At 46.1% G+C, this 57,671-nt stretch carries 47 protein-coding genes (2 of these 47 running past the window's edge); 20 read left to right on the top strand and 27 right to left on the bottom strand.

The window, feature by feature from the left end; genetic code table 11:
- Positions 1-21 carry the beginning of a glycogen debranching protein GlgX gene (gene glgX, locus E1919_RS10205; RefSeq protein ID WP_162053288.1) on the bottom strand. It extends 2,166 nt beyond the left edge of the window, so the window shows 21 of its 2,187 coding nt (coding positions 1-21); its start codon is at positions 19-21; its stop codon lies beyond the left edge, outside the window.
- Positions 22-578: 557 nt separating this feature from the next.
- On the opposite strand from glgX, the gene E1919_RS10200 reads away from it, so the two are divergent.
- Positions 579-1,973, top strand: coding sequence for a mechanosensitive ion channel family protein (locus E1919_RS10200; RefSeq protein WP_162053287.1), 1,395 nt, complete (start codon positions 579-581; stop codon positions 1,971-1,973).
- A gap of 45 nt (positions 1,974-2,018) precedes the next feature.
- Here E1919_RS10200 and E1919_RS10195 read toward each other — a convergent pair whose 3' ends face one another.
- The 4 genes from E1919_RS10195 to E1919_RS10180 all read right to left on the bottom strand — a co-directional run bounded on the left by E1919_RS10195 (position 2,019) and on the right by E1919_RS10180 (position 5,290).
- Complete coding sequence (locus E1919_RS10195) at positions 2,019-2,381, bottom strand: DUF6122 family protein (protein WP_237144226.1); 363 nt, start codon at positions 2,379-2,381, stop codon at positions 2,019-2,021.
- A gap of 69 nt (positions 2,382-2,450) precedes the next feature.
- Positions 2,451-3,248, bottom strand: a complete 798-nt coding sequence (locus E1919_RS10190; protein WP_162053286.1) for an oxygenase MpaB family protein — start codon at positions 3,246-3,248, stop codon at positions 2,451-2,453.
- 179 nt (positions 3,249-3,427) lie between these two features.
- Complete coding sequence (locus tag E1919_RS10185; protein ID WP_162053285.1) at positions 3,428-4,510, bottom strand: PAS domain-containing sensor histidine kinase; 1,083 nt, start codon at positions 4,508-4,510, stop codon at positions 3,428-3,430.
- A 243-nt stretch (positions 4,511-4,753) separates the two neighbouring features.
- Entirely contained in the window at positions 4,754-5,290 is a 537-nt protein-coding gene (locus tag E1919_RS10180; RefSeq protein ID WP_162053284.1) for a YceI family protein, read from the bottom strand.
- Between the two features lie 329 nt (positions 5,291-5,619).
- On the opposite strand from E1919_RS10180, the gene E1919_RS10175 reads away from it, so the two are divergent.
- Positions 5,620-5,871, top strand: coding sequence for a hypothetical protein (locus E1919_RS10175; RefSeq protein ID WP_162053283.1), 252 nt, complete (start codon positions 5,620-5,622; stop codon positions 5,869-5,871).
- A 71-nt stretch (positions 5,872-5,942) separates the two neighbouring features.
- On the opposite strand, the gene E1919_RS10170 is transcribed toward E1919_RS10175, so the two are convergent.
- Both E1919_RS10170 and E1919_RS10165 read right to left on the bottom strand, forming a co-directional pair.
- Positions 5,943-6,365 carry a nuclease A inhibitor family protein gene (locus E1919_RS10170; protein WP_162053282.1) on the bottom strand — a complete coding sequence of 141 codons (423 nt, stop codon included), beginning with the start codon at positions 6,363-6,365 and terminating at the stop codon, positions 5,943-5,945.
- A gap of 52 nt (positions 6,366-6,417) precedes the next feature.
- Positions 6,418-7,263 carry a DNA/RNA non-specific endonuclease gene (locus E1919_RS10165; RefSeq protein WP_162053281.1) on the bottom strand — a complete coding sequence of 282 codons (846 nt, stop codon included), beginning with the start codon at positions 7,261-7,263 and terminating at the stop codon, positions 6,418-6,420.
- Positions 7,264-8,021: 758 nt separating this feature from the next.
- Here E1919_RS10165 and E1919_RS10160 point away from each other — a divergent pair.
- Positions 8,022-8,846 (top strand): Cof-type HAD-IIB family hydrolase, encoded by an 825-nt coding sequence (locus E1919_RS10160; protein WP_162053280.1) that lies wholly within the window; start codon positions 8,022-8,024, stop codon positions 8,844-8,846.
- Positions 8,847-8,957: 111 nt separating this feature from the next.
- Here the strand turns inward: E1919_RS10160 and E1919_RS10155 are convergent, their stop codons facing one another.
- Complete coding sequence (locus E1919_RS10155) at positions 8,958-10,394, bottom strand: pyridoxal phosphate-dependent decarboxylase family protein (RefSeq protein WP_162053279.1); 1,437 nt, start codon at positions 10,392-10,394, stop codon at positions 8,958-8,960.
- A gap of 188 nt (positions 10,395-10,582) precedes the next feature.
- On the opposite strand from E1919_RS10155, the gene E1919_RS10150 reads away from it, so the two are divergent.
- The 3 genes from E1919_RS10150 to E1919_RS10140 all read left to right on the top strand — a co-directional run bounded on the left by E1919_RS10150 (position 10,583) and on the right by E1919_RS10140 (position 14,698).
- Positions 10,583-11,374, top strand: coding sequence for a PhzF family phenazine biosynthesis protein (locus tag E1919_RS10150; protein ID WP_162053278.1), 792 nt, complete (start codon positions 10,583-10,585; stop codon positions 11,372-11,374).
- A 462-nt stretch (positions 11,375-11,836) separates the two neighbouring features.
- Positions 11,837-13,768, top strand: coding sequence for a type I pullulanase (gene pulA, locus E1919_RS10145; RefSeq protein WP_162053277.1), 1,932 nt, complete (start codon positions 11,837-11,839; stop codon positions 13,766-13,768).
- 336 nt (positions 13,769-14,104) lie between these two features.
- Positions 14,105-14,698, top strand: a complete 594-nt coding sequence (locus tag E1919_RS10140) for an HD domain-containing protein (protein WP_162053276.1) — start codon at positions 14,105-14,107, stop codon at positions 14,696-14,698.
- On the opposite strand, the gene E1919_RS10135 is transcribed toward E1919_RS10140, so the two are convergent.
- Both E1919_RS10135 and E1919_RS10130 read right to left on the bottom strand, forming a co-directional pair.
- Positions 14,670-15,122: a cyclic nucleotide-binding domain-containing protein gene (locus E1919_RS10135; RefSeq protein ID WP_237144224.1), complete on the bottom strand. Its 453-nt coding sequence runs from the start codon at positions 15,120-15,122 to the stop codon at positions 14,670-14,672. The two genes, E1919_RS10140 and E1919_RS10135, sit on opposite strands and share 29 nt — an antisense overlap.
- Before the next feature lie 14 nt (positions 15,123-15,136).
- Positions 15,137-17,860 (bottom strand): hypothetical protein, encoded by a 2,724-nt coding sequence (locus E1919_RS10130; protein ID WP_237144222.1) that lies wholly within the window; start codon positions 17,858-17,860, stop codon positions 15,137-15,139.
- Positions 17,861-18,192: 332 nt separating this feature from the next.
- Between E1919_RS10130 and E1919_RS10125 the strand changes: the two genes are divergently transcribed.
- Complete coding sequence (locus E1919_RS10125) at positions 18,193-18,663, top strand: DUF4126 family protein (RefSeq protein ID WP_162053270.1); 471 nt, start codon at positions 18,193-18,195, stop codon at positions 18,661-18,663.
- A gap of 112 nt (positions 18,664-18,775) precedes the next feature.
- Here E1919_RS10125 and E1919_RS10120 read toward each other — a convergent pair whose 3' ends face one another.
- The 3 genes from E1919_RS10120 to E1919_RS10110 all read right to left on the bottom strand — a co-directional run bounded on the left by E1919_RS10120 (position 18,776) and on the right by E1919_RS10110 (position 20,746).
- Positions 18,776-19,474 (bottom strand): CPBP family intramembrane glutamic endopeptidase, encoded by a 699-nt coding sequence (locus tag E1919_RS10120; protein ID WP_162053268.1) that lies wholly within the window; start codon positions 19,472-19,474, stop codon positions 18,776-18,778.
- Positions 19,475-19,600: 126 nt separating this feature from the next.
- Positions 19,601-20,038, bottom strand: a complete 438-nt coding sequence (locus E1919_RS10115) for an acyl-CoA thioesterase (RefSeq protein ID WP_237144215.1) — start codon at positions 20,036-20,038, stop codon at positions 19,601-19,603.
- A gap of 270 nt (positions 20,039-20,308) precedes the next feature.
- Positions 20,309-20,746, bottom strand: coding sequence for a nucleoside deaminase (locus E1919_RS10110; RefSeq protein ID WP_162053266.1), 438 nt, complete (start codon positions 20,744-20,746; stop codon positions 20,309-20,311).
- Positions 20,747-21,241: 495 nt separating this feature from the next.
- Between E1919_RS10110 and E1919_RS10105 the strand changes: the two genes are divergently transcribed.
- The 4 genes from E1919_RS10105 to E1919_RS10090 all read left to right on the top strand — a co-directional run bounded on the left by E1919_RS10105 (position 21,242) and on the right by E1919_RS10090 (position 24,196).
- Positions 21,242-22,060 (top strand): phospholipase A, encoded by an 819-nt coding sequence (locus E1919_RS10105; RefSeq protein WP_162053263.1) that lies wholly within the window; start codon positions 21,242-21,244, stop codon positions 22,058-22,060.
- A 181-nt stretch (positions 22,061-22,241) separates the two neighbouring features.
- Positions 22,242-22,451, top strand: a complete 210-nt coding sequence (locus E1919_RS10100) for a response regulator transcription factor (RefSeq protein ID WP_162053260.1) — start codon at positions 22,242-22,244, stop codon at positions 22,449-22,451.
- A 255-nt stretch (positions 22,452-22,706) separates the two neighbouring features.
- Entirely contained in the window at positions 22,707-23,384 is a 678-nt protein-coding gene (locus E1919_RS10095) for a peptide-methionine (S)-S-oxide reductase MsrA (protein ID WP_162053258.1), read from the top strand.
- 335 nt (positions 23,385-23,719) lie between these two features.
- Positions 23,720-24,196 carry a DinB family protein gene (locus tag E1919_RS10090; RefSeq protein ID WP_162053256.1) on the top strand — a complete coding sequence of 159 codons (477 nt, stop codon included), beginning with the start codon at positions 23,720-23,722 and terminating at the stop codon, positions 24,194-24,196.
- Between the two features lie 156 nt (positions 24,197-24,352).
- Here E1919_RS10090 and E1919_RS10085 read toward each other — a convergent pair whose 3' ends face one another.
- Entirely contained in the window at positions 24,353-24,634 is a 282-nt protein-coding gene (locus E1919_RS10085) for a hypothetical protein (RefSeq protein WP_162053254.1), read from the bottom strand.
- Positions 24,635-25,035: 401 nt separating this feature from the next.
- On the opposite strand from E1919_RS10085, the gene E1919_RS10080 reads away from it, so the two are divergent.
- The gene (locus E1919_RS10080) at positions 25,036-25,764 is read left to right on the top strand and encodes a DUF4397 domain-containing protein (protein WP_162053252.1); all 729 of its coding nucleotides are present in this window, start codon (positions 25,036-25,038) and stop codon (positions 25,762-25,764) included.
- A 287-nt stretch (positions 25,765-26,051) separates the two neighbouring features.
- Positions 26,052-26,876 carry a membrane or secreted protein gene (locus E1919_RS27335; protein WP_202915892.1) on the top strand — a complete coding sequence of 275 codons (825 nt, stop codon included), beginning with the start codon at positions 26,052-26,054 and terminating at the stop codon, positions 26,874-26,876.
- 28 nt (positions 26,877-26,904) lie between these two features.
- Here E1919_RS27335 and E1919_RS10070 read toward each other — a convergent pair whose 3' ends face one another.
- On the bottom strand, positions 26,905-27,822 hold the full coding sequence (locus E1919_RS10070; protein ID WP_162053250.1) for a lytic transglycosylase domain-containing protein: 918 nt from the start codon (positions 27,820-27,822) through the stop codon (positions 26,905-26,907).
- 318 nt (positions 27,823-28,140) lie between these two features.
- On the opposite strand from E1919_RS10070, the gene hrpB reads away from it, so the two are divergent.
- Together hrpB and E1919_RS10060 are read left to right on the top strand one after the other, a co-directional pair.
- Positions 28,141-30,693: an ATP-dependent helicase HrpB gene (hrpB, locus tag E1919_RS10065; protein ID WP_162053248.1), complete on the top strand. Its 2,553-nt coding sequence runs from the start codon at positions 28,141-28,143 to the stop codon at positions 30,691-30,693.
- 292 nt (positions 30,694-30,985) lie between these two features.
- Positions 30,986-34,891: an AsmA family protein gene (locus E1919_RS10060; RefSeq protein WP_162053246.1), complete on the top strand. Its 3,906-nt coding sequence runs from the start codon at positions 30,986-30,988 to the stop codon at positions 34,889-34,891.
- 247 nt (positions 34,892-35,138) lie between these two features.
- On the opposite strand, the gene E1919_RS10055 is transcribed toward E1919_RS10060, so the two are convergent.
- On the bottom strand, positions 35,139-35,603 hold the full coding sequence (locus tag E1919_RS10055; protein ID WP_162053244.1) for a COG2426 family protein: 465 nt from the start codon (positions 35,601-35,603) through the stop codon (positions 35,139-35,141).
- A gap of 275 nt (positions 35,604-35,878) precedes the next feature.
- Between E1919_RS10055 and E1919_RS10050 the strand changes: the two genes are divergently transcribed.
- The gene (locus E1919_RS10050; RefSeq protein WP_162053242.1) at positions 35,879-37,114 is read left to right on the top strand and encodes a glycosyltransferase family 87 protein; all 1,236 of its coding nucleotides are present in this window, start codon (positions 35,879-35,881) and stop codon (positions 37,112-37,114) included.
- Here E1919_RS10050 and E1919_RS10045 read toward each other — a convergent pair.
- Both E1919_RS10045 and E1919_RS10040 read right to left on the bottom strand, forming a co-directional pair.
- Complete coding sequence (locus tag E1919_RS10045) at positions 37,104-38,003, bottom strand: universal stress protein (protein ID WP_162053240.1); 900 nt, start codon at positions 38,001-38,003, stop codon at positions 37,104-37,106. The genes E1919_RS10050 and E1919_RS10045 overlap by 11 nt on opposite strands.
- Positions 38,004-38,041: 38 nt before the next feature.
- On the bottom strand, positions 38,042-39,046 hold the full coding sequence (locus E1919_RS10040) for a universal stress protein (protein WP_162053238.1): 1,005 nt from the start codon (positions 39,044-39,046) through the stop codon (positions 38,042-38,044).
- 404 nt (positions 39,047-39,450) lie between these two features.
- Here E1919_RS10040 and E1919_RS10035 point away from each other — a divergent pair, with 404 nt between their 5' ends.
- Positions 39,451-40,374, top strand: coding sequence for a hypothetical protein (locus E1919_RS10035; protein WP_202915891.1), 924 nt, complete (start codon positions 39,451-39,453; stop codon positions 40,372-40,374).
- Positions 40,375-40,559: 185 nt separating this feature from the next.
- The gene (locus E1919_RS10030; RefSeq protein ID WP_162053236.1) at positions 40,560-41,033 is read left to right on the top strand and encodes a hypothetical protein; all 474 of its coding nucleotides are present in this window, start codon (positions 40,560-40,562) and stop codon (positions 41,031-41,033) included.
- 6 nt (positions 41,034-41,039) lie between these two features.
- Here the strand turns inward: E1919_RS10030 and E1919_RS10025 are convergent, their stop codons facing one another.
- The 6 genes from E1919_RS10025 to E1919_RS10000 all read right to left on the bottom strand — a co-directional run bounded on the left by E1919_RS10025 (position 41,040) and on the right by E1919_RS10000 (position 49,491).
- Entirely contained in the window at positions 41,040-41,933 is an 894-nt protein-coding gene (locus E1919_RS10025) for a sulfotransferase domain-containing protein (RefSeq protein ID WP_162053234.1), read from the bottom strand.
- A 103-nt stretch (positions 41,934-42,036) separates the two neighbouring features.
- Positions 42,037-44,013: a T9SS type A sorting domain-containing protein gene (locus E1919_RS10020; RefSeq protein WP_202915890.1), complete on the bottom strand. Its 1,977-nt coding sequence runs from the start codon at positions 44,011-44,013 to the stop codon at positions 42,037-42,039.
- 317 nt (positions 44,014-44,330) lie between these two features.
- Positions 44,331-45,599 (bottom strand): anthranilate phosphoribosyltransferase, encoded by a 1,269-nt coding sequence (locus E1919_RS10015; protein WP_162053232.1) that lies wholly within the window; start codon positions 45,597-45,599, stop codon positions 44,331-44,333.
- Positions 45,600-45,683: 84 nt separating this feature from the next.
- On the bottom strand, positions 45,684-46,826 hold the full coding sequence (locus E1919_RS10010; protein WP_162053230.1) for a DEAD/DEAH box helicase: 1,143 nt from the start codon (positions 46,824-46,826) through the stop codon (positions 45,684-45,686).
- A gap of 164 nt (positions 46,827-46,990) precedes the next feature.
- Positions 46,991-48,679 carry a gamma-glutamyltransferase gene (ggt, locus tag E1919_RS10005; protein WP_162053228.1) on the bottom strand — a complete coding sequence of 563 codons (1,689 nt, stop codon included), beginning with the start codon at positions 48,677-48,679 and terminating at the stop codon, positions 46,991-46,993.
- Positions 48,680-48,993: 314 nt separating this feature from the next.
- Complete coding sequence (locus tag E1919_RS10000; RefSeq protein ID WP_162053226.1) at positions 48,994-49,491, bottom strand: ankyrin repeat domain-containing protein; 498 nt, start codon at positions 49,489-49,491, stop codon at positions 48,994-48,996.
- Between the two features lie 372 nt (positions 49,492-49,863).
- On the opposite strand from E1919_RS10000, the gene E1919_RS09995 reads away from it, so the two are divergent.
- Positions 49,864-51,345: a TolC family protein gene (locus E1919_RS09995; RefSeq protein ID WP_162053225.1), complete on the top strand. Its 1,482-nt coding sequence runs from the start codon at positions 49,864-49,866 to the stop codon at positions 51,343-51,345.
- 193 nt (positions 51,346-51,538) lie between these two features.
- Here E1919_RS09995 and E1919_RS09990 read toward each other — a convergent pair whose 3' ends face one another.
- Both E1919_RS09990 and E1919_RS09985 read right to left on the bottom strand, forming a co-directional pair.
- Positions 51,539-54,541, bottom strand: a complete 3,003-nt coding sequence (locus E1919_RS09990; RefSeq protein WP_162053302.1) for a glycoside hydrolase family 3 N-terminal domain-containing protein — start codon at positions 54,539-54,541, stop codon at positions 51,539-51,541.
- Between the two features lie 603 nt (positions 54,542-55,144).
- Entirely contained in the window at positions 55,145-56,470 is a 1,326-nt protein-coding gene (locus E1919_RS09985; RefSeq protein ID WP_162053223.1) for a patatin-like phospholipase family protein, read from the bottom strand.
- Between the two features lie 718 nt (positions 56,471-57,188).
- On the opposite strand from E1919_RS09985, the gene E1919_RS09980 reads away from it, so the two are divergent.
- On the top strand, positions 57,189-57,374 hold the full coding sequence (locus E1919_RS09980; protein ID WP_162053222.1) for a hypothetical protein: 186 nt from the start codon (positions 57,189-57,191) through the stop codon (positions 57,372-57,374).
- A gap of 294 nt (positions 57,375-57,668) precedes the next feature.
- Here the strand turns inward: E1919_RS09980 and E1919_RS09975 are convergent, their stop codons facing one another.
- Positions 57,669-57,671, bottom strand: partial view of a glycoside hydrolase family 140 protein gene (locus tag E1919_RS09975; protein ID WP_162053221.1) — the 3' portion only. Its footprint extends 1,380 nt past the window's final position; 3 of the gene's 1,383 nt are visible here — the last part of the coding sequence; its start codon lies off the right edge, out of view; it ends in the stop codon at positions 57,669-57,671.

The raw sequence follows: 57,671 nt of genomic DNA, 5'->3' as shown, positions 1-57,671 counted from the left end.
ATCAGATATTTTCAGGTCCATGGTAGCTAAAAAATAGTAAAAAATATGGTTTGTAATAAAAACAGGGCTTTAAATTCACTTTCAAGCATGTTCAGAGGTTACGTCACCATCATTATATTTTTGTTATACTATCTAGAATATAAATAGTTTATTTCGGCTCCCATAAGAGCCTTCATGTTGCATATACGTAATAGCAATGCAATCGAAGAAACATTCATCTTTTGCAGATCTTCTTCCCCTGTTATTTCTCGCTTATTGGTAGTTTACCCTAAAGCAGCTTAGAAGCTGTTTTAAAACTTATCTAACAGTCATTTTAGAAACAGAAATTATAGCCATAAAGGCCATTTCTATAGTATATAACCTGTTTAGCGAAATATGCTTTTTCCGCTTGAATAGGTTTTAAAACAGTTTCTTAGGCTCCTTCGCTTGCTTCCCCTCCCCATTTCTACCACAGCTAAACAAGCTGATTTACCCGTACACTAATATAAAACCTGCAAAACCACAGGTGTGACTGAGACAGCACTGAAACAGAATTTTCCACTGAGAGTAAAACAAGCATAAATATTCCTAACACAGGTATGCCTCTTTATAACCGAAACACAAGACTTAACAGAAGCCAGAACAGTAGTAACAGGAGTCTCAGAACACCTGTACAGCAACGAAGTGCTACACAGCAGCCAACTCGAAGTGGTGGTGTTCGGGCGCAGCAAAAATACAGGACGAAAAACAGGAAAAGACGCGTGGCCCAGCCCTCTAAGGTAAAAGGAGCCGCAGAAAACAGACTCAAGAACTTTCGGCAAGCTTCCATCTTAGCTGTAGCCATTACTGGTTTCATCATCATGATGACTTCACCTTCCGAAGCCGGACTGGCACAGGATGCTCCGCAGGAAGAGACAATGGATTCTGTGGCAATAGTAGACGAAGTAGCGGTAGAGGATTTAGTAGCGGCCCCGTCAGACACTGCTGCCAGTGACAGTACTTTGACTGGCTCTAGCAAGGAGTCGGCTGATCAGGCCATAGGTGCCCTGCAGAACCTGTGGGATAGCTTTTATTATAACCTGCCCAAAATGCTGATCGCCATCGGCATCCTGGTGCTGGCCTGGCTCCTGACAAAAGCACTGCGGGCATTGCTCCATAAAACTATCGGCCGCTGGCAAAGCTCCAGTGCGGTTACAACCCTCACGCTTATCGTGGTATGGCTGCTGGCAATAGGTATAGCTGTGAGCGTTGTTGCCGGCGACATTAGGGCGTTGGTCGGTTCTTTTGGTTTAATAGGCCTTGCCCTGTCCTGGTCTTTGCAGACACCAATAGAAAGCTTTACAGGCTGGCTACTAAACTCTTTCCAGGGCTATTATAGAGTAGGTGACCGCATTCGGGTAGGCGAAGTTTTCGGGGATGTGTACCGCATTGATTTCTTAACCACCACGGTTTGGGAAATCGGAGCCCCTTACCAGCCAGGCTTTGTGCAGGCAGAACAGCCAACGGGCCGCATGGTAACATTCCCTAACAATGAAATTGTGACCGGAACGGTCATTAACCTGACAGGGGACTTCCCCTATGTATGGGATGAGCTAAGTGTGGCCGTTGCCAACGAATCAGACATAGAACTGTCGATGGGAGTAATGGAGCGGCTCTCTCTTGAACTGCTAGGGGATTATATGATAGAGCCGGCACGCAGTTATGGCAAACTGTTGCGAAAGGCTGGTCTCGGAGAATTTGTGGCAGAAAAGCCGCAGGTATTTATCTCTCTTGATGATTCCTGGACCAACATTACCATCCGCTACCTAGTGGGTGCCCGGGAACGCAGAAAATGGAAAAGCGAACTTACTTTTCGGATTACACAGGAGCTGGCCAAGCCGGAATACATGGAAAAGATTATCCCTGTATACCCTCGGCAACAGGTACAGTTTATTAACCCGGATGGAGTGCCTGTAGACGCTGAAATGTTCAGGGGCAAAGAGGACAAACAATAATTGTCTCCAGTCCCGGCAGGACTGCTGAATGACGCCAGATAATGTTCAGAAAGAAACAGGAAGCAGCAACGGGCTACCTGTTCTCACACATTCTGCCGTGTCCAGTATAATATGAATGACAAGCCCAAACCCTACTAACCTGGTTTTAGGGTAAAGAGCCAGTGCCACATAAACAGGAATCAGCCAGAAACTATGCAACAGGTGATACCCTACGCTGCACCTGTCCGGGTCAACAATCGGATTTGCAGCCAGGTGATCTATGTCAATGAGAATACCAGACAGCATGAGCAGAGTAGCATGTTTAAAGTCTTTCCGGAAGAAAAGCGCAGCCATCGCCACCGGCACAGCCACATGAAAGAAAAGGTGAAGAAGAAAGGCCGGCGTCAGTACGCCAATGAGAGTGTCCATCAGTATTCAGTCAACGATTCCCCCTCTTTACTGTGCCGCCCCCCACAGGGTTTACGCAGCTGCCTCCTTTTAAACTTCCGCTGATGTAGCTTTGATGTTTGACTTAACAGGCACACTATCCAAATCCTTCACCTCTGCCTTTATTTTTGAAGGAAGGAGTACATTTTTAATAAAGCCTTCCAAACGTAGTGCTCTACTCAGTTTATATACCCGGATAACAGGTGAGAGCAGCGATATTTTTTTCAGTTCTAGCATTTGCTTAGCTGTTTCAGGAACAATGAGTGTCTGTGCCTGCAGAAGCACAGTATACCTAAAAAGGCCAAGATGTTTCCTGTATTGCCGGAACAGGTCTTCAGTATAATTACTTTTTTGCAGGTTTTGCACCAGGTGTTCTTCCCGCGCCAGTTTCCATTCCTGGTAAGTAGCTGGAAGTTCTTTTAATCCCATGCGGCTGCCCACCCGGTAAAAAACGTGGAAAGTCTCTGTTTTTTCTGCTTCCGTCATTTCCCTTTCCATAATTTCATACGCACGAATAGAGTAATCAATCAGCATGAAAAGTACATCGCGGTAGGCCCAGTCGGGTATGCTTGCCCCACGGCGGGACTCCACGCCGGCATGAATGGAAGCCATTTTATCAATGGCCCTGTTTGCTTCTTCCAGATTAGAAAAGATGATCTGCCGGGCATAGGCTACGGTAGAAAAGAGGCGACCTAAAGGATCGGCAGGGAGGCGGCCAGTAAAATAAAGCCAGTCCACTGCCTTGTTCAAGGCAAACTCAGCGGAAGCGCCAACAAAAATGAAGAGTATGGTTTCGCTCTTCCCCCATATCTCCCGCACAATAGAATTTTCATCTACAAAATACTTCATGCCCTATAAACATTGTTTGCACACAAAATGTGCAATGCCCACCGACAATTCTGCTCGAATAACACTCAGAGCCGGTATTATTTTTTAGTGCTGTTTGTTTAGAGAATTAAGTGACATGTGGCATTACTATTCAGGAGGAACCTGGACTGGTGATGTGGGGGATTAAGTCTCATGGTTGCCTACTCACCTGGCAACGGGAAGGTCAGGAAAAAAGTCGTGCCCTCATTCTCTTTGCTTACGAAACTGATGCTACCGCCCTGTATCTCCACCAGATCCTGAACTATCGACAGGCCTACACCACTTGAGGTTTCTCCCTGCAGCCCTTTTCGGGCAGTTTTGTTATACCTGTTGAATACATCAGCCTGAAGTTTTTCCGGAATTCCGATACCGTTATCGGAATGCGCTATTATTAGCTTTCTGCCCTCTCTCTTAACCGAGATGCTGATGTTACCTCCTACCTTCGTGAACTTAAGAGAGTTTGAAACAAGGTTATTTATAATCTGCATGAACTTTACCTCATCCAGTTCCACCATTATTTTATCTTCTTCGCAATTTACCTCAAAATCATACGCTACTCCCTTGGCCACACTGAAGGAATCTACCAACTTTCGCACCTTTTCTACTACATCAAAGCGTAACATATTCACATATATCGTAGGGGATTTCAGGTGCTCGTCACTTAGCAGGTTGTCAATCAGTTCGAGGCAGTTATCATAAGCATTCAGAATAATTTTTGTATAGTTATGAAGTTCCTCATTCTTTTCTTCGTCATACTCACTCTTAAGCAGAGAGGCTATTCCTTTCACTATAGCCAAAGGACCACGCAGGTCGTGCGCAATAATTTCGAGGGTGCTGTCTTTCCTTCTTGTATACTCTTTGAGGTAGTTAACGTACTGTGACTGCTTTGTTATATCCTCGGCTTCGCCAGCTATATGAGTTATGACGCCCGCTTCAGTTTTTATTGGATAAGCCTCTACTTTTACTTCTTTCTGAGATGCACCGGGCAGCGTAAGACTAATCTCCAGCTCACGCCCTTCTCCCTTTTTTATTATTTGTTCCAGTCGCTTGTAAATGGCACTTTTGTCATCAGGATGGATGGATGAAGTCAATAGTTCAGGCGTTTCCAGAATAAGCTCCCGATCCGCCTCCCAAACCTTACTCACTGCTTCGCTTAGATAGTCGAAACGCAAGGTGTCAAGGTTAAATAGGAAAAATACTTTCTTGCTGGATTTTCCAAACAAGTGAAACAAATCAGTATCCATTCTGGTGGCGTGAATTTTATATGTAGGTAAACTAAACTATCCTGGTAAAGTTAATAAAAAGGTCCGTATATAAAATTGGCATTCACATAAATGGATTTTAAAAGCATAAGGTTTTTGTAGATAAAGCGGACAGGGAAAGGCAATAAAATGGTGCCACGCGAATGTTTCTAAGCTTCCAAAATAGAGGAGCAGCTGCTTGCATTTTTTTAATGCAAGCAGCTGCTCCTCTATTTTGGAAACAGGTTATCCTTGTCTTATTAACTGTATCTCAGCATGAAGGCGGATTTCGTCACTAACCACCACATTACCCGCTTCCGTTACCGCATCCCAGGTTAGCCCAAACTCTTTCCGGTTAATCTTCCCATCAACGGTAAAGCCAGCCTTTGTCTGCCCGTAAGGATCCACTACGATACCATGGTATTCTACATTCACTGTAACAGGTTTTGACACACCTCTGATGTTCAGGTCGCCATGCAGTTTAGCTAATCCAGACGCTGTTTCTTCGTATTTGTTTCCAACAAACTTTATCTGCCCGTGATTAGAAACATCAAAAAACTCTTCTGATTTCAGGTGTGTGTCCCGCTGTTCATTGTTTGTACTGACGGAGTCCACATCAGCGGTAAAAACAATAGAAGAAGCTTTTGAAAATTCCTCCCCAACAGTCTCTACTTCTACATTAAAACTGCTAAAATAACCCGTAACGGTTGTAATCATCAGGTGTTTTACCTTGAACTGTACCTCACTGTGTGCGGGATCGACTGTCCATTTTACATTTGCCATAGCTTGTGATTAAAATTTTTTTAATTAATTGTAAGGCTATATTCAATGCATAGCCCCGTTAAATTACATGTTCATACATAAGTTAACTTTCTACTATAGAAGATTTCAGCATATTTTGTTACAAAACAGACTGTATTGTTTACAAAAGCTGGTTCTTCCCAGTTCTTAACTCGTATCGGGACTTAAACTGCTCTTTCCTTACTGTTTCACCTCCACTTTCTTACCTGTGATCTACAGCTTTAACGTGTGCAACTCAGCAACTACCACCGCTGCAAGGCATCCTATTGCAAAGGATTGCAGTACTAGTACCTTAACAACATGAAGCATATATGACACAAAGAGAAGTTACAGACGAACAGAACACCACCTGGACCTGTGTGCAGGCCTATGCAGGCCTTGATAGAGAAGCCTCCGAAAAGGCCACAGCGTTAACTGAAAATGATAATGGAACAGTGCCAGTAGTATGTACGCCCAATGGTGGAGCACAATCGGTGCGGCCCGGACTTCCTAAAAACTGGTTTGATTCGTTATCAGACGATGAACTCCTTTCAGAGATAGCAGCTGCCCAGGAAAGGAGATAAGATTAAGTGGCCTCATGTGTATGGCATCAGAGCCTTGGATATGTTTAAGGAATCTATTTCCAGAGGTTCACTCAGGTTTCTACCAGTATAGTCTTCAGCCCGGCATAGCCTCCGGTAGCTGTCTTACCAAGCACAAAAGCATGTATACGGCGCTTGCCTAGCCTGTAGACCTTTACCTCCTCTAGGCACTGCTCCAGCAAGTTTTGCAGTTCACGAGACCGATGGGCAATACTCACCTCCTCCTCCCCTGCATCAGGGTCATCACGCACCATATTCCGGAAAAAGTAAGGCAGCTCTACGACTTCTGCCTTTACGCCTTCCGGCATATCGGGCAGCTGAGCAATTGCTGCAGGCAAGGCACCGCTATCCTGCACCTGCGGGAAATATACTACCTCAAAGGGAGAGTCTGTTTCGCTCCTATAGAGCAGGCCGTCTGAAGCAGCACGGAACTGTTCCAACAGAGCCGATGTAGATGCAGAATCAGAGTTGTTCATGCCAGGTACTTTTGATTTTCCTAATCATATTCAGTCACTTTAATACAAGCTTTTACTGCGCAGGGTCCTTATCAACCCGGCTTTCCAGCACCTCCTGTATTTCCGCTGGCAATTCAGAAAGCAGGTTATACCCGGTGGCTTGCTCAATAGCGTCTACGGTAGTGCGGTAAGAGCCCCAGTCCGGGCGAATGGATTGGGTATTCGGGATATTTACCGCTATTACACGGGTGCTGGTGTTGATGCGGGAGAGATCATCGTTTCCTTCCGGCATCACGACCAGCACTTTCCAGATGCGGCTTGGCACTGTCACCCGCCCCTCATCTATTTTCTTCACTGTTCCGTTGCTACCGGTGCCACCTATGCCGTAGCTGCCCATAATCACATAAACCTCTTGCCCTGCCTGCACTAAATCGCGGGTATAGTCTTCGAGGTTTGCCCATGTTTCCTGGTTATTTTTTGGGGCCTGCGGAATAATGTTCGTCATGAGGAAAGTGGCGGCATTATCCTCCACTGATTTGGTGCGGTCAGCTGACGGCACATTATGCCCACGGTCGAAGCCACTTCCAGTGTAACTACCGGATTTTACGCGGTACCATCCTTCCGGCAAGGTCATATCCGTCCGGAAGTTGTCCTGCCGGGGAGCACTGCCCAGCCAGTCGTTGCTCACATGCCAGCTCACCCAATTCGGGGTGCCCCTGCTTTTGCTGTAAGACAATGCATACTGTGGTTTGCTTAGCAAATAATTGTTCGCATTGCTTAGTTCAGGAGTGGCGCCACTCGGGTTGCCCAACAGCATTTGCTCCTCTTCTAGAGAGATGCGCGGTATAACAGCAGTTTGCTGACAACTAATTGAGATGATCCAAATAAAAACGAAATAAGAGAGGTGACGAAAACGCATGTATATCTAATAATTAAGAGCCGGTGAGGATACTGTTCTCTTATAGTAACGCATGTATAAAGCCCTTGTTTTTAGTCTAGATGAACTTTTTGCCCCTTTTACCTCCTCTGCTAAAATATGAAGCGACTGCACCTCCGGTAGATGCCTGACTATGAGCAGATCAGCATCCGGTAAAAGTTTTCTCTGTATGAAAATAGATTTACTCCTTTATTCCTGCTATATATGCTGCTCTTAATCAAGCTTTCCAAATACATATTGGCTGCAGCAGATAAGCCGTTCTCCACTACGTGCTTCTTCCTGTGATACATAATAATAACAGCTTCCAACTCAGGGCACCATTTTTGAGAATTTTGAGTATAGAGAAAAGAGCATTACATACATACTTATACATTTAAAGCAAAGCACACATGGGAAAGTCACAAGACGCTAAAAAAGAAGCGAAGAAAAAGCCTGCTAAAACAGAGAAAGAGAAACGCGCTGCAAAGCAGGAAAAGAAGAAAGGCCGGGATTAACTACCTGAACTGCCTGTGTAAGGCAGGTGTGATTATTATACAGCAAAGGGATCAGCAGTTATCAGCTGATCCCTTTGCTGCTATCACCGCCTTGCTGATGCAATTATTATGAACAGCTGTAAGCTGCTATACCAAGAGTAGCATGCCCTATCGCCTGCTTTTTTGCAAAAAAGCAATATAAGCCCTATCGTTGCAAACAGAAACCTGTTTAGGGCAGGTAAAGCTTTTTGAATAAAACCTACACAAATGAATATCAAAGCCATTTGCTCCGACATAGACGGCACTCTGCTTGACAGTCGCCGCGAACTATCACCGAGAACCATTTCCTCCATCAAAGCGCTTGACAGGGATGTGCCGGTTATACTTGCTTCTTCGCGTATGCCCGGCGCCATGCGCCACCTGCAGGACGAGTTAGGGATTTTGCACCACCCCATGATCTGTTTTAATGGCGGCTATGTTCTGCTGTATAACGAAGGGGCTGAGACACCTACCATTGTGGATTCCGTGCAGATACCGGTTCCAACCTGCTCCGCGATAGTAGAAATGGCAGCAGGAACCGATATCCATGTCAGTTTATACACCGAAGACCTGTGGTATGCCCCTCAGGTTGACAAATGGACAGAGAAAGAAGAACGCGTGACAAAGGTGTCGGCGAAAGTAGGGGCCTTAGGCCCCGTACTGGACAACTGGCACACAAGCAACACAGGGGCACACAAAGTAATGTGCATGGGACCCGAGCAGGAGTTAGCCCAAATGGCGGAGGCACTGACAGAGAGGTTCGGTAGCGAAATTTATATATACCGCTCTAAATCAACGTACCTTGAGCTGGCGCCACGCACTATATCAAAAGCCACGGCACTAGAGCTTATTCTAAAAAACAACTATGGTATAGCGATGACGGATGCCATGGCTTTCGGCGATAACTATAATGATATTGACATGCTGAAAGCAGTAGGAAAAGGCATTGCCGTAGCCAATGCACGCGAAGAAGTTAAAGCCGCCGCCGATGAAGTGACCTTAAAAAGCACCGAGGATGGTGTTGCTGTAGCGATAGAAAAATACCTGCTGTAGCAGAAGTACCGTTATTGCCCCCTGGTAGCTAGCATTAGGTGCAAACAAAAGAAGCTGCCTGTAATCGGGCAGCTTCTTTTGTATCTGGGCTTCTCAGATAAAAAGGTTATGTTAAGCCTCCGCAAGTATACGCACGGCCTTCTCCTCAATTTCCCGTAGTAGTTCCTTTAGTTCTTGTATCGTAGTGAGTGGATTCATCAGTGAAACGCGCAGGTAAAACTCGCCATTCAGGACTGTCTGCACAATATAAAACCTGCTCTGCTCCAGCAACATGTTCCGGATTGCCTGGTTCAGCGGCGTCAGTTCACCGTCCGTTTTATAGCGGAAGCAGATAATGTTACACTCCGGCTCATACGCCAGCTCAAAGTGTTTGTTTGACCTAATGAGTGATGCAAACTCCGCGGCCAGTCCATACAGCCGTTCAATGTTCTCCCTGAAAATTTCTTCCCCGTAGGTTCTGAAAATGGTGTATACATTTAAGGCAGACATGGCCTTGGTACACTCAAAGCTGCGCTTGCCGCCGTTGTACCACTCCTCCGACTCCTGCTCCACCCACAGGTATTGGGCCCGCTGAGAAAAGGTCTTATAGGCATCGCTGCCACGCTTAAAGATCAGGGCAGTAGACAAAGACGGTGTCATCATCATCTTATGATAATCCACCACAACAGAATCTGCTTTTTCGATGCCACTAATGAGATGCCTGTACTTCGGCGAAAAGGCAGCAGGAGCACCGTGTGCACCGTCTACATGAAACCAGATGCTGTGTTTCTGGCTAAAAGCGGCAATAGCCTCCAAATTATCGTAAGAGCCGGTAGAGGTAGTGCCTGCGCAGCCTATCACGCTTATCACCTGCTTCCCTTCCGACTTAGCTTGCTGGTAGTAATCCTCCAGCAGGTTCGTACGCATCTGGAATCTATCATTTACGGGCACCTTTATGATGCCCTCAGCGCCGAGACCCATGATGCGGGCGGCACGGTCGATGCAATAGTGCGCCTCCTCCGACACCATCACCGCCAGCTGAAGCCCTTCTTTATAGCCTTTGTGCCATATCTCCGTTGCAGCAGCTCTTGCTGCCAGCAATGCAGTCAGGTTGCCCAGGGAGCCTCCCGACGTTATAAAACCGGAGGCTTCGGTACTGTAGCCGAGTTTCTGCGCCAAATGCTCGGTCAGTATTTTCTCCAGTGTGTTACCCACCATGCCCATCTCATAAACCCCCATGCCTTGGTTCAGCAAAGCAGTAACAGCCGATGAAAGAATGGTTATAGGTAAGGTAGGTGTTGTCTGGTGGCCTATGTAACGTTTCCGGTGTACCTGTATAGATCTGGACAGCACGTCTTTAAACAACTCATTAGGGTTCTCCTGCAAAGGCTTCTGAAAATCCTGCTGCCAATAAGACAGTTGCTTTTCCGGGTCCTCCCACGGGATAGCCCTTACCTCCTCTCTATCTGTAGTGGCCTCTGCCAGGTAATCCGAAATCATATTAATAAGCTCGTGCCCTTCACTACGGAAGCGCTCCGCGTCATATGCCTGATCTAACTTATTCTCCATATTTGTATTCGTTTTTCTAAGCTGCAAAAATAACTAAATCTGCAGCTAAGCTACTACTAGCAAGGCCGGCTATTTGCCCTGAAGCCGGTAGGGAGTACAAATAAGTATTCCTTCAGTTGGGGCAGTGCGCCAGAAGGCAATGTCATTTGTGCTAAATTTGTAACTGAACATCCGGATCAATCCTACTTATGCCATTCCCTCTCTACCAGATCGACAGCTTCACAGACAAGTTGTTTGGCGGCAACCCGGCTGCTGTTTGCCTCCTGCAGGACTGGCTGCCTGATACCGTACTGCTGCAAATTGCCGCTGAAAATTTTCTGCCAGAAACTGCATTCCTTTTGCCCTCTTCAAATCAAGACCGTTATAAAATCAGGTGGTTTACCCCTGAAATTGAGATGGACCTCTGTGGGCATGCTACCCTGGCTGCTGCACATGTTATCTTCAAACACTTGGGACTTGCAGCTGATAGGGTAGTTTTCAGCTCAGCCAGCGGAGAGATCAATGTTACGAGACAGGGCAGTCTTCTAACGCTCGATTTTCCATCGCGTATGCCTGTTACTGCCGAGCTTCCGGAAATAATTCTGAGAGGTATGGGCAGGAAGCCTCTGGAGGTTTTAAAAGCCAGAGACTATGTACTGGTGTATGACAGCGAGGAGACAGTACGGGCGCTACAGCCAAATAGGGTAGTTTTAGACCAGATCAACCTGGATCCGGGCGGCATTATTGCCACAGCTAAAGGTGAAACAGCGGATTTTGTTTCCCGCTTCTTTACTCCCCAGGCCAGCATCTTTGAGGACCCGGTCACTGGCTCGGCCCACTGCTCCCTTATTCCTTACTGGAGCCAACAACTCCGTAAAAAAGAACTCACAGCCCTGCAGGTATCTGCTAGAACCGGTACACTGTGTTGCACCGATAAAGAGGACAGAGTGCTGATAGGCGGTACTTGCGTAACTTATATGCAGGGAAATATTTATATATGAAGCCTCTGCTAAACATTGCACTTTATATAAATGTTTTTTAGCTTGAGAGCTGTTACCAATTGCACATATAAAAAGCATCACAGTAAAAACAGCAGGTAAACATTAGGTGTGGTCAGCGAGAAGGAAAGGACTGTTCCTTTACTTTCCGCTCAATTCTTACCTCTTTATCACATTTAGAGGATTTTTTTTATTTTATTTATAATAATATTTGACTTTTTTAATCATAAAACACGTATATGTTACTGTGCACAGATACTTGCTAATGCGTCTGATAAGTAAAGCAAAAGCAGCGATTTATTCCTGAATTTGTGGCTGGTATAACAGCAGCAGAAGGTCTAATCCGCAGTTTGAAATAAATTTTAACTGGACCTAGCATAGCTCAAAATTTGCACAATAATTGCTTTTACTTTTCTGCCGATTCACGCACTTTACCTTACGTTTACTTTACTATTTACAATTTATATGACACTTTTTTCAACCAAGGCACCCGTTGTATACAAAAGCTTCAGTGATTACCCTACGTACGCTGAAGAAAACCTTTGGACATACTACACTCCTAAAAAAACTACCTTTAAGCTATGGTCACCGGTGGCAGAGGAGGTAGCAGTACACTTCTATACAACAGGAGACGGAGGAGAACATCTGGGGAAAATTGAACTGGAGGAAATAGATGAAGGCCTCTGGGCAATGGAGGTAAAGGAGGACCTGCTAGGGGTTTATTATACCTTTCAGGTAAAGGTAAAAGGAAAGTGGCTGAATGAGACGCCGGGTATATATGCCACTGCTGTAGGAGTGAACGGCAAACGCGCAATGGTGTTGGACCTGGCAGCTACGGATCCTAAAAACTGGGAAAACGATAAAGGGCCTGACGTTGCTTCGCCAAATGAGGTAGTGCTGTACGAGACACATGTGCGGGACTTCACCATCAGTGGAAACTCCGGCAGTTCTAAACCTGGCAAATTCCTGGGCCTGGTAGAGCAGGGCACCAGCAATCCCGAAGGCTTACCTACGGGCATAGATCACATGAAGGAGCTGGGTATTACGCACGTGCACTTACTGCCAGCCTTCGACTATATGTCTGTAGATGAGTCTGTCCTTGATAAGCCGCAGTACAACTGGGGCTATGATCCGCAGAACTATAATGTACCGGAAGGATCGTATTCATCTGATCCATATTGTGCGGAGGTGCGCATCCGGGAATTCAAAGAAATGGTGCAGGGCTTCCACAGCAATGGCCTTGGGGTGATTTTAGATGTGGTGTATAACCACACGGGCCTCACAGAAGGGGCTAACTTTAACCTGGAAGTGCCGGGGTACTACTACAGGCATGCGGAAGGAACATGGTCTAATGCCTCAGGCTGCGGAAACGAAACAGCCAGCGAGCGCATTATGATGCGCAAGTTTATCATCGAGTCGTGCAGGCATTGGGCACAGGAATACCACATCGACGGCTTCCGCTTCGACCTGATGGCCATCCATGATATAGAAACAATGAACCTGCTGACGGCAGAACTGAAAAAGGTTAACCCGAATATTATCGTTTACGGGGAAGGATGGACTGCCGGAGGAAGTCCCCTGTCTTATACACAGCGCGCTTCCAAGTCGCACACATATATGCTGAAGCAGGTATCAGCCTTCAGCGACGATATCCGTGATGCACTGAAAGGGTCTGTTTTTGACGCAAGGTCCAGAGGCTTTGTAAGTGGTGCGCATGGTATGGAAGAGTCTATCAAGTTTGGCGTGATTGGCAGCATTCAGCATCCTGAGGTGCACTCAGGCCGGGCTGCATGGGCAAGAGAACCGTGGCAGTCTGTGTCGTACGTTTCCTGCCACGACAACCAAACACTTTACGACAAACTGAAGATTTCATGCGGCGATGCATCTGAAGAGGAAATAATAAACATGCACCTGCTGGCTAATGCCGTTGTGCTCACCTCGCAGGGTATTCCGTTCCTGCATGCAGGCGTGGAAATGCTGCGCACCAAAAAGGGCGAGCACAACAGTTACAACCTGCCGGATGAGATAAACCAGATTAACTGGAACTGGAAAACCAGCTATAATGACGTTTTTACTTATTATCAGCAGCTTATATCTCTAAGAAGAGCCCACCCAGCCTTCAGTATGCCAACCGCAGAAATGGTTTACCATCATCTTGAGTTTATTAAAACATCACCTGGTCTGGTTGGTTTTCAATTGAAAGGGAATGCGAACAACGATAGCTGGAAGAACATTTTAGTTTATTATAACGCAAACAAAACAGCTGTTCGGTTCACTTTAAAAGAGGCATGGCAGGTTGCCGTGAAAGGAAAAACAATCAACCAGTCCGGAATAGAAACGGTTCGTCACGAGGTAGAAGTACCACCTGTATCTATGCTCATGCTGTTTCAGGAATAGACTCCTTGCGCTGGCATCGTTAGATGTAAACAGCAGAAAGCATCGCTTAGATACGGTTGTCTGTCTTCAACACTATCCTTTGCTGAGCGAAGAAAAGTGTTGAAGACAGACAGTTGAAGAGCATGAAAATATTTAAGGCAAGATAATGGGGATACCGTTATTTTGCCTATATTCATTTAGCTATTACAAAACCCCAATTGAACATTCCCAATAGCGGGTAAGTGGCGGGTAGTACTACAGGTAATCGGATTCATCAGAAACTGGCAAACTACATGTTTCGTGTTAAACAAACATATTTTATTTAGCTTAGTGAAGTCCGCTAAGTTAACTGTAACCATGGATGTATTTCCTCAGATTCAGAAGCATGTCATTGGCAAGCTACAGAAAGGCTTGTCTGAAAAACTGACATACCATAATGTTGCGCACACCCTGGATGTATTAAAGCAAGCTGTTGCGATAGCCAAAAAAGAAGGCATAACAGATGCTGAAGACCTGCTGCTTCTGAAGGTGAGCGTACTTTATCATGATATAGGCTTTATATATGCTTATCACGACCATGAAGAAAGAAGCTGTGTTGTAGCCACTGAAGAGTTGCCTGCCTTTGGTTTTACAGCCTCTCAGATAGAAAAAGTCTGTAATATGATACGTGCCACGAAGGTGCCGCAGAAGCCACAGGATCACCTGGAGCAGATTATTTGCGATGCTGATTTAGATTACCTGGGGAGGCCAGGGTTCTTTGAAACAGGAAATAACCTCTACAAAGAATTTCTGGAGCAGGGCATCGTCACGAACTTTAAAGAGTGGAACATGCTTCAGATACGTTTTCTGGAAAGCCACCAGTACTTCACCAAGACTTCTCTGAAGAGGCGGCAGAAAGTTAAATCAAACTACCTGCAATCCATCAAAGAGACGGAAGGCTTGTTAAGTTAGATTTGTGGTGGGTAACGCTTTTGTCGTCCATTATGCGCAGGCGCCTGCAGAGTGTCTTTAAAATCCCCTTCAGAATTTCTGCATTATCCATCAACACTTCATAAAAGGGCTCCTGCTCCAGTTTCAGGAGGACGGTTTCTTCTTCAGTAGTGGCACTCGCAGATCGTTTTTCAGCGTCCAGCACAGAGAGTTCCCCTACAATTTCATTTTTATCCAGTATGGCCAAGGTGTGGTTGTCGTCATGTATGCGCACCCTGCCCTTATATATAAAATACATGCAATTGCCCTTGTCGCCTTTTCGAAACAGGTTCTCATCAGCCTCCAAGTAAACTTCCTCCAGTATGCCAGCTAAGCCTATCAAATCCTGTTCTGGTGTATTCCTGAATATCTCTGATGAACGGAGGATCAATACTTTCTCTATCAACAACATCTTTATTCTTAGTTAAGCATCGATAAAACATATTCCCTGGTCTCCTCAAACAGGTTGTCAACTTTGCCGGCTTTTTTATCCAAGATGTACCTCGGAAATTCCTTTTCCTGAAGCCTCGGTATCATATAACAGGCAACAGACATAGTCCATGAGTTAAACCCAGCCTTGTTCTCCAGGAGAATTTCCTCAATAATGACACTGGCGGGCATCTCTTTCGTGTGCGGCGGCACCACCTGGCCTTTACGAATATCCTGCTCCAACTCAATTAACGTGTTTATGCCGTTAAAGTACTTCTGCGGGATAAGCAGTTCCAGCATTTCGATGGCGTTATAAACTTTAGAGGCATCACCAACATTATAAAGCTCCATGACACGCTCAATCTGCGATCGGTCATAGAGCAGCGACAAACTTTTGAAGTGCATCTGTATGTCCTGATGAATCTCAGAACATACAGCATCCTGTAGTGGTGCAACAACTTCATCGGATACCAGATGCAGGTAGTAGGTAGCCTTCAGCAGGCTCTGTTCCAGCTTTACCTGGGTCCAGCTTCTAAGAAGAAGCTGCGACTCAGCAGACACAATTGCTTTCTGCTGCCAGAGAGCATCCACTACTGCTGCAGTAAAGCCCGTTTCCTCCTTCAGCATCCGCTCTAAAAAGGCAATAGAATACCCGCCCCTCATTTTACCGGCAACTTTGATGAGCAAGCTCGTTATTGCCTCCGGATATAGCTTGTCAAGGATATATAGAGTCGCAAAAACTGAATCCCCGAAGTGCACCAAGGCTTTCTGAAGCGGGAACAGGGCTTTTTTCTCTAACGCCACCTGCACCGTTTGCTCCAATAAGGCAAAGTCTTTCACCTCCCCCACTGCCTCGATAGCTTTTTTATAGACCGCTGGTGCTTCATCCTGTAGAAAAGTCTCCAACACCTGCTCATAATCACTCCGCCTGGTTTCAGTAATAATTTCTATAGCAACAAGCTTATCTTCTTCATTTCGGCTGTTTACCATCTTCAACATTTCCTCTGCTACAACAGCATCTGCCTCCACTTGGTTACGGTACAGAAGACCAACAATGGCTGCTTTCTTACAGGCCTTGTCCAGGTCTTGTATTGAAGCTGACTGACTCGCTAGGTTTTGTGTGTCGAGGTAATAAAGTGCCTTCATTAAATGAGGCTTTATGGCTGGGTCGAAATTCGCTCGCAGGCGACTCTTGAGCAGCGGCAGAGCTTCTGCCAGTCTGTTCTCCATAATTCGGGAAACTACATACTCTTTCACTTCACAGGACTTACTATGCAGCTGCCCGAACAACAGCGTGTTGATATCCTTATAACCGGATTTTTCCAGGAGATGAAGGGCATGAATGGCTTTTTGTGGCTTATTGCTACGTGCTTTCTTCACCAGTACCTCTGTCACTGACTCGTCGTTCAGGAACAGCTCTGAGCCTGTAAAGTAGCCACGCTTGATAACGTTGATCAGAGTACGCATATAAGACTTACGAATCAGAAAAACACTTGCAGCCCAAACCAGCAGCAACACAAAGAGCAGCCTTGACACTAAGGTTATATCCAAACCGCTGTGGTACTGCAGGTACACGGTCAGAAAAACACCGACACCCATTAGCGCGAATGGCAAGGTGTAGCCTTTCGCAATTAAATGTCCCTTCAGGCGGCTATGCGGGTGGAGCGGCTGAAACAGGACGAAAAAAACCGGCTCCTGCAGTGTAGAACGTAAAATTTCAGACAGCAACACCATTACCCCAAAAACATACAAGTGAGTTGTTAAGCCCTCTCCGGATATAATAATGAAACCGTTAATAGCCAGTAACAGCAAGGGCGCAATCAGCAGACAGTTCGTCACGCCTAGCCGCGCAATTACCCTGCTGCTGAAAACCAGTTTGATACCAATTGCGATTAACCTGCCTAATGCAAAGAAAACAGCAACAAAGGTGGCCAGTTCATGATCATTTGCGCTGTACTTCAGCTTGATTTCTTCCAGGAAAGTAAAGTCTATGATAGCGTAAATAGTATAAGCTAGCAACGACCACAGGGCAATGTTGAAAATAAGTCGGTTATGAAAGTAGCGACTTATAATAGATTGGCTTTTATGCTTCGGGGGTGCTGCTGAATGATGCGTATTGTCATGCTCCCCATTTACCTTTTCTTCAGAGATGTACCTTTGCAGGAGTACGTACGCCACAGCGAAAGCGACAACAGAAACCCACAACAGGTTAACCACCCCGATTAGCGGCACAAGCGCTGTTACGGAGAAATAACCCAACATTTTAGCGGGTATGTCGCCAGCTCCAACAATGGAAAACAGGCGCTTGCTCTCCCGCACATTAAACATAATAGCGGTCATTCCCCAGAAAGCATAGCCCACCAGCATGTATACCACCACATTCCAGGCACCCAATAACGGCGGCATCCACTCAATTGTAAAAAAGGTCAGGCAGAGCCAGTAAAGCCAGACAGAAGTGGCAGAAAAGATGGTTATCACCTGCAGCAGCTTTTTAGACGACATGCGTGCCTCCAGCCTGGCATAAATCAGGTTGGCTATAAATAAAAGAACCGCTGCCAGGATATAAATTTTCGGGAATATGGCAACAGGGTAAGAAGAGAGAATGAGCGTGAGCGAACTTGTAAACAAAAAAGCAGTGGCCACACCCATAAAGTACTGCACGATAAAAAGGTGCCCTACAAGCCGCGCTTCGCTTGGCTTTATGTTTAGAAGCAAATTAATCCGCTTATACATAGGTGTACATTCATCTGCTGAGTTTTAACATCTCACTGAACTAAATTGCATTCCTTATCAGAAAATACTGTATAAGTTAAAAAATTAGTTACATAAATTACATATTAACACTGAAAAAGATTTAAATGTCAGCGAGAGGATAAAATTTTATTGTATACACGAAGGAAAGACGCATTGCCGTAGCTTTGCATTGCTCTTACCTTTTAAAGAAGTAAAGGCTGAACCACAATTGCTGCAAAACCAATTATGGAACATCTTCGTCAGTTTTTTAGCTGCAATCAGATACCCTGCGTAAAGGCTTAAAAACAAAAGCTATGAACAACACACTTTATAAAACCCTAGCATTCGGTGCCCTCGCTGGCATGCGCTCATTAGCGGCCCCTACACTAATCAGTCACTTTGTGAGTCAAGATGAGAACTCTCCTCTTCAAAACACTCCTTTACGTTTTTTAGGAAACAGCACGGTAGCCATGGTTTTGAAAGGGTTAGCAGCCAGTGAACTGGTGGGAGACAAAGTGCCGGGTGTGCCTGATAGAATAGAACTGCCTTCCCTGATCATGCGGAGTGCTACAGGAGCAGTGGCAGGCGCAGCTATATATTTAATAAATCATAAAAAGGCGGTAGAAGGAGCTGCAATTGGTGCAGCGGCAGCCATTGCGGCCACCTACGGCAGCTTTTACCTTAGAAAAACCCTTTGCGAGAAAACCAGCCTGGCCGACCCAATATATGGCGCACTGGAAGATGCGCTTGTCATCGCTAGTGGTATAAAAGCAGCTCAAATGTAACACAGCTATTGTACAGAAGAACGGCACAGCCCGCTATCTAACTGCAGAAGCGGGCTGTGCTGCCTTTTTTCTTTACCAGTACAGGGCTAAGGCTAGGCTAGGCTGGTATGATTTAGGAATGGCGTGAAAACCTAACTGGACGAGCCTGCTGCGTGAGAAGCACGATAAGGAGCACGGCGAACGCCAGGACCGGCAGCTGAAGGTAAAACATGCTTTCTAAATTACTCAGGTAGCGGGTGTGTACCGACGTCACCGATGAGAACAGGCTGCCACCCTCTTTGTTAAAGATGATTTGATCAATAAAATTCCAGCCCCAGTGCAAACCAATTGGAAAAGCCAGTGAACCCGTTCTCGAGTAGGCATAGGCAAACATAAGTCCCCAAAGGCCGGTGTTCACAAACACCCAAATCATCATAACAGGGTTACCCAATACTCCGAAGGTAAACCAATGGTAAATACCAAATGCAGCTGCACTAGCAAGATTTGCCTTTTTCTCCCCCACCAACGTAATGGTTTTATATAGGAAGTATCCCCTGAAAAGCAGTTCCTCGAATAAAACAGACTGGAAGGTGCTGTACAGGCCCTCAAATAAAAATCCACTTCCTGTGTCAGGGGCAGGCTCCCAACTAAAGTTGGCTATAAAAGACAGGAGATAACTTAATATTACGGCCAGACACAGCGTAGCCAGAAAGCCCAGCAGCAACTGCAGCACCCTTAAAAGCGAAGGCCTCAGCCCTAATACGGCGAGGCTTTTATGCTCGAGCCGCAGCAGCCCCCAGAAAGCAAAAAGTATAACTACATTGCCCAACATATCTTGAGAGGCTTGTGTATATGCAGTAGCAAAAAGCAACTACCGCTGCTTTAGAGCATGCTGTATTTTGTCTGGAAGAACAGAAAGTATCACACTACTCTTAAACCTCGTGCGTGCAGACCGCTTTTAAGCACGTATTTCCTCGAAGTCGATGCTTTTTGGCAGGGTTGCAAATTTTTCAACAAGATCTGCTGGAAGCACTGTCAGCTTGCGCTTCTCTACGTCTAACCAGGCACCATCCACAGTAACCACGGCAGCCCTAACGCCATCCTCCCGATATACAATGTGGCGTATGGACCAGCGGGACCCATCAGGACGGCTCTTGGTTAACTCTATGGTTACCTTTATTCTTTCATTAATTCCTACCTCACGCAGGTAAACAAGCTCTTCACGAAAAAGTATGGGTCCTACCTTCAGGTCCTGAAAGGTTTTGAAGTCGAGGCCGAGGCTGTCTAGGACGGATATACGGGCTTGTGCGGCAAAGTCAGCATAAGCTGAATGGCGCATGTGCATATTAACATCCAGGTGAGACCACATTACTTTACCTTCGTAAACATTGTTCATTGTATTAGCTATTATATTCGTACTTGAAATACCATTAAAGAGCCCAAAGCATCCTGTTCTATTTTCATACTGCTTTGCGCAAAAAATGCCTATTCTGTCATTACCTGCATTGCACGCCAAATATAGAATAATCCACTTAAAGAGCAGCGATTTGTTTTCAGGACAGAGGTTTTTTAAAATAGCCACTGAAACAGACAACTTACCATCGGCGCTTTCATACAAGAGCAAACTACGTGCCTCCCTGCATTAGATGGTTCTTTATGTGATTTGTTATACCCCAATGTCCTCATTCCAGAGGGCAGGCTTTTCATTTATAAACTTTTGCATGAGATCAAGGCAGGCACCATCATCCACGACAACCACTTCTACTCCTTTTGAACGTAACAAATCTTCCTCTCCCAAAAATGTCTTGTTTTCTCCTATCACCACTTTAGGGATGCCATATAAGAGTATGGTACCTGAGCACATAGAGCACGGGGAAAGTGTTGTATAGATGGTGCATTCTTTATAAACAGAAGCAGGCTGCCGGCCGGCATTCTCAAGAGCATCCATTTCTCCGTGCAACACCACACTGCCATTCTGAACACGCTTATTATGGCCTTTGCCGATAATTCTGCCCTGATGCACTAGTACCGAGCCGATAGGAATACCGCCTTCAGCATACCCCTTCTGCGCCTCATCAAAAGCAACTTTTAAAAATTCGTCCATGTTAAATTTACTAGGTTCAGAAGATTTATTATTAACCCTTCAAAGCTAAAGTTTAAAGTGCATGTTTCCTCTTCTCATACAGTTTAGTTTCAGGCTATCATTCAGGCAGCATCGCTGTTGAAGTTCGGAAGGCGTAACAATTCTGGCCCTATTTTTAGATTCCTAAGGTTAACCAGATCACTGCCATGAACACGCGGTGCCATGTTTTTACCAGAAGCTCCCCTGAAGTTTAATATTCAGAATATTAAATTAATAAATTTTAACGACAAAGGTGGCGCGTATTTATATTAATTCGCAAGAAGCCTAATTTTAACTCATCTGCCACAGACGCTTTTCTCATCACGCATGAATCTATATGTACTCTTCAAAACAGGAAAGCTTTATCTCTGCAACTTTAAAGTAACGGCAGAGTATCTACAAAGCAGCAGACACCCTCTATTATAAAACCTAAGCATTAGTTAGCTATCAGGGCAGTAATCCCAACTTAACAGCAGCATGATAAAATACATGAGGTTCCTATGCCTTCTTATTGTTATCCTTTCAGCCAGAACAGGGTATGGGCAGCGAATCAGCAGAGATTCGGCCACGCAGATACTAAAATTAACGCCTGCATTCACTATTTACAAAGACAACTATATTGTAACCGGAACCACACCAACGGAGGTGCCGACAGGTGAAAATTCGGACGTAAAGTATCAGATTAGCTTTAAGCACCGGCTCACCGGTGCGAGCCTACCTTGGAATTCATACCTGTTTCTGACCTATACACAAAAAGCTTTCTGGAATATCTATTCATGGTCCAGCCCATTTAATGAGATAAATTTTAATCCTGGCTTAGGCTTAGGCAAACTTCTTTTTAGAAATGGAGAACTGCTAGGGTCATTGGCGCTTCAGATAGAGCATGAGTCGAATGGCCTGGACAGCACACTGTCCAGAAGCTGGAATTATGTCTCTGGCAGCTATACTATGCTCATTACTCCTAAATCTATTGTACAGTTTAAGGCATGGCTCCCTTTCTTTTACATGACAGATAATCCGGACCTGATAGACTATGTTGGCTACACACAGGCCATGTATATATTAGAAATTAAAAAGGAAAAGTTAATCCTGGATGTTCTGGGCAGGAAGGGCGCTCGTGGCTGGAATGGAAACATACAGGCACAGCTAAACTATAGACCTACCAATTCCGGAAATGCATTTATCACCTTACAATGGTATCATGGGTACGCCGAAAGCCTGATTGACTACCAGGAAAAAACCAACATGCTCCGATTAGGAATAAGTATAAAACCCTTCAATTACTTGTTCTACTGAAGGATACAAAAAAGTAACAGAGCACTGCTCAACCTATAGCCCTCTCAACTATTCCTGGGAGACGAAGCGCATAAAAAATCACCAGAACTGGGTATTGCCCTTGTTATAATGTCATTAGATATTTGATTATTGAATTATTCTAAAGAGTAGTGGTGAATGAAGTATCTAAATGACTATTTATATGAAAGCAAATTTACAAATCCTTAGCTGGCGGGAGTGCTCTATAATAGCCTATTTAGCGGATGGCTATACCAACAAGCAAATTGGAGAAAAATTTAATTTAAGCGAGGATGATGTGCAGGAATACCTTCGAAAAATGATGCGAAAAAAGGGGTTTAACCATTCCTATCAGCTTATCAGCTGGGCTTACCTGGATGGCGTGTTGAAGTAAAAAAAATCATTCCCCGTTTTTCTTTTTATAATTGGACACACCCACTCTTCTTTTCTGCAGGAGGCAGTAAGGCTGCTTATCTTTGAGACGGCTCTTCCAAAGCACTTAACTCGCCCCACTACAAGGTCATTTAACACAATACTGCAGCCTACCTCCCTCGTTTTACTCACAGAAGCACGGATGTAACGTTTGTTACACAATATGCTCATCACTCTCCTTTTACAAAAGCCTGCTTTATGCGTACATCAGTTAGTGATGTATGATATCCGCTTAATCAAACCATCCCTGGACCTGGCTGCTCCTGAGCAAACAGAGTTGGCAACCTTTTCTATGGGCTGCTTCTGGAGTCCCGATGCTCTTTTTGGGAGTTTAAAAGCTGTGGTTCGCACGCGGGTAGGATATGCAGGCGGCACCTCAGCAAATCCCACCTATTGGACTCTGGCAGATTACATCGAGACGCTGCAACTGGAGTATGACCCTGCCAAAACAAATTACAGTGATCTACTGCAGCTGTTTTTCTCCAGCCATAAAGTTACCCGTGCCCCCTGGAAGAGGCAATATATGTCTGCCATATTTTACCATAACCCGGAACAGGAACAACAGGCCCGGCAGGCTAAAGCACACTTGATAGAAACAACAGGAGAAAAAGTATATACTGAAATATATCCGTTCGAGAAATTTTACCTTGCAGAAGATCGGCACCAGAAGTACAAACTGCAGCGCCAGCCTGCCCTCCTGGAAGAGTTTCTGGAGATATATCCCGCCATCACTGACCTGATTCGCTCTACAGCAGCAGCGCGTGTTAATGGTTACCTGTACGGGTATGGCAACATGCAAAACCTGGAGCATGAAATAGTTAGCTTCGGCTTATCTCCTGCCAGCCAGAAAATAATGCTTGAGAATGCGAAAGCGCGCAGGCTAATAGGATTTTAAACCAGTGGTAGTAGCCACTGGTACTGACCTGTAGTACATTACACTACTTCTCTGATGAGAAACTGGTTTCGGTGCTCCTTTATTGAGCCCATATATATCACACATACAAGGGAACTACCCAAATCAGCACCTATCTTGAGAGGGAAGGCATACCCGTAACAGATGCCAACAACCTAAGTGGAGACGAGGGCACAATTGTCCGGGTAAATTGATGGAATGAAAATTTGGCTAACTTAACAGCTGACGTTACGCAAGAGTCCCAGCGGTGCCTTAAACATCTTATAAACTGGTGAAGCGTAACGCCTTTGAATAGTTACTCAATTGATTTAACAGCTATGGAACATGACAAACAGCTCCGCGAACAACTGGTAAAGCTCTTACGCGGTGGGCAGGCCTCTAAAACAAGAGATGAAATTCTGCAGGGTATCAGTCTGGAAGAGGCGGGCAGAAAAGCCGCTAACCTCCCTTATACCATATGGCAATTGCTCGAGCACCTGCGCATTGCCCAATGGGATATTCTGGAATTCAGCCGCAACTCGCAACACCAGTCGCCGGAGTGGCCGGAGGGGTACTGGCCGCAGGAAAAAGCGCCAGCCAACGAGGCTGCATTAAACAAAACACTGCACGCTATTACTACTGACCTTGAAGGAATGGTAAATTTGATAAAGGATCCGGCCAATGATCTTTTTGAGCCATTCGCACATGGCAACGGACAGAACCTGCTTCGGGAAGCCATGCTTGTTGCCGAGCACAACGCCTACCACCTTGGGGAAATAGTAGTGCTAAAGCGATTGATAGGAGATTGGGAATAAACATGCAGCTAACCTGCGTCGCGCGCGGCTTCAATATAATATTGCCAGGCTTATCTAATGAATACCCAAAGCTTCGGTCTCTAAAAAGGAAAGAGGGTGACCTTTAGGGACACCCTCTTCCAAACGATTGATTTATTTTCAATTAAAAGTGCAGCTTTAGTAGCTGTTTCTTCTTTTAGCCTGCTGCTCAAGTGCTTTTAACTCGTACTCAGCAGCTTTAAGCCTGCTTTTGGCAGCTTTTTCCCTTTGTTTCGCTTCTTCCGCATACTGCTCTGCTTGCCTTACCTCCTGTTCCAGAGCCCTTACCTCTTGTTGCTGTGCAGCTACGTAAGGATCATCTGATACGCTGTTGCCAGATAAAACAGAGCAACTAAACATAATAGGTAAGAACAAAGCCATTGTACTGGATGCTACTGCTTTGCTTGTAAATATTTTCATAAAATGTTATTTAGTTTAACATATATAAATACGGGTATAATGTGCAGGTTGTTTGTTACCAGGCTACGGTGGCTCCTCATATTGTAATAATGCGTAAGGCTTTGAACAGTTCTGAGTCTGCTGAAACCAAATGAAAAATTCAACTTCAGGGTTGCACATCTCCGTCATATAGTCGAAACCGAATATTATTTCAGAAGGTCATACAGCTCATCCAGCACTTAAATGATAAACTAATTAATTCTCGCTATTCTCAGGCATAAATAAGATCAGAGTACTTGCAACCATACCGCTGTCTTTTGGGGTCTATCCCATATCAGCACATTCTGAACTGAAGCATTTGTCAAAGTGTGATGTGCTGACAGCAAACAATTATTTGTTCTTCTAATCTATCACACATTATTATGAAAAAAAAACCAGGTAAGCTGTCTTTAAGTAAAGTTACAGTCCTCTTATGCAGTTTATTAACCATTTCCTTAACCTCATGTCTCGATGCGCAGGATTCAGACAATGATGTAGTACAGCCTGCTACTTATATTTCCATTTACCATGGAGCACCCGATGCCCCTGAGTTTGACATTTTTGTAGATAACAGCCGCATCAACAGCCAAGCCTTTAAGTATGCCAATTATTCAGATTATTTTAACTTTATAACACCTGGAAATCACCGGCTGAAGTTTACGCCCGTTAACGCTTCGAATGCTTTCATCGACACAGCTCTAACTTTTAGTGAAGGTAAAATATACTCCCTTTTTGCAGTAAACCGGCTGCAGAACATAGAGCTGCTGGCACTACAGGATAGCCTTATAATACTTGGTACTGGTGAAGCCGGTTTACGTGTGGTACAGCTTTCTCCTGACGCCCCTGCTTTGGATATTGTCATGATAAAGAACAACACCAGCAACTCCTTCACAACCAACTTGGAATTCAAAGAGACTACAGCTTTTAGAAAAGTAGCGTCAGGCACCCATACCATTCAGGTAAGAAGGGCAGAGAATCAGGATGTTATATTGTCTGTTCCTAACATTACGTTAGAGTCTGCAAGAAATTATTCGTTTATCATCCGGGGATTTGCAACACCTCCCACCGGAAACTTGAATGTGCTGAGTTTGCAGGTAATCCGTAATTATTAATTGATACTGCTTTTAATCCCTTAGGAGTTTTTTACAGGCCGCTTCTCTCGTGAGAGAGGCGGCCTGTCTTTTTATATAGGGCTACTTGTACCTCCCTCCTGCTACACCTGCGCTGAAAGCGGCTTTTCGCTTCTTAAACAAAGAAGCAAAAGGTATTGGCAGCACCAACTCCATTTCCGCAATTTCGTTGTACCTTAAAGTCGAATTTGTGTATTTTTAGAGCCTGACATGTCAGGTTACACAAGCGGCAATGAAATAAATTCCTGAAAACCAACCTTCTTTAAGCGATGACAAAAAGAAAATTATTTGCCGACAAAAGTATTTTTTCTCTGGGCTTGCTGCTGCTGGTAGGCTTTACAACTCCACACCTGAACCAGGAAGCAGAAACAGAAGCAGACATAGCAGCCCATGCTGCTGTGCAAGCCACTGACCTGGAAGGAGCCTGGCGTCTTATTGACCCGGTAAAGATGGAGCAAGCAGCCATCCCAAATGCTACTGCCATAAAAATTATGGAAGACGGGCTTTTTTCTGTGGCTTACTATGATGAAGCCGGAAAAAAATTCCTGGGTACCTACGGCGGCACTTATGAGGTTTCAAGAGGTAGTATCTCTATGACATACGAGTTCAACACCTTCGACAGTACCGCAGTGGGAAAAACGGCGACAGGTGCTTATGCTATTCTGAACGACAAATTAGGTATAGAGGGAATCAAAGGACAACAGGCTACCGAAACATGGGAAAAGGTACCGGTAAAAAATGAAGTTTCTCCCCTGGCTGGTGCCTGGCGCATACGTGCCCGCGAAAGAGACGGTCAGATGAGCCCCATGAACCCGGGACCGCGCAAAACGATTAAAATGCTATCGGATAATCGCTTTCAGTGGATCGCTTTTAACTCCGAAACAGCAGAATTCTTTGGTACTGGAGGGGGCACCTATACCACAGAAAACGGCAAGTACACTGAAAAAATTGAGTTCTTCTCCCGCGACTCCAGCAGAGTGGGCCAACAACTTTCATTCGATTTTAATGTGAAGGAAGGCGACTGGCACCACAGCGGCCTGAGCAGTACAGGTAGCAAAATAAACGAAGTCTGGCACCTACAGGCAAATCAATAAAAAACCAAACCAGCAGGTATAGCTGCGACTACTTTGGCAACTGCAGCACAAACTCTTTCCCTTTAGGCACTTTCAGATCATAGCTCTTAATCCATGGATTATGATAGCGTAGGGTCTTATAGTTTGTGCCTTGCTCCAAAGCAAAAGCAGGAAGATCGGGAATAGAAGTAGTGACTGTTAACGGGCGCGTTGGCAAAGGATTATAGCCATGTTCCTCCGAAAAATCAAAGCCGTACTTCTGCGGGTTACCAAGCACTTCTTTCAGTGCCAGGATACGGAACATATAGCGCGACGTCTCATCGTTGAGGTATAAGTCATAGTAGGAATCTACTCCCTGCTTCTTCAGCGCCCTTGAAATGCCACCCATCCCACGGTTGTAGGCGGCGGCGGCATTAGTCCAGGTTCCGAAACGTTCTTTTGCTGTTTTTAAGTATCGGATGGCAGCCAGCGTGGATTTCTCCACATGGAAGCGCTCGTCCACCTCCCCGTTCACAACCATTCCATAGCCACGGGCAGTTTCCGGCATCAGCTGCCAGAAGCCTGCCGCACCGGCTGGCGATGTAACATGCCCAAAAAGGCTTTCGGCAAGGGCCAGGTATACGAAATCCTCTGGTACGTCATTTTCCCGGAGCAGTCGTTTCATTTCAGGAATGTACCGCTGCATTCTCTTTAGGCCCATCAACGTTCTGTAGTGGGAATAAGTGTTTATAAGAATCTCCTTGTCAAGGCGTTCAGCTACATCGGGCACATGAAGTGGTACTGGCTCACCTGCAAAAGTTAGAGACTCAGGCAAAGCAGGTGGCCTAAAGCCTTTTCCTGCTGTAACAGCGCCGGACTCAGCCTCTAACGGAGCCTCCGGTCGCAGGGGCTGCTGACTACAAAGGTGCAACGAGAGCCCTAACAACACCGTTCCCACCCATCCAAATTTCCAATATTGCTTTATCATACGCTCCTCCTATCAGTTTTAATATTCCCCAGTTGTATAACAGCTTTACAACTGTTTTATTCCTAAAGTTAGAAAAAAACAGCCGGGTATCGAAGGACCGTCATCCTAAAAGCAGCTTCATGAAGAGCTCAGGTTCAGGAAATACAATAGTCCTATAAATGTATTATACCTGTATGTCAGGACATTGTTGTAGATGCCTGCGTAATTCATCTTTATCTAAAATATTAATAATCTACACTAAGCGCATATAAACTACTGTGCCGGCTAACCGCTATTTACTTTATTACCATATATGCTTTAAAATAAAGAACTTTGGAGGTGAACGCTATATCTTCTGATTCAGTGCAAAATTTACCTGATTTACCCGTTAAAGAAGCTCTACCCAGGCTGCTGTCTTCTTTAGATACCAGCTCCAGGGCAGTGCTCGAAGCCCCGCCTGGTGCCGGCAAAACCACACTTGTCCCGCTCGCGCTGCTGGAGGCATCCTGGTTGAACAACGGAAAAATCATTATGCTGGAACCCCGGCGCTTGGCTGCAAGAGCTGCAGCCCAACGCATGTCTGATATACTGGGCGAAACTACCGGCCAGACAGTTGGTTACTGGGTAAGGATGGAGCATGTGGTATCGGGCAAAACAAAAATTGAAGTAGTGACGGAGGCCATTCTCACCCGTTTGATCCAGGATGATCCGGGACTGGAAGGTGTTGCGGCTATCATATTCGATGAGTTTCATGAACGCAGCCTGCAGGCTGATTTAGGTTTGGCCCTGGCGCTGGATGCCCAGACAGTGTTGCGGCCTGACCTGCGCCTGCTGGTGATGAGTGCTACCCTCGATGCTGCCTCCGTCGGCAAGTGGCTGGATGCGCCTGTTATCCGGAGCGAAGGCCGCCAGTTTCCGGTAGAAACGTTTTACCTGCCGCCAACAGAGGTGGCCGCCGCGGGTAACCGGCCCATGGAAAGGCTGGCCAACCTGGTGCCCAAAGCAGTACGGCAGGCATTGGCGACAGACACCGAAGGTGATGTGCTGGTTTTTTTGCCAGGCAAGGGAGAGTTAAGGAAAGTAGCTCAGCAATTAGAAGGCAAACTGCCACCCGCAACCGACCTGCATTTACTGCACGGCGAGCTGACTCTCTCCAAACAACTGGCTGCCATTCACCCGGCTCCGAAAGGAAAACGCAAAGTGGTGCTGACCACAAGCATTGCGGAGACGAGTTTAACTATAGAGGGAATAACCATCGTGGTGGACGGTGGCTATGCGAGGGTACCAAAATTTATTCCCCGCACCGGCCTCACCACGTTAGCTACCATTCCGGTTTCCAGTGCCGCAGCCGATCAGCGACGCGGCCGGGCGGGGCGGCTGGAGCCAGGCATTTGCTACCGCCTGTGGTCCGCGGCTGATCAGCTGCAGCTCCCGGAGAGGCAGGCATCGGAAATATGCGAAGCGGATCTGACTGGCTTCGTGCTGGAACTCGCGCTGTGGGGTGCAAAAGATGCCGCAGCGCTAAAGTGGCTGGACACGCCTCCCGCTGCGGCCATGTCCCTGGCGCGGGATCTGCTGCAACGCTTGGGAGCAGTTGACCTGGCTGGCAAACCCACCCGCCATGGCAAAGCCTTAGCCTCGCTGGGTGTTCACCCCAGGCTGGGCCACCTGGTGGTGCGAGGCCAGGAAGCAGGTTTTGGGAATACTGCTTGCGCGCTGGCTTCCCTCCTCTCCGAACGCGACATGCTCAAGCCAGTGCAACTCACTTGGCAGGAACCGCTGCCGGACCTGCAGTTGCGCCTTGAGATCCTGGCAGGAAAACGCCCTCCTACTCCGGGCTATGTGATAGATGAAAATGCACTGCGCAGGGTGCGTGAACAGGAGCAGAACCTGCGGCAGCGCCTGCGGATAGCAGAAAACAGACTTAATTTAGACCCTGTCGGCTTACTTACGGCCCTCGCTTACCCAGATCGGCTGGCACAGCGGGAGTCATCCGGGCGTGTACGGCTGATAACAGGCCAGCGGGCATTCTTGCAGACTGAACTGTTCGGCGAAGCCGAGTTTTATGGCGTGGCGCACCTCGACCTGGGAAAGCAAGCGCGGGTATTGCTGGCAGCGCCAATAGCAAAGTCCGATATTCTGGAGCATTTCTCTGATCAGCTGGAAGAGTTACAGGAAGTGCGTTGGGATGCTGCTACCGAACGGGTAGTCGCGCGACAGATAGTACGGCTGGGGGCGCTGGTACTGGAAGAATTCACGCAAACCAAACCTGATCCGGAACTTGTCGCGCAGGCGCTGCTACAGGGTTTACAGGAGAAAGGGGTGTCCCGGCTTCCATGGTCGGAGGAAGCTCGGCGTACACGGCAGCGGCTTGCTTTTCTGCACCAGTTAGACCCCGATTCCTGGCCGGATTTATCGGATGCTGCCTTAGCCGCCACTATGGAACAGTGGCTGCTACCGCACCTGGCAGGCCTACGCACCATGGAACAAGTAGCCCGCCTCGATTTCAACGAGATACTGCTGTCTGACCTGCCGTGGGAGCAGCGACAGGAAGTGGATCGGCTGGCCCCCACGCACCTCGAGGTGCCCAGTGGTTCACGTATAGCCGTTAATTATTCAGATACCGCTGCTCCCGTGTTAGCTGTGCGGCTCCAGGAAGTGTTCGGAATGCTGGATACCCCCACCATTGGGAGCGGCAAAGTGCCCTTGCTCCTCCACCTCCTCTCTCCCGCCTCGCGCCCGGTGCAGGTAACCCGGGATCTGCGCAGCTTCTGGAGCACCGGTTACTTTGATGTCCGAAAAGACCTGCGGGGCCGCTACCCCAAACACCACTGGCCTGAAGACCCTCTGTCAGCCCCGCCAACAAGAGGTACGAAGCGAAAACCTAAATAAGAAGAGGGAGTAAAGACAGAGGACATAATATTACCCGTTATAAGTATATGTTGCACCGTAGCTTAGTAAAAATGACAAACCTCGCAGCTGTGAATTCCTTATCTCAAAAGAATACTGGGATTTTTGCATTAAAGGAAGATAAGGGCACAAGGTTTCGGAAAGCAATCTGAATGCTGCCTTCACCCCCATCAACCTACTTTAAGTTTTGCACAAAAAATCTGTTCTTATAAAAAAACCGTAACATATATATAAGGCTTTTACCATGCCTGAAAACCCTAATTAAAGATATCCCATGTCACAACCAGCTACGCCAAGCCTGGGTCGGAAAGTGTTAAAGATCACAGGAATGATACTTGGAGGCATAGTTGGTTTCATTCTGTTGGCTTCTATCTTACTGCTTACAGTTTTAGAACCTGTTGTAGGGCGTATCCTGAAAGAGCAGGTAAGTGAAAACACAAATGGCCTTTACTCGCTTGATTTTAAAGATTTGCAGATCAACCTGCTGATGGGAACAGTGACAATGGAACAACTGCACATTTCCCCTGATACGGCTGTGCACCAGCAGCTGCGCAGCACTGGCGCTGCTACTCCACTACTCTTTGAAGTGGAAACACCACACTTCCAGATTTCCCGGATAAACCTGCTGGATGCCCTTTTCCATAACCGGGCAAACATCGGAATGGTAACCGCAGAAAGACCTCTTATCACCCTGATTAGGGATGAAAGTATAAAGAGTGACACAGTAGATGACAAACAGGAAGGTAGTAGCTCGCTTCCTGGATTTCTTGACGCTTTACAAATCGGGAAGATTGATATTCAAGATGCTACTTTCCGCTACCTAACCTTTAGTGAGCAAGACCTCCCACAGCATGAAATACCGCAGGTTTCTTTACAGCTGCAAGAATTCAGCATCCCACCGCATGACGAACCGGATTCCTCCCGCCTGTTTCATGCGGATGGCGTGCAGATCACGGTTAGGGACTATACCTATCAGGCACCTGACAGCGTCTACCAGCTGCAGGTTAATTTATTCTCATACTCCTCGAAAGAGGCTACTCTAACGGCTGAAGGTATAGCACTTCTGCCAAACCGACAGGCTACCCCTGAAGCAACTAGCCAAACCCTGTACGCTGCTAAAGTGCCGGGGCTGCGCGTGACAGGCCTGGATTTGTTAGAGGCTTACCATAAAAAGCAATTACACATTACCGAACTTCTCCTGGAAAAGCCAGATCTTAATATTCTACGCAACATGGTTGCTTCCGCTACCACTGAAACGGCTGAATTAAATGAGGTGTATCAGGATGTATCAAAGTACCTGACGGCGATAGAAATTGGGGAGCTGCGCCTGACAGAAGGAAATATCAAGGTAAGTGAAAGCCTGGAGGAACTTATCACGGTGCACGAACTGGACGGCATGAAAATAGCCCTGCAGGAAATCCGCCTTGATTCGAGCACGCTGTTTTCACCAAAGAACAACCTCTTCGCTGAAGCACTGCTTTTTTCTGCTGAAAGCTATACCTATCAGCATCCTTTTAGTCTGCATACTATAAACACCGGAAACCTGGAACTGTCTACCCGTGGCAATTATTTTCACCTGAACGACATTCAGGTTGTAGGTGACAAGGAGAAAAACGACAGACTCAAACAAAGCGGCAGCGCGCAGCCACTCATTTACAATATAAATGCGCCTTTCCTGCACTTTAGCAACATGGACCTGATTCAGGCTTGGCAAACCGACAGTCTTACCATAGGCACAGTAAATATTTTAAACCCTATTATAAAGATAGGGCGCGACAAATCTATACCGAAAGCAGATACTGAAGCCCAGTTGCAGGAGGCTTATACTGCTGTGTCTGATTTCATCAGCTGGCTTTTTGTAGAAAATATAAACATACAGGATGCTTCCTTCACGCATCTTACCGGAACTAGTCAGTTTAAGCGAATTCAGGAGTTGCAACACATCTCCATGAGCGCCACCGCACTGAAAGTAGATTCGGCTTATATCTTCTCCCCTTTAGCAGAAAGCCTTCCAGTGGAAGAGGCTGTCCTGACAGCGCGTGATTACACCTTCTGGACACCTGACAACCTCTATACCTTTACGCTGGACCGCATACACTACTCTACCCAAAAGCAGTTGCTCTCCGCCCAGTCTTTGGCACTGGCACCCAACCAAGATGTTTATAACCGGATGAAGACCATGGGTGTTGCCAGCCGGAACCTCTATGATATTTCTGCCACTCATTTTAGCGTGACCGGACTTGATATAATAAGAGCGATTGAAACAGGCGAGCTCTTGATGGACCAGGTGTTGCTCAGGCAACCGGACTTTGCTATGCTGAAGGATCGGACTATACCTGCGCCACAGGAGCAGCAAGGGGCAATGGATGACTTGTACCGTATTGTGAACCCTATTAAGGTGAATGTCCTGCGTATGGAGGATGGCACCTTTACATATCGTGATAAAAGCGCTGACGTAACCCGTACGCAACTGCTGGATCATGCCTCCGCCACTGTGCTGGGTCTTAACCTTGGTTCTGCCAGGTTAGGTGCGCTGGATGACGTTCTCCCGATGCAGGAGATGAACCTGACAGCGGGAGATTATACGTACAGATCGCCTGATGGTATTTACACTATCAGGCTAGACAGCCTGCTATATTCCAGCCAACAGCAGGAACTTACTGCCCGCCGCATTCATGTGGCTTCTGATAAAGAAGTAAATGCACGCCTTAAGCTCCAGCACATTGAACAGGCAAACCGCAACCTTTTTGATGTCTCTGCTGAACGTTTCCATGTAAGGGGGTTAGACCTAATACAGGCGTATGAAACAGGAGAGTTTGCCATGGCAGAGATGTTCCTCACAGCACCCGAAGTAGCCGTTCTCCAGGACCGGAATGTGCCTTCGCGTAGCACAGATACCCGAGACGAAGAGGAAAACACAGATGATTCAGAAACACTGAAACAGATAGCCGAAGTAGTAGAAACATTCAGAGTGGATAAACTGCGGGTTAACGATGGCAATGTCACCTTCAACATCCTGCAGGATACGGTACTGACAAGCCAGAGGATAGCACATGTGTCGGTGGCAATGGATCAGCTGCGAACTGTATCTCTGGAGGCCAATGATCCGCTGGAAATGTTCCAGGCAGATGAAATTGACGTGCTGGTACGGGACTACTCCTACTTACTACCCGACAGCTTGTATAGGCTGAATATTGGGGAAATCAGAACATCACTAGAGGATCAGTCCCTCTACATTGAGGACCTGCGCCTGTTGCCGCTCTACGAAAGAGATGATTTTATGAGCAGGCTCACTTATGAGAATGATCGCTTTGATGTGCATGTTCCGCAAGTGCAACTGAAGGGAGTAGACCTGGATGCGCTTTTTAACAACCAGGACATCATCATCAGGAAAGCGCTCCTTATTAACCCGCTGCTGGATATTTACCGGGACAAGCGTATTCCGGAAAATCCGGACAGAAGGCCCCCCACCCTGCAGGAAATGCTTCGACAGGTAGATTATTATGTTGATGTGGATACAATTGTTGTAAAAGACGCCACACTGACTTATGCAGAAGTAGCACCGAATGGCAATAAACCAGGTATACTTAGCTTCGTAGACGCTAACATAGAAGTCTTCAATGTCACCAATGATCCTACGCTGTTAAGCCTAGATAGTATCGCTCTGGTGCATGCTTCTGCTCAGTTGATGGGTGAAAGCGAATTGAGTGTTCGTTTTATGTTTCACCTGAATCATCCGGAAGACATGTATACTTACGAAGGCACACTTCAACCCATGGATTTCGATGCCTTGAATCCCCTGTTTAAGAACCTGATTTTTGTAAGTATAGAAGATGGACAGATAGATAAGGCGGCCTTTTCTGTGAAGTCTACAGAACACATGGCAGTCGGGCAAATGCAGTTCTTCTACAACGACTTCGAAATTTTACTCCTAGATAAAGATGACCCTGAAAACCCTGGCTTTCTGCGTAAAGCAGGGAGCTGGCTAGTGAACAATTTAATCATTAAGTCCAATAACCCCGCAGGCCGCAGAGAATTAAGAGAGGGGAATATAGAAGTGGAGCGTGATTATTCAAAATCTGTATTCAACCATATGGGTAAAGCTATGATAGAGGGCATCACTTCCAGCCTGATGGTACCTTTTGTAGAACGCATAGCAGAAAAATTTATAGCATTTTAGCACGGGAACCTATACTCTACACTGAAGATAGCACAAGATGAAAACGTTCTTAAATTTTGAAGATATACTTTTCACCAAACCTGGAGCTTGTTCTAACTTTGTTTTTGACGGCGAAAAATATGCCGTCAGGTTCGGAAAGCGTTCATTTACAGCTCAAAGTACTAAATTTGAATATGCCTTAAAGACTGTATTAAGCGCCAAATGTATGAAAATCTAAAAAGCTGAAAAATAAATGAAAAAGGGGAATTTATAAAGCCTGCAGTCCGATGTTACCGAAATAGGATCCGGCAGCCATCAGGATACAGGAAATAACTACGCCTATACTAATCGCTAAAAAAGCACTTCCGCGGCCGATTTTAAAAACGTAAGCAGCAATAGTACCCATGTATGCTCCTGTACCGGGAAGGGGTATCATCACAAAAATCATCAGGCCCCAAAAGCCATATTTCTGAACTTCATTCCCCACTCCTCTTTTAGCTCTCTTAGATAAGTTAATGACACTTTTCCTATAAGTACGGTTAGGCCAAAGCTTTAGGCTGAAAGTATCAATCAGCCACGAAAGTAGAGGGAAGATCAGCAAATTAGCAACCAAGCCTACCACAAAAGCCCAGGCTAAAGGCAAATCATTTAAGACAGCGTAAGGAATGCCAGCACGTGCCTCACCAAAAGGTGAAATGCTCAGCAGAAAGGTATAAACAAGTGTTTCCAGCATGTAGTCTAAATAAGAGGCGCAATTTCGCTAATTGCCGGAGAATTTTATTAGGTTGAAGAAAATTTCATTTGTAACAGCTTGACACTGTAGCAAATTTCAGACCATTATAAGACAGATATGAGTTATAGTGGTGGTTTTACTTCAGACCTGATAATCCCTCAATTATAAAAATAGCAGGCAAATACTATTCCTGCCAGCTCTTTTCACACAGATAACCACCTGTAATTAAATTTAACTAAACTCGTGAATAGAACAAGCGACAGCAATATCAATTTATGAACAAGCTCCTCAACCACAGGCATACCTGGATTTACTTTATAAGTATCATTAGCTTGGCTTTATTGATTGGTGAAGTAGTGAATGAACGGCTATGGATGCATGACCTGGAGGTATACTACAGAACAGCCAGCCGTCTCACTCAGGGGGAAGAGTTGTACCGGATAGAAGCAGACGGTCATTATATTTATAAATATTCGCCTACAGCAGCCTTGTACTTTATACCCTTCCTTTTACTGCCCTTTTCGTTCGCTAAAGTGCTTTACTGGGTACTATTGACTGCTGTTGCAGTTTTAGCTTTCCAAACTTTTTATAGGATAGTTGTACCGTCTGGTAGCGCGCCCCCGGACAACAGAAAACGAAACATTGTACTTATAGTGGCCTTTCTGGCTGTTGGAGTACATTTACACCGGGAATGGCACCTGGGGCAGGTTAACTTACTTTTGTTGGGAATTTACATCTTCCTGATTAAAAGCTTTGTGCAGGACAAGCCTGTCTTAACCGGACTGTTATTGGCAGTGAGCTTGTTTATCAAACCTTTTGGTTTAATCTTTTATCCATACCTACTCTTCAGGCAGCGCTATCGTGCCACCCTCTATTCAGTAGGTTTTATCGTACTGCTGGGACTCTTGCCGTTTCTGTTTTATTCTTCCATCCCTGCTTTCAAATACTTATATACAAGCTGGTTTCAGGAGCTGTTTGTTGAACTGCGGGCAAAGCAAAGTCTACTCTCAGAGGGCAACCATACCATTTTCTCTGTCATGGCCCGCTATACTCCGGTGCAATACGTCTTGACGAGTGCTTCAGCCATAAAGATTTACCAGCTCATCATGCTTGGCCTTATCGGAAGCGTATTCCTGGTGTTTGTCAGATGGGGGCGCCACTTGCCGCAGCATAAAGTGCCGGAGTTATCTTTTTTGATAGCGCTAATTCCGTTATTCGCGTTTACAAGCGAGAATGCATTTTTGTTTACGGCCCCCTGCATCATTTACCTGATACATCATTATCAGAAGTTTTCCCTTGCAGGCAAGGCGGGCCTGGTGTTGGCTTGCCTTCTCATAGGAGCTAACATCCGGGATGTAACAGGTGCTGCCTTGTACGGGTACCTGCATGACATATCAGTTTACAGCTTTGGCGCCGTGCTACTTTTATTCCTGCTGTTTGTGTTGAGGTATAAAACGAGAACAATTTTAAAAGATGAGCAATACCAGCAGGGAGAGGTCCTTAAGGCTTAAGAGACTGGTCCTGCTTTGCGATTTGCTCTTCTTCTTGCGCTATGCCAGTTACTGCTCCTGCATATTGCGGAAACGCTAACATAGGCAGATGAAACTCTTCAAGCAGTCTGCTTGTAATGCTGCTTTGAAGCAGGTTCTTCCAGAAGCCACGCTTAGAAACGGTAAAAGCAACTAAATCGGCATTATACCCTTCTACAAAATGCTCTATGCCTTCCGCTATATCATCACATATTACTTGAGAAAAGGTATACGCATCGTCCGGGAAGTTCTTCATCAACTCATTCCTTCTGACATCGATGTTCACCTTACCTTCCTCCCGGCCACAATTAACGTGCAGAAGCGTTATCGAAGAATTGAAAAGCTTTCGCACATCCGCCAGTTGCACCAGAGCGTCTGCTTCGGCAGGGTCAAGCGCAGAGGCGTACACGATTCTTTCAAGATGGCTGATTCGAGCCTTTTCAGGAACAGCTAAAACAGGGCAGGAAGCATTTTTTACCAGGTGCTTTGTGGTGGAACCGAACAACCTGTTTTCTAAAGATCCGCGCCCCGTGGTACCCATTACAATCAGACTTACCTTTCTGTTTCTGGCCAGCTCCAGCAACTCCTCTACCACACCCCCTGTCACTGTGGTGCATTTTATCGGCACATCCACTTCCGAATTCTTTCTCACCAGCTTCACAAATGTCCTTAACTTCTTCATTGCATCCTGCTTTGTTTCATAAGCCGGCAAGGCATACACCGGATGATAAGCCTCTGCAACATACACAGGAGACTGGTAAACATGGCATAGCAGTAGCTGCGCACGCACACGGGAGGCTAGGTTCAAGGCAACCTCTAGTGCCTTAATGGATGCTTGGGAATAATCGACAGGAACGAGTACGGTTTTCATCTGTTCAGGTAAAAAATTTCTGGAATCTTCCAGCTATATCAAAATTGGACCTCCCTATGGTTCTCCAACATGGCGCTATTACTTAGCATATTAACAGAAGGCAAAGCCAGCAGCGGGACAAAAGCCTTCGCCATCATGCGCTCTGTAATGCTCTTACTCAGAATGGTTTCCAGGAAAGAGTGCTTCTGAGGCATTAGTACAAGAAGTTCTGCTTGCTTATCGTGCATAAAATCCTGGATAGCCTCAGCTGCGTCGTTCCGCTGCTGGAAAATAACATCATAATCAATGTCGTGCAGGTGCTTATCTAAAGTGTCTAAAGCAGCTAAGGCGTTTTCCTGCTGGTCATGCCGCATGTCCTTCCTATACAAGTGCAATACCTGTAGCTTGCTAGCAAACGCCTTCACAAACACACGAAGCGAATCGAATACCTGGGCAGATGGCAATTTGGACAGGTCAGAGGCAAAAACAATAGACTTTAATCCTGTAAACTGCACATTCTGTGGAACAGCCAGCACTGGCACATGCACATCTCGCATAACGGCAATGGTCGTGCGGCCAAGCAAAGCCCGCTGTATCGCTCCTCCTCCCCTTGTTCCCATCACCACCAGGTCTGCCTGGTGCACATCTACAGCTTTCAATATTTCATCAAAAGCGAAGCCATGCTTGCACACACACTTTATATTCAGCTTCGCTTTATCAGCGGACGGATTATTAATATCAACCGCGTGAAACCCGCTTCTGGTATGATGTAGTTTATTTCTCTCTTCTACACCTGTGGGAACTGTGGTAAGAAAGCGGAGCGAAAAATTTTTGAACAATGACTCCCTGGCCTCATGTACATACGCCTCCAGTTTCTTTACTTTTTCTCTTTCCTGCTCATGCACTACAGTAGAGAAGTCCATGTGGTAGGGGTAAGAGAGCGGCTTATAGAATGCATGAAACAGCACAATGTCTGACTCCGTTGCCTTTGCCAGTTCTATGGCATAAAGCAAGGCATTGTGTGCATTTTGAGAATAGTCGGTGGGCACTAAAATCGTTCTCATAATTTCCCTATTTAAAGTTTAATGTTCTACAGCTGCTTCCTTAATTAGCTGGTTTACAAAACAAAGTAACGTTATACAGCATTCTTCAGCGATGATGCACATCAGTAGAAATATTGATCTTCATCAACATGTATTTCTCAAGCCTTCGTGCTTTCGAAGCGTCGTTCATATCAGGTTGATTTGAATTCTGTCTTAAACTTAGACAAGGGATTTCTTCCTTCACAGGAAAGAAATCAGTCGGGAACATGATCTCTGTCATCTTGAAGTTTTCCTATTAATTTTATTTTTATATTATTTATATAGAGATAATTATACTATTATTTGGTTTTTTTCGCACGTAACGCAGAACATACAACAAAGGGAATCACAGCAATATTTATTTGATAATATAAACGAAAATCAAGATGAAAACGGTTAAAACAATCACTGTACTTGTGCTGCTCATTGCGCTGTTGGCACTGGTAGCTACAGCAACCGGAATCTTTTCTGATGGGGGACCTGGAGTATATGAGTACACTTCCGTTCGCGGACAAAAAATAACAATTTATGGAAAAGGACTTTACCAGCACATGTCCGCGGAAGTGGCCCCACAGGGTATAGCCCAGGATGTGGTTACACTTGCTGTAGGCATTCCTTTGCTATTGATTTCGCTCTTGCTGTTCAGGAAGGGTTCTCTGAGAGGCATGTTTCTGCTTTGTGGCACCTTAGGTTACTTCCTGGTGACGTACCTGTTCTACACTGTTATGGGAATGTATAATGTCCTGTTTCTGGCCTACGTCATGCTGCTGGCTTCCAGCTTCTTTGCTTTTCTGCTTTCGCTGCGTGCCTTCCAGACAGACACTGTTCGTGCATCTTTTGCTGATAACGCACCTGTAAAGTTTGCAGGAGGCTTTCTGATGTTTAGTGCGATTGCCATCGGGGCACTTTGGCTAAGCATTGTGGTGCCTCCACTTTTTGATGGTACTGTTATTCCCATACAGGTAGAACATTATACCACACTGGTAGTGCAGGGGCTGGACCTGGGAATTCTATTACCTGCTGCCTTTGTCGTAGGCCTGTTACTGGTAAAGAAAAAGGCAGCCGGTTATTTACTGGCACCTGTTTACCTTATTTTCCTCTCCATCCTGATGACTGCCTTAACAGCTAAGGTAATCGCTATGGCTATGTTAGGATATAATGTATTTCCAGTGATTGTCATCATCCCTCTGTTCAATATAACTGCAGTTATATGTGCTTACTTCATGCTGAAGAGTATAAGGAGCACTAATAATTTTCAAACCGGGAATGTAACAATAGACTCATCAGGTAAGCTGATACCATCGGACTAAGTTGTGGGCTGGAATTTTTTGCAGTTCAAAGCTAGATCACTACTTCACTTGGCCTCAACTTAAACTCTGAAATGATTGAAATTTAGGATTCACAACCCAGCGCTTAAAGATCAACTTTATGCCTGTATAGCCGTTTCAGAACCTTTGATAGCATAAATAACACTCATTAAATTTTTAGAATTTAAATGACCGTTAATCAAGACGCAGAAAGTATCTTAAGAGAACAGTTGGTGGAATTACTGAAAGGCGGCTTTGCTCCTAATGGTATCCTCTTGAAGGAATTTGATTACAGAAAAGCTGGAATTATGCTGGATGGGCTGCATTTTTCTGCCTGGGTACTTTTGGGGCACATAAAAGCACGGCAGCACACGCTGCTCAACTTCATGAAAGACCCGGAAAACAACCTGGACGTATGGCCGGATGCACACTGGCCGCAAAACCAAGTGCCTGAAACGCAGGCTGAATGGGAGGAAGCCATCGGTCAATATGAGGCGGAGCTACATGAAATGATACAATTAGTACAGGACCCCGAAACACAGCTATTTCAGAAACAAGCAAATGGCTTAACCCTCTCCTGGGCAGCCATGACCACACTGCACCACACCGGTTATCATATAGGCCAGCTAAAAACGATTGGCAGGCAGTTGGGGGTATGGTAGCTGAAATCAAGTATACAGCACCTCCTGCGAAGAGATGATATCCTGTTTCAGCTGTTCGAAATCCTGGTGGTCAGGTTCCGGGGAAAAAGTTATCGGCTGCCCCTTCTGCTCCGGATAATTCAGGAACCGTATCAGAGGACCGGCTATGACTTCTGCTTTCTCAACTTGCTCATCCGTCAGCTGGTGCATCCAATAACCTGACTGTCCCTTTTTCAGGTGCTTTGGATTCTTGCTTTTCAGGGTAGCAAAGCTCATGGCTTCCTGTAGTTCATCTCGCTTGGCCTGGCTCAGTTCAACTTCAAGGTAATCCAGCAGCCGCATCAGCTCCTGCTGAAAATCGAGCAGGAAGCCTTCGTAAAAAGCAATGTGGATGTTGTACCTGCGGCTCAGGCGAAGATGGTCGAACACATGCCACACCCACTCCTGCATCAGCTTTTCGAAGTTTTTCTCCAGGAATCGATGCGGGTCCTTTTCCTCCTGGGGGTAATACTTCAGCATGTAATCTGAACAGTAGTATTTGGAGGCTGATATGGCCCGGTCCCTTGGATCTCTGATGATGTATACCTTCTTATCGAACAAATTCAGAATTTCCCCGCTTCTTTTACAGATAGGAGAATGCGTCCAGACATGGTTGGTAAGGGAAAGATAGCTTTGGATATCATCGATGGGCATTCTGAAGATGCTGCTGATGCGGTAGCTGTACTGCAGGTCCGTTATCTCCAGCACATCAATGCTGGCTTGGCTGGGGTAGTTCAGGTCCCAGTTACTGGCAAGTTCGTAAATGGGGTGCTGCTGTATAAAATTGCTTATATCGTGGCCCTTCCTGGTCAGGATTTGCTGGATAATTTGGTAGAGCCAGAAGTTTCCGCACTTAGGTGCGCCGCCTTGAAGTATTTTCATGCCTGAAGGTTCGTTTTATGCTGTGTAGGTTAGCTATACGGTGGAATGGGTGTAATAATGATTTTTATCGCTGGATCAGTGATAAATCTAAGTTCTTACATACTCACTTTAACACCACAACCTTCACCTGTTTTTCGACGGAGGCTGTTGTTAGTTTTACAAGGTATACACCTGAAGGAAGATCGCTGGCATCGAAAGAATACGCATACATGTTCCCGGACACTGCTATAGACTCCTCTACCTGCTGCACTACGGCGCCGCTAAGATTATAGACTGTGATGACAAATTGTTCTTCTCTCGGCAAAGTCAGGCTGATAGAGGCCTCCTCTGCTATAGGATTAGGGAAAACCGACAAATGCACCTCGTTGTCAGGGCCCGCGGGGGCGTGCGGAGCGGGGGCGCTGTTAGATGCAGCAAGTGCAGCAATAGTCGAAGTACCACCGGGCTGATGCGCTCCTATGCTAAAACTGGTCAAGAGGGTAATGTTGTTTCCGAAGAAATCCTGAGTTCCCACATTTGTTCCGAACAGGCTTTTCAGGTTCATTCCTTTCCCAACCAAGCCGGAGGTTGAGAAAAGTTTATAGCCGGTTAAGGTATGGAACAGCTTTGGGTCACTGATCGTAACTCCTTTGCCTGGGTCTGTAAGCGCCGGGCTGAGAGAGTAGCCCACAGCTACGCCACCGCTCTTCTCCTGGCCAGTTGCCGTGCGCCAGGCAGTAAGTGAACTATACGTGGTGCCTACCCAGTTAATTTTGAAAGTAGCGCCTGATGACCAATAGTCATTGCCCTCAAAGCGTATACCAGTATTGGCGTTTACTCTTACAATCTCTGCACCACCCGTAGTTTGAAAAATATTGTTCCGGATACTGGTATTGGTAAATCCCCCGCTCCGGACCATCACCGCTTTGGGAACGCCACTGGCAGATGGTGTCAGGTAAACCGTGTTATTGTAAACATAGGCGTTCTGTATTCCCCCGTTCGAGCCGGAAGACCAAAGATGGATGCCGCCATAGTCATTCTTGCGCCCATCATTTTCACTAACATTGTAACGCACCGTGATGTTCTTCATCGCGGGAGCACCTGAATACTGTGCTATTAGAAAACCTGCCCCATCATTGTCATGGGAGTAGTTGTACTGCATGATGCTGTTAGTAGTGCCGCCGTCCAAGTCAAAGCCACCGCCGTCTTTCGCTGATCCTGTCTTGTTATGATGCGACTCATTGCGCTGAATCAGGAGATTATTGCAACGGTAGCCCCAGATACCTGCAGGGCCGTTGGAGGGAGAGGCGTTGAGCCATCCATTATTATAAGCCTCACAGTATTCAATCACGGCGCCATCCACGTCTCCCAGGCAGATGCCGCTTCCGCTGTGAGAGGTAGTTCTTTCCGGAATGCCTGAGGTGTTATACACTTTGTTGTTGCGCAAAGTGAATTTCTTATGTACCAGCCTCCCCTGGGCATACGATGAAATTCCGACATCCCCGTTGTCATGCACTTTGCTGTTTTCAATGGTTATGTTACCGAAGCCTGCTGTTAAGGAATCCCAACTACCGAACATAATACCAGCTTCTTTATAGCCATATACCTCCACATTTACAATGTATACATAGGTAAGGAGCGTGTTAGGTACATCGGTATAAAAATCGATGCCGACCTTCGTTGACTGTGTCCGGCCTGAGCCTTTGAAAATGAGATTCTGAATTTTGAAACCAGCAGTATTATAGCCCCTGAACCCGTAGTTAGTCCCACTGCTGATGGTGGCGCGGCCTGTGCCATAGGAGCCAAACACAATCGGCTTCTCAGCTGTACCTTTCACTTTGGCATAGGCGCCCGCGTTTTGGGTGCCGAAGTAAATACCACCCTGAAATGTTTTTCCGCCTTCAAACAGGATAATGTCACCAGGTAAGAAGACGGCGCGGTTGACTTTTGCCAGTGTGGCCCATGCAGCCGTAGCGGATGTACCTGAGTTACTGTCTTTGCCCACGGAACTCACATAATATGTGGCAGCCTCTAAACAATTTGTGGCGGTAAGTATGAGTAAAGTAATTGCTAAAAGAAAACGTTTCGGTAACATAGACATTTCATAATCCTGACATGGTAGTTGATACAGAGAAGTTATGCACAGGGATCACATGGGATCAATGAGTTACCAAAAGCTTTAGAGGGCTCAATGGCTGCAAAAGAAGAGGTGAGAAATCAACAGGAGGTAGTGATTTTACAGGATTCTTATAGTTACACTTATTATACGTTTATTAATAATAAAGGTACAGTTTTAGCTACTTTTTCTACTATTTAAGCAAGATTTGATGCCCACTGTTTGTATTCACAGTATACTTCAGAGAATTTTTTTTCCCGGACAGGAGTAACCACCAGTTTTAGCTGAAGCCATGAATTTATCTAAGAAAGATTTTTCTGTAACCACGCCAAGCCAGTTTGCAACAACGCAACTGCCAGTCCGACACGTTGATTTAAATCTTCATTCGCCGTATGGCCATGCGCCGCATACTGCCGGATAAGTTTCAGGTTTTCCTCTAAATGAAGTGGCTCTACTTTATCATCGGCCACTGCACGAAATGAAGCAAAGCGTTCATCATCGGCTTCAAAAGTTTCTGTTATATAAGAACCATCCTGTTGCCGGGCAGCACATAAAATACCACTTGCTTTAACTAAAGATGGCGCTAGCGTTCCCTCCAGCCCCCTTTTCAAAACGATAACGCCCCTGAAACCAGCCATGTCGGCCAACGTCACCATCTTCTGCATATAGGTGATATGAAAAACGGAAGTAATCAGAATATCGGCTTGGCAGGGGTTAAGTACTTTCTCTAGGGTAGCCAGGAACGGGCGTTTGAAAATAGTCCTTCTACGGTCAACCCATTCGTTTAAAGCAGGCGATAGCACTCTCTGGTCCAGCGCCCACCCAAATGGCGGCGCATCTCCTTTAAGTTCTTGTATATCCTGAATGAATGTACTGCCCAGGTGCTGGTATAAATCCAGTGTGTTTAAGGTGAGCTTAGGACCTGCGGATCTACCCATGGTGACAACCACCCGATAGCCTGCTTCCTGTAAAGCTTTAGCCAGCAAAGGTGTTATCATATAGGAGTGCTCTACCCCATCAAATGGCTCCGCTAACTGTACGGTGGTTCCAGAAAAAACCATTAGCTCCCGAAAACCAAGGTTATACGTAGCCACTACTGCATTTAAAAGGCCCTGGTATTCTTCATCCGTTTCGTAGCGGATACGCATCATACTGGCTGCCATCCCTCTGAAGGTTTCACCAGGCAGATCTGAAAAGATATAGTGCCCTAACTTCTTTGCCTCAGCCTCCGATAGCGTTTCTTTCTGCAACAGCTTCACCCCTATCTCCCTTATTTCTGCAGGTGAGTCAGCGCAAAGAGTGTCATACAGCTTACTTATATCAAAAGTAGCAGCAGCATCTTCATCAGAAGGCAACAGCAGTTCCTGTTCCATTTTAGTAGGTCCTTTGGCAAGTAAAGCACCATAAAAAGCCCCTTTTTGAATAGGCACGACGGCTTCATCATCTTTCAGGTATTCCGCTATTTCATATAGCAAGGACTCTGGTAAAGGCTTGCTCCCGTGTTTGCCGATCCCGATGACTTTTATTCCATCAACCAGCGGGTTATCCTGTCGTGTATAGTTAGCTTTCATGCTTTGAGATTTGAAGTATGACTAGCGCAAGTGATTGCTATCGTTTTTGGCTCAGGCGGTTATGTTCTCATCCATAATCTTTACCTAATAACCAGACAAATCCAGATCTTCTGTTTCGATTCTTGGGACCCGTTGCCCCATTTTCTTCTGAATAATCTTGAAGTGGTGCTCGTCGTCAGGTGTCACAAAGGATATTGCCTCGCCTTCTGATGCGGCCCGTCCGGTTCTGCCGATTCTGTGTACGTAATCTTTTGGGGAGCGTGGTAATTCATAATTGATTACATGAGGGAGGAACTTGATGTCTATACCCCGGGAAGCTAAGTCTGTAGCAACTAATACCCTGAGTTTACCGGCTTTGAATTTCTTCAGTGCCTCTGTCCGGGCACCCTGGCTCTTCTCCCCATGCAGCCCGGCGGCATCTATACCATGTTTCGACAATTTGCCCACTACGTTGTTTGCCGTCCTGATGGAAGAAGCGAACACCAGTACCTGCTGCAGATCGCCGGTCTTAATCAGGTACCTGAGCAGCGGACCCTTTTTCTCCGGGGCTATACTATAGGCCACCTGTTTAATCAGTTCTGGAACAGAAACTTCTTCTTCTACCTGAATTTTGACCGGATTGTACAGAATCTTAGAAACCAACTCCTCAACATCTTCGCCCAACGTGGCTGAGAAAAGTAGATTCTGGCGCTTCGCAGGCAATAGGGCAAAAACCTTATCCACTTCCTCTTTAAACCCCAAACTCAGGATTTTATCTGCTTCGTCCAGTACCAGTGTCTCCACCTCCGACAGCTTCACAGCGTTATGTTCGACCAAGTCAAGCAGCCTTCCAGGTGTAGCCACCAGTATTTCAGTACCACTTAATTGCATCATCTGCGGATTGATGGAAACGCCCCCATACACCGCCTGTACTTTGGCTTTTTGTGGCAGCTTCGCGTTGAAAACCTGGAATACTTCCAGTATCTGAATCGCTAGTTCCCTTGTCGGCACCAGAATCAGGACTTTGACATACCTGTTATTTATTGGTTTGTTACCCTGGAACATCTCCAGAATAGGCAAAGCAAAGCTAGCCGTTTTACCGGATCCGGTTTGCGCTATGCCCAGCACATCTTTTCCCCTTAGTATGGCAGGTATTGCTTCTTTTTGTATCGGGTAAGGCTGTGTGTACTGCTGCTCGTCTACGGCTTTTAACAAGGGCGCCGACAAGCCTAGAGATGAAAATGACATAATATGCCTGTATTTATGTGGTAGAGCTGATGCTTTTTGTGTACAAAGATAGGGCTTATAATGTTCTTCGGCACATAGCGGTGCGGGATAGCGCAAAACGTAATATCTAATCAACGTTTATCAGGCACCATGCCTCCCAAACTACTAACTCATAAACCCGTTTTTTAAAACCCGACAGCGGCATCATCTCCCCTGGGGTCAGCACCTCCTTCCATCTTTCCATCAGGGAGCACCAGGATTCCGGCAGCTCTTCCTATTCCTCTTGGGTTTGGTGCTATTTTATGTCCCTTTAACCACAGCTGCAGACCTGTGTCGGGTCCCAGGGCACCCAACTCACTTAGCACCCAATCCGGCTCCCATTGGTGATGGAACCTGCCCGCATTCACGGCTCCCTGCATCGGTAAACCATGCGCTATCACATTCATAATAATTTGATAGACCGTGGTGATAATGGTGGAACCGCCCATGCTGCCTACTACCATATATAGTTCTCCTTCCTTTTCCAGAATCGTCGGCGTCATGGAACTCAGCATGCGTTTGCCTGGTGCAATGGCATTTGCTTCTCCTCCTATCAACCCGTAGGTGTTAGGGTAGCCGGGTTTCGAGCTGAAGTCATCCATCTCATTGTTCAGCAGAAAGCCAGCGCCATCTACAAACACCAGCGCACCGAAATTAGTGTTCAGGGTAGTGGTAACGGAAATAGCATTCCCCATCGGGTCCACAATGGAGTAATGCGTAGTTTGTGCGCCTTCATAAGCAGCAGGCTCTCCGGCGTATACCTCCTCGCTGTCTGTGTCACTCCCCATTGAAAAGTCATGCATCCGTCTCTTCATGTACGCCTCCTCCAGCAGGCCCTCTACCGGCACATCAACAAAGGCCGGGTCCCCGAGGTGCTTTGCCCTGTCAGCGTACACTCTCTTTTCAGCTTCTATCATGAAATGGGCGGTTTCTGTCGTTTTAATCCCCCACTCATCGATTGGATAATCCTCTGAAATACTTAAAAGCTGTATTAGTGCAATCCCCCCGCTGGAGGGCGGTGGCATAGAGATAATGGTATGTTCACCGACTTTGGCTGTAAGCGGCTCCCGCCAGATGGCACGGTAATTCGCCAGATCCTCTTTGGTGATTATGCCTCCTCCCCTTTTCATCTCCTCCACTATATACTGCGCCGTGGCACCCTCGTAGAATCCTGCTCTGCCCTTGTCTCTTATTCTTGCCAGGGTTTCGGCTAAGTCTGGTATCCGAAGGGTATCTCCTTCCTCCCACTTGTCTTTCAGAATAAAACCTGGTCGCCGGGTGCTGTATTCAATGAAGTCATCCCGGTTTTCATTCAGCTTTTCAGCTTCCTTCTCGGTCAGCGGGAAACCCTTGGCAGCCAACAGCACTGCCGGTTGCACCAGTTCTTCCCATGGTATGGTGCCATACCTTTCATGCAGCTGCACCATTCCATCTACTGTGCCTGGAACACCTGCTGCCAAGTGACCCTTCACACTTAAATCTTCAATTACCTCCCCTCCCTCATTCAGGTACATATCACGGTGCGCTGCCCCAGGCGCTTCTTCCCTGTAATCCAATGCATCGACGCTGCCGTCCTGTTGTCGTAAAACTAGAAAGCCACCACCACCTATATTCCCTGCATCAGGGTATACCACCGCGAGGGCAAACTGCACGGCAATGGCCGCATCCACGGCATTGCCACCTTGCCTCATAATGTCAACACCTACTACCGAGGCAAGAGGATGTGCTGACACCACCATCGCCTGATCTGTTATAAGACCAACTTCATCTAAGTTTCTGTTCTGACACCCTGTTGTGAAAATGAGAATAAAGGGAATGAGTATTTTTTTGATCATAGAAAATGCCTGCTTTGTTCATAAGGCTTACGCAGCGCCACCCTTAACAAGTTTTGTTGAAAGAAAATGTTCCAGAATCAATAAGTTGACAAGGAGAAGATGCCTGGGTAAACGAACGCACGGGAGTGACTTCTTATCTGATGTAGAAGAAGCGATAGTAGAGATGAGACAGCTGGGTAATTAGTTTGTTTGTCCCTCTCCCTGGAAAAAAATTCCGTCTAGCCACCTAATAGGTAGCTAGACGGAACCTTACTAAAGGAAAGCTTAGGATACGATGTAAATCTGGCAAGTGCCAAGTTGAGTTACACAGCATATTAACCCTCTGCGTGCACACGGAAAAGCTCCAAAGCATCCTCATTGCCCTGCTGGTATGCAAGATCGATTGCTGACAGGCCTCGCACATCCTGGATTTTTGTATCTGCCCCTGCTTCAAGCAACAGCTTCACCAGTTGGTTTCTGCCAAACAAGGTTGCAAACATGAGGGCTGTACCTCCGTTCCCATTCTGTAAATTAAGGTCTGCGCCATTGTCAATCAGTAGTGTGGCTACTTCAGGATATCCCTTAAAGCTTACTCCCATCAACGCGGTATTGCCTGTAACATCCTGCACATTGGGATCCGCTTTTGCCTTCAACAATATTTCGGATGCCTCTACATGTCCATCGTAGGCGGCTAATATTAATGGTGTAAAGCCTTTGGCGTTCTGAACATTGATATCGACTCCTTCTTCTATTAGTTGATTCAGGTAATCAACATCCCCTTTACGGGCAGCATCAAAAAGAAGGTCTTGCTGGTTGGTGGAGTGAAATGTCATATAGCGTTTTTATAATGTTACGGAAATTTTACCGATGGGTACGTTGAAATAGCAATGCGTGCTTGTTTTTTTGTGCTGAACCTGCCACACACTGTGAAACAGGTATCTAAAATATCTTCCAAATGCCTTATCAGGTCCTACTATTCGTGTCTTTCGTAGTAAAACCAAAAATTTCAAGCGTTCACTCACTTACATAAACTAGCTTTCTCTTTAAAAATAAATTATATTGCCTGATATGGTTACAGGCCGCTTTAATGCTAGTCTGTTCCGTACTTTTGTCTCCTCTTTTATAGGTTTCAGCTAATACTGGCAAAAGCCTACTGCCATTGCTTTTAATGCTGTGCCAGAATGATTTTGTGATATCTAATTAACATGAATAAAGTATTTTACCCTTTCCTGCAACTGCTCATATTTATAGCTACCATTTTTCCTGTTAAAGCTCAGGATGCTCCTTTTACCCGTACGCTAACACTCGCCGAAGCCGTACAACTGGCAAAGGAAAATTCTCCCCGTTACCGCAGCGCCTCAGTGCGGTACGAGAACAGGCAATGGGAGTATAAAAGGTATCGCTCTAATTTCTACCCGCAGTTGAACCTGAGTGGGGTTTTACCAGAATACAACAGAACTATCGATCCGCGCATAACCGACACAGGAAGTCTCATTTTCATTAATACGCATAATGCCAACTCCTTTCTCCAGCTTTCCCTGGGGCAGGAAATCTGGCCTACCGGCGGTTATATTTCCATCAACACGCAGCTAAAGCGACTCGATGACTTCCAGGCAGAAACAAACCAAACACGTTACTCTTCTATCCCAGCCACTATTACGCTTAACCAGCCTATATTTGGGTTCAACTACCGTGCATGGGACAGAAAAATTGCTCCGCTCCGTTTTGAGGAGGCTAAACGTGATTTCTGGGAAGAAATGGAAGATATCTCCAGCTCCACTACAGATCATTTTTTCAACCTCCTGCTAAGCCAGATAAGCTTACAAATAACGGAGAAGAACGTTGCTAACAATGATACGCTTTACAAAATAGCGAAGGTTCGGTATGTGGAAAATAAGATCCCGGAGGACGAACTACTGCAAATGGAACTCACACTTCTGAACTCTTTACAAAACCTGGAACAGGCAACACTGGATGTAGAGGCAAACACGCTAAGACTAAAAGTATTTCTAGGCATTACCGATAATTACCCCATCACCTTGGTTCCGCCTGATGCAACTCCTGATTTTGAAATAGATGAAGAAGTCGCCCTGGAGCAGGCTCATAGAAACCGCCAGGTAATAATTGGCTATAAAAGGGAAATACTGGAAGCAGAGAGGCGGGTGGCAGAGGCCAAAGGAGAAACCGGTTTTACAGCCGACCTCTTTGCTTCGTTCGGACTCACACAGCAGTCACTGGAGTTTAGTGAAGTGTACCAGGAACCTGTTCCGCAACAGCGCGTGCGGGTTGGCTTTAATATGCCGGTTATGGACTGGGGCCGGACAGCTGCCAGGCTGGGAACTGCCACGGCAAACGAGACGCTGGTGAAGGAAAATGTGGAGCAACAGAGGGTAAACTTTGACCAGGAGATTTATCTTAACGTTAAACGTTTTAAGGTGCTGCGAAAGCAAATGGCAGGAGCAAAACGTGCCAATGAAATTGCTGAGAAACGTTATAACCTTACTCGGGCCCGCTACCTTAAAGGGCAGCTTAGCCTTCTGGATTTGAATGTTGCCACTGAAGAAAGGGACAAGGCCACTCGCAGCTACATCAGCTCCCTCGAAAGCTTCTGGTCTGCTTATTACAGAATTCGCCGGCTGACATTGTATGATTTTCAGCGGAATGAGTCATTGCTAGCTGAAATTTAGTAGTTATGATAGGCTGGTAAAAAACAACCCCTAATAAAATCAAAACCTCCCGCAGGATTTACTCTTGCGGGAGGTTTTTTGTTAGGCGCAAGCCTGCATTTTAGTAAAATGATTGTTTTTCCAGCTCTCCATAACACCTTCTATTCTTTTTACAGCTGCTTCCTCTAGCCAGACCAAACGAAAGGCTACTACATTACCTCTTTACAGTTATAGGATTGCTTTCTGATTTCTTCAAGGCATCATATACTACCTGCAGCACATTTGTTCGGGTGTTTAGCTGACTAAGTTTAGGGTTTTCGCGGGTGGGGTGCACCCTGTTGGACAGGAATACATACACCAGTTCATTTACAGGATCTATCCAGGTATAGGTGCCCGTAAAGCCGGAATGTCCGAAACTTTCTACCGGTGCACCCGGGGCGGCATTGCTATTCTGAGCACCCGGTTTAGCCGGACGGTCGAAGCCAAGCGCGCGGTAGTTGCCAAAATCACAGAACTGGCACTTGCTGAATTCACTCACGGTGTTACCCGCTATATATTGCTTCCCGGCATACTCCCCGTTGTTGAGGTATAGCTGCATCAGTTTTGCCACATCATTGGCGTTGCCAAACAAACCCGCATGCCCACTGATACCGCCCAGCATGGCAGCACCCTCATCGTGCACAGTGCCGTGCAGCAGTTGCTTTCGGAAGTGCGACTCGTACTCTGTTGGCACAATACGGGAGGCAGGGTATTTTTTGTAGGGATTAAAAGTTAGTGTCGTGGCACCTAATGGCTCATAGATATTTTCCTTCAGGTAAGTTTCAAAGCCCTGGCCCGTAATATTCTGAACCACCAGCGGCGCGAGTATAAAAGACAAATCACTATACACATAGCCAGCCTGCTGGTTCATCGGAGACTCCATGATCTGCTCGTAAATTTTGTCTGTGTATTTGCGATGCATGTACAGGTTCTGCGCTACTTTGATGGGGAAGCGGGCAGAGGAATCGGCTTTAAAAGTTCTCCATTTAAATTTCCCACTCTTCCTCACGGTCTCTTTCCAGAACGGTATCCACGATTTCAGCCTTGCCTGGTGTGTGAGAATATCCTTATAATTCAGGTTTTCCTTATTGGACCCTACTGCCATCGGCAAATACGTGCCGAGGGTTTTGTTCGGGTCAAACTTTCCCTCCCCTTTCAGCTTCATAAGAGCCGCCAGAGAAGTACTGATTTTAGTGACAGATGCTAAGTCGTAGAGGTCTGTGTTGTGCACCGGCTCCTCATTGTCGTAGGTATGGTACCCGAAGGCTTTCTGATAAATAACTTTGCCGTTCTTAGCCACCAACACCTGCGCACCCGGTGTGGCTTTCTCCTGCATGGCCTGGGCCACCAGGGAGTCTATGCCAGCCAAATCCCTTGTCTTTATTCCTACTGCTTCCGGCACACTGTATGCTAACCGAAGGGCTCCCTCTGTTTTCAGGCCGTCTCCCAGCCTGAACGCATTAGAAACAGTAACTGGCAAGCTTCCCTTAGCGCCAATGCCGCCAAAAATCAACTGCGCTGCCAGGTCCTGTGTCAGGGGCGTCTCCTGGTAGGCCGTGAGCACAGCATCGGCATTATCGATGTTTTCGAATTTAGCAAGGCTGTACACATTCCCGAATACACTCACAATCGTAGGCTTCGACCGGATGAGATCTTTCAGGAACAGGTTCATTTCGGCGGTGATGCCGAAGTTAGCGCTACCGGCTTTCAGCTGCAGCTGATGCACACCAGCTATAATCAGGTTATACCCCTGCAGCTGTTCTTTCAGTTGCTGTAGCTCGGCAATGGTACTGGTGGACGGCAAAAAGAAGGTATCCACGGACATGTAACGGGTCAGCCCTTTCTGGAAATCCGTAGCTTGCGTTGTACCTATAGCCAATGCCGCCACCCGAAGCGTGTCAAGTCCCTGGATGGGCAGGATATTGCTTTTGTTGCGTAACAGGGTAAGCGATGCTTCTGTTAACAAATGGTTCAGGTACAGGGCATGCGGGTTGTTCAGGTCTTCGATTAGATGGGCGGTTTCAATGGGCTGCCAATTATCCAGGCCCACCCACTGCTTGGCGGCCAGTACTTTCCTGCAACGGGCATCTACCTCTTCCTGTGTTATTTCGTTGTTCAGGATAGCTTTCTTCACCTCCTGAATCGTCATTTTTACATCCATCGAGTTCAGGAGCATGTCGTTACCAGCCAGCAAAGCTTTTACGTCTACCACACCCGGTTTATAGTATTTTGCCACGCCCTGCATGTTTAAAGCATCCGTGAAAATCAGGCCTTTATACCCCAACTCTTCTTTCAAAAGTTCACTTACAATAGGCTTTGAAAGTGTAGAGGCAAGATTAGGCGTATTGTCCAGCACAGGGATGTTCATGTGTGCTACCATTACGCTTCCCAACCCGTTTCGAATCAACGCCCTGAAAGGGTATAATTCCACTGAGTCCAGGCGAATGCGCGAGAAATTTATCAGGGGCAGCCCATAATGGGAGTCCACATTGGTATCGCCGTGGCCGGGGAAGTGCTTGGCACTGGCCAGCACGTGCTGGTCCTGCATACCCCGCATATAAGCCAGCGACTTCCGCGTAACGTTGTACTTATCTTCCCCGAAAGATCGGAAGCCGATAACGGGATTGTTGGCGTTGTTGTTAATGTCTACGGTTGGGGCGAAGTTAACGTGGATGCCCATGCGCTTGCACTGACGGGCAATCTCAGCTCCCATTTCATAAATCAGTTCCTCGTCCTCTACTCCTCCTATCGACATCTGGTACGGAAAGCGCACGGTGCTGTCGAGGCGCATCGCCAGGCCCCACTCGGCATCAATGGTCACCATCAGGGGCACTTTGCTTTCGCGCTGGTAGCGGTTTGTCATTTTTGCCTGTCGCACAGGGCCTCCCTGGAAGAAGATCACCCCTCCCACCTTATAAGTCCTGATGAGGTTGCTGATAGAGTCGATGTGCGCCTGATCTCTGTTGGAGTACACCGGAATCATAATCAGCTGCGCGATGCGTTCTTCTGGCGTCAGGGTTGCAAAAACAGAATCTACCCACGCTTGCTTTGCATTTAGAAACGGCGGGTCTTTATCAGGATTAAAAGTTGAGTTATCAGCTCGCTGGGCAGCAGGCTCCCGAAACTTACTACGGGAGGTCTGTCCCTGCAGTAAATTTGTTCCAAACATCATTAGCATGATGAGAACGAGGCAAAAAGTTGTATGTTTTTTCAAGGTACTCAGGCAGATAGCAGGTTTGTGGCAAAATATTCTAATATTCCACAAGATAACCAGAATTGCTCACAATTGGTAGTTCACAGGCTAACCCAGATAGCAGTCTTTCTTCACAGTCATACAAACCCTTAATGAGCATAAAGAAATAGAAATGCAGAAGCAAGACAGCACTACATATTATAGTAATAATTCACGTGCTTTATATCAAGAATTTGATTATCAGAATTATAAACTAATACCGCTATAAGTTAGCTAAAGATTTTAGCTAGAGAAAATCAGGAGTAAAAAATTTAAAACTAAACTTTGCAGGCCAATCTTTTTAGTGCTTCCTCTGGAGCTGCCACTGCCTTACTGCCACAACATTGAAGGCAGGCTGTTAGCTCATCCTACAAAAGGCCCGGCGGCAGGAAAAGATTATAGAACATTTTCTGTAAGTAAACCAAAACCAGCGGGTGGGCCTATTGTAAGTTACATTTAAGGACCACCCGCTGGTTTTGATGGCAACTTGGATTAAAATTTATAAAGTATTAGAGTATGCTCTCAACTTTTTGTTTATGAAAGAAATAGTTAAATATCCTGCTCGCCTATAGCAGTATCCTGCTTGTCAGGTCTTACTTCATTTATTAGTTTCTGGACAGCGGCGTTGGCAACCATGTCATCCGATTTATGTTTCACCGTTACCATGGTGTATCTAAGCTCTTTATACTTCTCCCAGTCAAATTTAATCAGGAAGTTTGCAGCGCCCCTCACCCCGGTCTCAAACAACCGAAGCTTTTCCTCGTCCGGCATACTGAAGTCAAGCCAATCGAAATGGTCTGTATCGAGGCAGTGTACCAGGTGGCGATAATCGGGGTTATTTGTAATAAAATCAAAATCATGCACCTGCCGGGCTGAATCGAAAATAGCACCCACTAAATTGGGGAATTTGCTTATTATTTTAGGCTTGTCACGGTCTGCTCCCAACTTTACGCCAAAAGTAGGCGCCTCAGGCACTTTACTGTTGTCGTGAAAGAGGTCGATGGGGAAGTTGGAGTTTATGCCGCCGTCAATAAAAAAGACCTCATCGGGAATATTACCTGTATAGCCGATTTCTCTCCATTTTTTCAGCTCATTTGGGCCATAAGGAAGGTCCCTGAGCCGGAAAGGATGAAAGAAGAAAGGGATAGACATGGAGGCACGTACAAAATCAGCCGGGTTCACCTGATCAGGGTCTGTCCAGTACATATCTGCCATAGCAGGAAAGTTCACCTTTGTTTGCGTCGTAATATCAGTGGCCACCAGGGCTAACCGGCCTACAGTATCTGAAATATAGGCGCTGCCATCTCTAAGCTTTAGGTTCTCATTACCCTGCAGCCTGAGCTGCTTTAATTTTCCCCAGGTGTCTACTCCCCTTTCCCTGAGAAGCGCTGTTAGCCAATCATGAAAGTTCTTTCCGGGATTCAAACCAAAGTCATCCCGCATGTTATCTACCACCTGTGCACCTTTCCAGATGAGCTTTTTTATGCTGCTTTTTGCAGTAATAGCCTTTACAAAATCTCTGGCATCTGAGTCTCCATCCACAAATTCTTCAAAGTTTTTATTGGCTAATATCTCCAGAATCCACTTACTGGCATCTTCATTTTTGGGTCCTGCAGCTGCCATCAGCATGGCATTAATAGAACCTGCAGAGGTGCCACCTAGTTGCAGAAACCGTATTCCCATCTGCTCCAGCACGTATACGTATCCCACCAGGGCTACGCCCAGCATGCCTCCACCTTCCATTACCAGGTCCACGTACTGGTGGCCTTCATCATCCACCACATCAGAAAAGGTCTTGCCTCTAACCCGTTCACGCAGCTCAGCCAGTTCTGCCTGAACAAAACCATTATTCGAAGTAAAGTCTTCAATTTTCATCTGTACATGTTATTAAAGTTTAACTTAAATATGATTCATTTGATCTGCCTGCTCATACTAGAATATCACCACGGGTACAGGGGCATTCGAAGTCAGCAGCTTGTACCTCATGTTATGTAGAATAAAATTATGCAGTTAATACACCAAGGCTCTAGCAGTAAAAAGGCCAATACAAGCCAATAATCACCAGCGCCTGACTATTGTATAAGTTTAGCTCCTGACATTACGTCCCCGGCCCATATAACATTGTGAAGTAAGGATGCTAGGTAGCAGCTAATGTTTTAGTATGGCAGCAATGCATCATGAAGAAGAACCTGAGTACGAGGTATTACTCCAGGTTAAGAGGGGGTAGCGATGAGAGGCAGTATAGTCTTTGCCAGCCCATTCTCTGTAAGAAGCATCTAAAAGCACAGGGTGTATGCTTTTATGAAATGACTTCGGGTGTAAAAAAGAAATTATGTGCAGAAGACGAGCGCCTTCAGTTCTGATTGCAAACTAAGCTATATGCACACACAGGAATCGTCATCCTTTATCAGTGACACCTTACTATATAATTTTACTTACGCATATAAATACATTTAGATATAGGTTTATGCCTACCACCAACCTATCGTACCCATTTTGCTCCTTTTCGCACAAGCTTTTCTCCATTTACCAGCTCAACACCTATAGAATGCCTGTTAAGCCCGGATAGACCTCGCTAGCTGCTTATGCCTGCATGCAAGGCAACTACGTTGAAGGGATCGAACTGATGGATAGCACCATCTCTACCGATAAGCTAATGCGCCCAAGCCTGCGCATCCGGGTTCTGGAATCAGTTAACGGTAGCTTGCAGCAGTGTATTGCATCGCGAGGTACTTCGGAACATATAAGCCGCTTCTATTGGGAGTATGGCTGTAAGTGATTGGGGTATTGTCTGGATCGCAGAAAACGTGAATTACTATTTCCATAGTAGCTGATGTAGCGTGTTTAGGTATTCGTTGTGTATAGCTTCAATCCTTCAATAATGTTGGGTCAAGTGATAGTATTCCTGCTTCTAACATCTATCAGAAAAGCTATAAATCAAAAACTTACACAAAGTTATATAAAGGTATACTTTATTCTTCGCCTTCTTCTTTGGTAAGCAACCATATTAATAAGCTATACCTCAGCATTTCAACTAATTTATGTTATGGTTTCTATACCTGTATCAGAACCATTA

This window comes from Pontibacter pamirensis, from assembly GCF_010015475.1.
Classification (GTDB): domain Bacteria; phylum Bacteroidota; class Bacteroidia; order Cytophagales; family Hymenobacteraceae; genus Pontibacter; species Pontibacter pamirensis.
Note: the sequence above shows the minus strand (reverse complement) of the source record. Positions and strands in the feature narration are given on the sequence as shown.

What these genes read in the sequence shown, in the direction of transcription:
- E1919_RS10015 (WP_162053232.1), bottom strand. Translation starts at nt 45,599, where the DNA reads ATGAAAGCTAACTATACACGACAGGATAACCCGCTGGTTGATGGAATA.
- E1919_RS10120 (WP_162053268.1), bottom strand. Translation starts at nt 19,474, where the DNA reads ATGTTGGGCAATGTAGTTATACTTTTTGCTTTCTGGGGGCTGCTGCGG.
- E1919_RS09995 (WP_162053225.1), top strand. Translation starts at nt 49,864, where the DNA reads ATGAATAAAGTATTTTACCCTTTCCTGCAACTGCTCATATTTATAGCT.
- ggt (WP_162053228.1), bottom strand. Translation starts at nt 48,679, where the DNA reads ATGATCAAAAAAATACTCATTCCCTTTATTCTCATTTTCACAACAGGG.
- E1919_RS09990 (WP_162053302.1), bottom strand. Translation starts at nt 54,541, where the DNA reads ATGCTAATGATGTTTGGAACAAATTTACTGCAGGGACAGACCTCCCGT.
- E1919_RS10200 (WP_162053287.1), top strand. Translation starts at nt 579, where the DNA reads ATGCCTCTTTATAACCGAAACACAAGACTTAACAGAAGCCAGAACAGT.
- E1919_RS10000 (WP_162053226.1), bottom strand. Translation starts at nt 49,491, where the DNA reads ATGACATTTCACTCCACCAACCAGCAAGACCTTCTTTTTGATGCTGCC.
- E1919_RS10095 (WP_162053258.1), top strand. Translation starts at nt 22,707, where the DNA reads ATGTATGATATCCGCTTAATCAAACCATCCCTGGACCTGGCTGCTCCT.
- E1919_RS10080 (WP_162053252.1), top strand. Translation starts at nt 25,036, where the DNA reads ATGAAAAAAAAACCAGGTAAGCTGTCTTTAAGTAAAGTTACAGTCCTC.
- E1919_RS10140 (WP_162053276.1), top strand. Translation starts at nt 14,105, where the DNA reads ATGGATGTATTTCCTCAGATTCAGAAGCATGTCATTGGCAAGCTACAG.
- E1919_RS09985 (WP_162053223.1), bottom strand. Translation starts at nt 56,470, where the DNA reads ATGAAAATTGAAGACTTTACTTCGAATAATGGTTTTGTTCAGGCAGAA.
- E1919_RS10090 (WP_162053256.1), top strand. Translation starts at nt 23,720, where the DNA reads ATGGAACATGACAAACAGCTCCGCGAACAACTGGTAAAGCTCTTACGC.
- E1919_RS10175 (WP_162053283.1), top strand. Translation starts at nt 5,620, where the DNA reads ATGACACAAAGAGAAGTTACAGACGAACAGAACACCACCTGGACCTGT.
- E1919_RS10125 (WP_162053270.1), top strand. Translation starts at nt 18,193, where the DNA reads ATGAACAACACACTTTATAAAACCCTAGCATTCGGTGCCCTCGCTGGC.
- E1919_RS10045 (WP_162053240.1), bottom strand. Translation starts at nt 38,003, where the DNA reads ATGAAAACCGTACTCGTTCCTGTCGATTATTCCCAAGCATCCATTAAG.
- E1919_RS10110 (WP_162053266.1), bottom strand. Translation starts at nt 20,746, where the DNA reads ATGGACGAATTTTTAAAAGTTGCTTTTGATGAGGCGCAGAAGGGGTAT.
- E1919_RS10105 (WP_162053263.1), top strand. Translation starts at nt 21,242, where the DNA reads ATGATAAAATACATGAGGTTCCTATGCCTTCTTATTGTTATCCTTTCA.
- E1919_RS10085 (WP_162053254.1), bottom strand. Translation starts at nt 24,634, where the DNA reads ATGAAAATATTTACAAGCAAAGCAGTAGCATCCAGTACAATGGCTTTG.
- E1919_RS10020 (WP_202915890.1), bottom strand. Translation starts at nt 44,013, where the DNA reads ATGTCTATGTTACCGAAACGTTTTCTTTTAGCAATTACTTTACTCATA.
- E1919_RS10035 (WP_202915891.1), top strand. Translation starts at nt 39,451, where the DNA reads ATGAAAACGGTTAAAACAATCACTGTACTTGTGCTGCTCATTGCGCTG.
- E1919_RS10050 (WP_162053242.1), top strand. Translation starts at nt 35,879, where the DNA reads ATGAACAAGCTCCTCAACCACAGGCATACCTGGATTTACTTTATAAGT.
- pulA (WP_162053277.1), top strand. Translation starts at nt 11,837, where the DNA reads ATGACACTTTTTTCAACCAAGGCACCCGTTGTATACAAAAGCTTCAGT.
- E1919_RS10060 (WP_162053246.1), top strand. Translation starts at nt 30,986, where the DNA reads ATGTCACAACCAGCTACGCCAAGCCTGGGTCGGAAAGTGTTAAAGATC.
- E1919_RS10185 (WP_162053285.1), bottom strand. Translation starts at nt 4,510, where the DNA reads ATGGATACTGATTTGTTTCACTTGTTTGGAAAATCCAGCAAGAAAGTA.
- E1919_RS10055 (WP_162053244.1), bottom strand. Translation starts at nt 35,603, where the DNA reads ATGCTGGAAACACTTGTTTATACCTTTCTGCTGAGCATTTCACCTTTT.
- E1919_RS27335 (WP_202915892.1), top strand. Translation starts at nt 26,052, where the DNA reads ATGACAAAAAGAAAATTATTTGCCGACAAAAGTATTTTTTCTCTGGGC.
- E1919_RS10170 (WP_162053282.1), bottom strand. Translation starts at nt 6,365, where the DNA reads ATGAACAACTCTGATTCTGCATCTACATCGGCTCTGTTGGAACAGTTC.
- E1919_RS09980 (WP_162053222.1), top strand. Translation starts at nt 57,189, where the DNA reads ATGCAAGGCAACTACGTTGAAGGGATCGAACTGATGGATAGCACCATC.
- E1919_RS10155 (WP_162053279.1), bottom strand. Translation starts at nt 10,394, where the DNA reads ATGGAGAATAAGTTAGATCAGGCATATGACGCGGAGCGCTTCCGTAGT.
- E1919_RS10040 (WP_162053238.1), bottom strand. Translation starts at nt 39,046, where the DNA reads ATGAGAACGATTTTAGTGCCCACCGACTATTCTCAAAATGCACACAAT.
- E1919_RS10190 (WP_162053286.1), bottom strand. Translation starts at nt 3,248, where the DNA reads ATGAAGTATTTTGTAGATGAAAATTCTATTGTGCGGGAGATATGGGGG.
- E1919_RS10030 (WP_162053236.1), top strand. Translation starts at nt 40,560, where the DNA reads ATGACCGTTAATCAAGACGCAGAAAGTATCTTAAGAGAACAGTTGGTG.
- E1919_RS10010 (WP_162053230.1), bottom strand. Translation starts at nt 46,826, where the DNA reads ATGTCATTTTCATCTCTAGGCTTGTCGGCGCCCTTGTTAAAAGCCGTA.
- E1919_RS10180 (WP_162053284.1), bottom strand. Translation starts at nt 5,290, where the DNA reads ATGGCAAATGTAAAATGGACAGTCGATCCCGCACACAGTGAGGTACAG.
- E1919_RS10115 (WP_237144215.1), bottom strand. Translation starts at nt 20,038, where the DNA reads ATGAACAATGTTTACGAAGGTAAAGTAATGTGGTCTCACCTGGATGTT.
- E1919_RS10160 (WP_162053280.1), top strand. Translation starts at nt 8,022, where the DNA reads ATGAATATCAAAGCCATTTGCTCCGACATAGACGGCACTCTGCTTGAC.
- E1919_RS10100 (WP_162053260.1), top strand. Translation starts at nt 22,242, where the DNA reads ATGAAAGCAAATTTACAAATCCTTAGCTGGCGGGAGTGCTCTATAATA.
- E1919_RS10165 (WP_162053281.1), bottom strand. Translation starts at nt 7,263, where the DNA reads ATGCGTTTTCGTCACCTCTCTTATTTCGTTTTTATTTGGATCATCTCA.
- E1919_RS10070 (WP_162053250.1), bottom strand. Translation starts at nt 27,822, where the DNA reads ATGATAAAGCAATATTGGAAATTTGGATGGGTGGGAACGGTGTTGTTA.
- E1919_RS10025 (WP_162053234.1), bottom strand. Translation starts at nt 41,933, where the DNA reads ATGAAAATACTTCAAGGCGGCGCACCTAAGTGCGGAAACTTCTGGCTC.
- E1919_RS10195 (WP_237144226.1), bottom strand. Translation starts at nt 2,381, where the DNA reads ATGGACACTCTCATTGGCGTACTGACGCCGGCCTTTCTTCTTCACCTT.
- E1919_RS10150 (WP_162053278.1), top strand. Translation starts at nt 10,583, where the DNA reads ATGCCATTCCCTCTCTACCAGATCGACAGCTTCACAGACAAGTTGTTT.